The organism is Rhizobium sp. J15 (assembly GCF_002531825.1).
Classification (GTDB): domain Bacteria; phylum Pseudomonadota; class Alphaproteobacteria; order Rhizobiales; family Rhizobiaceae; genus Rhizobium.
The window spans coordinates 1-50,649 of the sequence record NZ_NWSX01000041.1 but is presented as its reverse complement, the minus strand read 5'-3'; the positions used below and the strand labels follow the sequence as shown (position 1 = coordinate 50,649).

The window sequence follows — 50,649 nt, the reverse complement described above, 5'->3', positions numbered from 1 at the left end:
GCACAAGGCCGAGGATGACGTCGAGGAAAAGGCGAGGTTGCCAGCAAATCGGAGGCAGAAGAAGCAGAAAAGATATGCCTTCGGTCATCCTCGCGAACAAACTCGACACCATTGACTATTTTTTTAAGAGTTCTGCCTATCGTGAAGGTCTCGGGCGCGGCCACCGTCAATTGAGGGCGATGGTCAATTGCGCGCAGGCGTGCTGTCGCATGGTGGGGCGCTGGAGTTAAGAGCCGAATTTCCTGGGCGGGGGCCACCATTTCATGTCGTTGATTGATCGTCTGTTGCAGCGTATGCGGATCGTGACGAAGGTCCTGTTCTTCTTGGTCCCTCTGATCGTTCTCATCGCGGGCATCGGTCTTTTCGGTTACTTCACCGCCGGCACGCTGAACGGCCAGATGACGCTGACGCGGCAGACGATCGATACGCTTTCCAGTTTCCAGCAGCTGCGCTCTTCGCTCACCGCCTTTACCGATCTGCCGGCGCCGGCCACCCGCGACCGGCTGATCGCCAGCATCGCCGATCAGCAGAAGGGCGCGGCGACGCTCGATGCCATGTTGATCGATCCCGCCCAGAAGCAGCAGATCTCCGTCGTGCGCGAACTCGGCGGCAAGATGCAGGGCAGCGCCGATGCGCTGTGGGCGGTGTCCCAGGAACGGGCGAATACCGAACAGGCGATCGACGAGGCGGTGGCGCAGCTTTTCAGGGAAAGCCAGACCGCCCGCAAGCAGCTCGACGTTCTGCAGGATCAGGCCAATGGCAAGGAGGCCTTCGTCCGGGCGCTTCTTCTCGATGCCTCGGCCTATAAGAACCTCGCGGCGCGTATCACGAAATTGCGCAAGGCGACCGCCGGTGCCGCCGACCCGCAGAAACTTGCCCAGGCCATCGGCAGCCTTCTGCCGCCGCTCGTCAAGGAAGTCGGCGAGAGCGAGGCGCTTGGCTCCGACAAGGCGAAAAGCCAGGTCGCTTCGCTGAAGCCGGTTCTGGAGAAGCTCGCCGCCACGGCGAAGGACATCGCCAATCTGTCGCTTGAAGGCTACGCGCCCGTCGACCAGGATCTGCAGCGTTTCGAGGAGCAGTTCGCAAAACTTGCCTCCGGCAACGCGGACACCGCAATCGAGCGTTTTGTCGGCATGGATGCGAGCATCGCGACGCTTCGCTCGATGGTGGCGATCGTCAACACCGCTTTCAAATCGATCGACGATCTGCGCCTGCACTTGAGCGAACTGAACAGGCGGGTCGATGCGGAATCGCGGGATGCGGTTCTGGTGGATCTGAAGGCGCTGCGTGAAAGCGCAGCCAAGCTCGAACCCCTGAGCGGCAAAAATGCCGCCTTGAAGGATCTTGCCAAGAAGATCGAGCCTTCGCTTGCCCTGATCGAAAAGAGCACGTCGGCGCTGATCTCGATTGCGGATCGGTGGCAGAACAACAGGGAGGCGGCGACCGAACTGGTGGCGGCCGCAAGCCATACGCTCGAACAATTCGTCAGCACGGCGCAGGAGAGCGGCAAGGAAATCAGCCAGCGCTCGGCCACGATGTCGCTTTCGGCCATGATTGCGGGCACGGTGCTTGCGATCATCGGCGGCCTGATGCTGATCGAAACGTTGCGCGGGCCGCTGAAGCGCATCACCCAGACGATGATGCGGCTTGCCGATGGCGATCTGAACGTTCCTATCGGCGACGGCAAGCGCGGCGACGAGATCGGCGACATGATCCGCTCGGTCACCGTCTTCCGCGACCAGGCGCTAGAAAAGACCAGATTGGAAGAGGTCGCCGAAGCAAGCCGGGCGCGCGACGAACAGGAGCAGGCCCGCCGCGCCGCCGAGCAGGCGCGCATCGAGGCGGAACAGAGCGAGGCCCTGAACGCGCTCTCCGACATGCTCGGCAAGCTCGCCAACGGTAATCTCGCCGCAGAGATGAGCGAGGATCTCGCTGCCGAATATGTCGCCATGGCCCGCACCTATAATCACGCCATCGATGCCTTGCGCCTGACGCTCGCCGAGGTTCGCAACTCGACCTATGAGATCGCCGAGGGCAGCACCAATCTTTCGGGAGCCGCCGACGATCTCGCCCGCCGCACGGAGCAGCAGGCGGCCGCCCTCGAGCAGAGCTCGCGGGTACTCGGCGAGCTGACCGCCAGCGTGCGCACGACCGCCGAGAATGCGCGCCAGACCTCGCTTTCAGTCGCCGAGGCTCACCGCCAGGCGGAGCATTCCGCCGCCGTCGTCGCCAAGGCCGTCGATGCCATGGGCGCCATCAACCGTTCGTCCGAGAAGGTCACGAGCATCATCGGCGTGATCGACGAGATCGCCTTCCAGACCAATCTTCTTGCGCTGAATGCCGGCGTCGAAGCCGCACGCGCCGGTGAAGCCGGCCGGGGCTTTGCGGTCGTTGCCCAGGAAGTGCGCGAGCTTGCGCAGCGCTGCGCCAAGGCTGCCCGCGAGATCAAGGATCTGATCTCCAACAGCGCGTCCCAGGTCGGCGCCGGCGTCACGCTGGTCGAAGAGACCGGCGAGGCGCTTTCCGCCATCATGGAGCATTTCACCTCGATCAACGGGCTGGTGCAGGTCATCTCCTCTGCCACGACCACGCAATACAAGGGCATCGACGAGGTGAACAATGCCGTTCGCGATGTCGAGCACATCACCCAGCACAATGCCGCCATGGTGGAGGAAAACACCGCCGAAATTCACCGGCTCCGGCATCAGGTGGAGGTGTTGAACGAGAGGATTTCCCACTTCCAGACCGCTGCTGCCGAGGGCCGCAGGCCATCGATCGCGCTCGCATCCTGACGGTGCAGGCGCTCATCCTGGGGTATCAGGCGTTAAGCGCCGGGACAGAGAGGAATGTCGGCTGAAGCCCGCCGGCGTTCGGATTCGGTGCGGAAGGAGCGGTATTGCCAGAAACCGTCGGGGCTTTCCCGCCGGTAGACGGTTTCGAGCCAGAAGACTGTATCGTCGATCGGCAGGACCGGGTGCCATGCATACCATTCCGACCAGATCTTTCTTGCGGCATCGCTCTCCATGATCGTCGTCCATCGAAGGAGTTTCTTGTCTCCGGTCTCCGGCACCGGCTCCTTCATATTCGATAAACGAGAATTATAATTCAAGATCATTCTTCAATTGAAATCATTTATCGCGCGGCGCTTGAAATATTTCGTAGCTGCCACCGCAACGTTTGCGGTTGCGCAAGGATGCCCGGCGGGTGAGCCGTGAGATTCCGTTCGGGGTGAAACCGAGGGGCTATCAGGCGATCGAGCGCAGCCCGAGATAGGCGGCCAGACTGACGGCGGAGAGCGCGATGGTCAGCCTGGGTCTTGCATCGTCGAACATCGCCGCCAGCAGAAGGCCGAGCATCAGGATGACGAATTTCGCCCAGAGATCCTGGTCGGAAACGGTAAAGGCCATTGCCGCCAGGAAGACGGCGCTTGCGACGATCGTCACCGGAGCGGATTTCTCGGCGAGATCGCCGCCCGGGAAATAGGGCAGGAGAAAACGCCGCATGCTCAAGCCGGAAGCCACGCTGAGGAGAAGACAGGTCAGGACAAGGTGCAACATGGGCCGGCGTTGATCGATCTGCAGATAGGGATTGCAGATGCAAACCCCATGCCAGCCTGAAACCCTCTATTCGCCGTTCGGCAGGGCAATATCCGGCGTCGCGTGGCTATTTCCGCGGCGTCGCGTTTGTTTTTTCGGCAGCCGTTTCCTCCCCCACTCGAACGACCAATTTATATCGTAATACGACTTGAGCGGCGGCAATGATTTTTATATAGAGAATTATCCGTTCCCATAATTTCGAAAACGAGATTTTCATTGGACCTTTCGTCGATCGAGATATTCCTTGCCGTCGCCAGCGACCGCAGCGTTACGAAAGCCGCCAAGGCCGTCGGGCGGGTGCCGTCGAATGTCACGACGCGCATCCAGCAATTGGAGGAAGATCTCGGCGCCTCCCTCTTCAGCCGTGACGGCAAGAAGATGACGCTGACGCGGGAAGGCGAGACCTTCCTCGCCTATGCCAACAGGCTGACGGCGCTTGCGCTCGAAGCGCGCCAGGCCGTGCGGCCGCTCGCGCCATCGGGCACGTTGCGGGTCGGCACGATGGAGAGCACGGCGGCAAGCAGGCTGCCGGCGGCGCTGACACAGTTCAACCAGATGTGGCCCGATGTGTCGCTGCAGCTGACCATGGGCGCCTCCCGCGATCTCACCCGCGCTGTTATATCGGATGCCCTGGATTGCGCGCTGATTGCCCGGCCGCCCAAGGCGATGCGCAAGGAAGAACCGGATTTCGATGCCGAGCTCAAGACGCTGGCGATGGAGCCGGTCTTCGTCGAGGATCTGCTGATCGTCCTGCCGTCGGGCCATCCCTCGATCAAATCCGCCGCCGATCTGCGCGTCGCCTCGCTCGCCGCTCTGGAGCCCGGCTGCACCTATCGCAGGATCGCCGAGAGCTGGGCGCGCAAGACCGGCGCCTTGCCGACCCGCGAGCTCGGCTCCTACCACGCCATCCTGGCAAGCGTTGCGACCGGCAATACGGCGGGGGTCATGCCGAAATCCGTTCTGGATCTCATGCATTGGCCGACGGCCGTCCAGACCCATCCGCTTGGCCCTGTCGAAACGCTGCTCGTTTACCGCAAGGGCGACCGCCCCAGCGCCTTCAATGCCTTCCACGAAGTTCTCGGTGCGACGAAGGGCAGAGATCTCAGGCTGGCAATGAACTAGCCCGCCCGCCTCCTTCAGTCGCCGATATCCCTCACGCAATTGGTCTTGTCATGCAGTATCCCGTTTCCCCGAAGGTGGGACCGAGTCGCTTCCGTCGTTTCCGCCTGTTCTCGCCGATCCTTGCCGGCGCGACCTTACGCGAGCGACTGATCGCCTGCCTCGGCGCTTTGCTGGCGATCGGGTTCACCGGCGTCATCAGCGGTTATCTGTTCGGACAGGGGCCGCATCTTCCGCTGATCGTGGCGCCGATGGGGGCCTCAGCCGTGCTTCTTTTCGCCGTGCCGGCAAGCCCGCTGGCGCAGCCATGGTCGATCATCGGCGGCAACACCATCTCCGCCATGATGGGCATCGTCGCCGCTTATTTCATCCGCGATCCGATCATCGCGACCGGTGTCGGCGTGTCGCTCGCGATCGGCGCGATGTCCTTCACGCGCTGCCTGCATCCGCCTGGAGGCGCGGCGGCGCTGACGGCCGTCCTCGGCGGTCCCGTCGTCGCCGGCTGGGGTTTTCTCTTCCCCTTCGTGCCGGTCGCCCTGAACTCCTGCATCCTCGTCTGCCTCGGCCTGCTGTTCCACAAGCTTTCCCGGCGGAACTATCCGCATGTGGTGCCGAAGCCCGCGGAGAACACGCACCAGACGATCGACCTGCCGTCCGCCGTGCGGGTCGGCTTCCGCGAGGAAGATCTCGATGCGGCGCTGGAAGCGCTCGATGAAACCTTCGATATCGATCGCGCCGACTTGAGCCGGCTGCTGCAGCAGGTCGAGCTGCAGGCGGCCATCCGGTCGAATGCCAGGATCAACTGCGCCGACATCATGTCGCGCGACGTGATCGCCGTCGGCGAAGCCGCGGAACCGGAGGCCGCGCGCCAGCTTCTCCTCAAGCACAATATCCGCACGCTACCGGTGAAAGATCCTGAAGGCCGCCTCATCGGCACCGTCGGCCTGCGGGAATTGTCGGCGAGCGCCGGTACGATCTCGGGCGCCATCTCGAGGCCGGCGGTGGCGAGACCGGCGGATGCGGCCCTGTCGCTGCTGCCCGTGCTGACGGACGGGCGCACGCATGCCGTCATCATCGTCGATGACGATTACCGCATCCTCGGCCTCATATCGCAGACGGATCTCCTGAGCGCCGTGGCGCGGCTGCTGCCGAATGACAGCGCGCCGATCCCGGCCGTGGCCTGATCTCGGAATGATTGGAGAATGAGCCGATGATGATCGAACGCGATCCGAACGGGGATTTCATCCTCGATTCATCCGAGCTCGCGCAGCGGTTCGGCCTGTCGCTGGCCGATCTTCGTCGCCACATGCGCCATGGCTCCCTCGTCAGCTCCGTGGAAATCGGCACCGCTGAACACGAAGGCACGAAGCGGGTGTCGCTACGCCTCGGCAACAGGCTTTGGCGCGCGGTGCTGAACGCCGAAAATGAAGTGCAGCATGAGGAGATGACCGTTCTTCGGGCAAACGCGCCGGGGCGGCCGCGGCGCTGAAATATCGCCGCGGATCCGCTTGCGGGATCAGACCTTCGGTTCGTCGCCTCTTGCGGGTTCGAACAGGCCGCGGGCCGCTTCGACCATCGAGCGCAGGTGATTGGGGTCGCGCACGCCCTGCCGGTAGAGTTCGATGATGATGCTCGCCATCCGTTCGGCCTCGTCGCTGTCCTTTGCCACCTGATAATCGGTGCTGATCTTGTCGAAGACGCGCTGGCAGGTTTCGAGATCGCAGGAATCCAGCGGAACCTGCGACCGGTTTACGATCGTTTGAACCATCTTCATTCCCTCGGAAAAGGCCCGTCCGGCGGTGCGGGCGGGCCGGCGATTGTTTTAGAAATCCATGCCGCCGCCGGCGGGCATGGCGGGAGCGGCGTCCTTCTTGGGCTTCTCGGCGACCATGGCTTCGGTGGTGACGAGAAGGCCGGCGATGGAGGACGCATCCTGCAGTGCGGTGCGCACGACCTTGGCCGGGTCGATGACGCCCTGCGCATAGAGGTCGCCATATTCCCCTGTCTGGGCGTTCCAGCCGTAGGAGAACTCGCTCTTCTCGCGCAGCTTGCCGACGATGATGGAGCCTTCCGCTCCGGCATTTTCGGCGATCTGGCGAACCGGCGTTTCGACGGCGCGGCGAACGATGTCGATGCCGACGCGCTGGTCGTCATTGGCGGTCTTGATATTCTCAAGCGCCTTGACGGCGCGCAGAAGCGCCACGCCGCCGCCCGGCAGAATGCCTTCCTCGACCGCCGCCCGCGTTGCGTGCAGTGCGTCGTCGACGCGATCCTTCTTCTCCTTCACCTCGACCTCGGTCGAGCCACCGACACGGATGACGGCGACGCCGCCGGCTAGCTTGGCAAGACGTTCCTGCAGCTTCTCGCGGTCGTAGTCGGAGGTGGTTTCTTCGATCTGAGCCTTGATCTGGGCGATGCGCCCCGAGATGTCGGATTTCGAGCCGGCGCCGTCGACGATGGTCGTGTTTTCCTTCTCGATCGAGATCTTTTTCGCTCGGCCGAGCATATCGAGAGTCACGCTCTCAAGCTTGATGCCGAGGTCTTCGGAAACGACCGTGCCGGCGGTGAGGATAGCGATATCTTCAAGCATGGCCTTGCGCCGGTCGCCGAAACCAGGCGCCTTGACGGCAGCGATCTTCAGGCCGCCGCGCAGCTTGTTGACGACGAGCGTTGCGAGCGCTTCGCCTTCGACGTCTTCGGCGATGATGAGGAGCGGCTTGGCGGATTGAACGACGGCTTCGAGAACCGGGAGCATCGGCTGCAGGTTCGAAAGCTTCTTCTCGTGGATGAGGATATAGGGATCTTCGAACTCGGTCCGCATCTTGTCGGCATTGGTGACGAAGTAGGGGCTGAGATAGCCGCGATCGAACTGCATGCCTTCGACGACTTCGAGTTCGGTTTCGGCGGTCTTGGCTTCTTCGACGGTGATGACACCGTCATTGCCGACCTTTTCCATCGCCTGGGCGAGATAGTGGCCGATGTCGGCGTCGCCGTTGGCCGAGATCGTGCCGACCTGGGCGATCTCGGAATTGTTGGAGATCTTGCGGGCATTGGTCTTCAGTTCGGCGACGATGGCGCTGACGGCAAGGTCGATGCCGCGCTTCAGGTCCATCGGGTTCATGCCGGCAGCAACGGCCTTGGCGCCTTCGCGAACGATCGCCTGGGCAAGAACGGTTGCGGTCGTGGTGCCGTCGCCGGCGATGTCGCTGGTCTTCGAAGCGACTTCGCGGACCATCTGGGCGCCCATGTTCTCGAACTTATCTTCGAGTTCGATTTCCTTGGCGACCGAAACGCCGTCCTTGGTGATGCGCGGCGCGCCGAAGGATTTGTCGATCACGACGTTGCGGCCCTTCGGGCCGAGCGTGACCTTCACCGCGTCGGCGAGAATGTCGACGCCGCGCAGCATCTTGTCGCGGGCTTCCGTGCTGAATTTGACTTCTTTAGCAGCCATGTCCTCACTCCTTCATAGGCAGCTAGCTTCACTCCGAGCACAGCCGTCTCAGGCGGCCTGCTTCCCTTCGCTCTGGGCCTTGATGATGCCCATCACGTCGCTTTCCTTCATGATCAGCAGGTCTTCGCCTGCGATTTTGATCTCGGTGCCGGACCATTTGCCGAACAGGATGCGGTCGCCGACCTTGACGTCGAGCGGCTGGATCTGGCCGGCATCGTTGCGCGCGCCGGGGCCGGCGGCAATGACCTCGCCTTCCTGCGGCTTTTCCTTGGCAGTATCGGGAATGATGATGCCGCCTTTGGTCTTCTCCTCGGAATCGACGCGGCGGACGAGAATGCGATCGTGAAGCGGTCGGAACGACATGCCTTCCTCCATGCACAAACGGTGATGACGGTCCCCTGGCCGAACCGGATGATCAGTCCGGGCGGGTGCGCCTCGCGTGCGGGCGCGTTTCGCGTAAATGATCTGGTTCGACGGCTTTTCGATTTCAAGAGGATGAAGGAAAAATTTAGCACTCTCCGTCGGCGACTGCCAGCCCTCATCGGACCAACGTCCAGGGAGTAGCGCCTGAGGGAACCGAAGATCAATTCCTGCGTTCGAAATGCAGGCGATGGTCGTCGCGCTCGGGTTTCGAAGGCGCGTTCAAGCCCACCAAGGCTTGAATCCGCACCTTGGCACTCCCAGCTCTTCGGTGATCGAGGCTTGATAAGCTCGGTTGTGTCCCACGTCTTTTTGGAGTGGCTGAAATGGAAGAGAAAACCAACACAATCAAAGACCTCAGTATCGAGGAGCGCGAAGAAGTCTTCGTCGATATCGCCCGCACGCTGGAGGATACGGCGCGTGAGGCCCTGGTCGAAGGCAATAGTCACTTCGCCGCCGTTTCCACCAACATGGCCGAAGCGATCCGCATCAATGCCGACGAACTTGCCCGTTACGATCCTGAAAATGCCGAGCTCGTCTTGCAGCAGGCGACCGAGATGATCCTGCAGTTCGAGGCCGTGCATCCCTATCGCATGGTGAGCATGGCCGTCCATTGATCGCCGGCCGCCTGTTCGGGCGGCCTTCTCCTTCCAAATCCATCGCATCATCCGGAACTCTCGCTGCCCCCGACGGTTATTGGATCGCGGGGCGAGCCTGCGCGCCTTGCATGACGGAAGGAGGACATGACATGACTTCCAATTCGACCGTGCTGCCCGAAAGCGGCACTGATGATGCGCGCTCAGCGGATACGGCACAGGCCGAGAGCGACCGCAAAAAGGCGCTGGACGCCGCCCTGCGCAATACGAGCTTGCCGGTAGACGCCGACAGCGGCTGGGAAACCCAGAGCCTGAAACTTGCGAAGGAATATCTTCGCCTCGGCGGCAACCGCCGCTCCAAGATCGACGACAACATCACCACTGTCCGCCATTGGAAGGAAGACCCGCCGGAGGCCGAACGGTTCTGGAAGGAACGGGTGGAGACGCTTTCCAAGGACGAGCGCAAGCAGGTGGAAGATTTTCTGCCGACCATCAATACGCCCTGAAGGCCGCCGCCTTCGGGCGGCCCATTCAATCGCGTTTCAAAGAGGAGGATGAAGAATGCATCGGCTCGACGCGAAAATGCAGAGATGCATCGATAATTGCCTGCGTTGCTACAGCGTTTGTCTTCAAACGGCGATGAACCATTGTCTCGAAGCCGGCGGCAAGCATACCGAACCCGCGCATTTCAGACTGATGATGGCTTGCGCCGAAATCTGCCGCACATCGGCGCACTTCATGCTGATCGGCACGGATCACCATAGGCACACATGCCGCGAATGCGCGGAAATCTGCTCGGAATGCGCAGCCGACTGCGAAAGGGTGGGCGACATGCAGGAATGCGTCGATGCCTGCCGAAGCTGCGCCGAAAGCTGCCGCGAAATGGCAGCCTAGCGCCTCGATCCGCTTAACCCGGAGGAGATCATGGCCATAGACAAGCACGAGCAGATACGCCGGCGCGCCTATGAGATCTGGGAGGCCGAAGGCCGCCCGGAGGGCGCGGAGCTGCGCCATTGGCTGCAGGCCTGCGATGAACTGGCCGGCGAGGACGAGCATGAGACGCTGCAGGACCTGATCGACGAAGACGACCGCGACGACGCGGCTCTGCTTCAGGCCGCAGGTGAGAGCGGCGATTTCGATCCGCCGCGAACGGCGCCCGGCCAGCTCGCCGCGGCGCCCATGCCCGATGTCGAGATCACGACGGGCGCAAAGCCTTCCGCGCGGGAGGTCAGGAAGACCGAAGGGCCTTGATCGCCATGCAGCATCTCGACCACGCCACGCAGATCGCTATGGAGGCTCATAAAGGGCAGACGGACAAGGCCGGCCAGCCCTACTTCGAACACTGCCAGCGGGTGGCAATGCTCGTTTCCGGCGATGAAGCGAAAACCGTCGCTTATCTCCACGACGTCGTCGAAAAAGGCAGCGGCTGGACGAGCCTGACGACGATTTCGTCAGGCGCGCGGCATCGAACCCGCTTGCCTTGCCGGTCAAGAAGGCCGACCTCGAAGACAATCTGCAACAGGCCGAGCAGGCCGGCAGGAAAACCGAGAAATACGAACGCGGGCTCGATATCCTCAGACAGATGCGGAACGCAGGATAGTCCGTCAGCCGGGAACAGGCGCGGCGTCGTCATGCGCGATATCGTTACTTCTGGCGTGGCTGCTGCAAATCCTCTCCCGCGGAAACCTGATGCCCGCTGCGCTTGGCCGCAACCGCCTCATAAAGCGTTCGAGCCGCGTTGCGAACCTCCTCCTGCATGGGCTGGTCTTTTTCATAGGCAGCATGGCTCGTCGCATAAGGCTCCCAATAGCCGATATACCGATCGATTTCGGCAAGCGCGCCGGCTGCAACGAGATCCATGGATTTCAGCCAGTCCGAAAGGCTTCTGCGGGTGTTCTCAGTACCTTCCGTGTCGCCATGAACGATGACGGAAAACATGCGGCCCGCCAGATGCCGGGGATAGGGCCAGCCTTTCATTTCGAGTTCCTTGGCCTCCTTGGCATGCTTGCCATGGGTGCTTGTCGGATCGGGATTGCCGCCATCGGCGCAGACGAGCCGGTCGATCATCAGCTTCAGGGCGGACGGCGCCTGGTACCAGTGCACCGGCGTGACGATCATGATGCCGTGCGCCTCGACCCACATCGGATAGATCTCGTTCATCCAGTCGTGGATCTGGCCAAGCGAATAGTTGGGATAGCAGCTGCAGGGCCAATGGCACAGGGCGGCCGAGGTGGAGAAGCAGGCCTTGCACGGATGGATCTGCCGGCCATATTCGGAGGCCACCCGGCTGAGATCGAGGACCTCGACCTTCACGCGCGGCTGCTGCTCCAGCACCGCCCTTGCGATCTCGACCATGCGGTAGCTTTTCGAAAGTTCTCCCGGGCAGGTGTGCTCGCTGCGGGTGGAACCATTGACGAGAAGAATGCGGATGGGGCCGTTCGGATCTTCGTTCCGCTCCTGCGCGGCATGAATGGCATCGCGGGCCGCCAGCCAGTCCTCGGCCAGATCGTAATCAGGGTCCGCGAAGCCCGGCCCGGCTTTCCGCGTCTTCGGGCTTTTTCTCGAATTTGCGTAAGCCTCCCAGGCCGCCGAAGCGAGCTTCGAAAGCTCGGCCTGCAAAACGCCATAGGCCGGGTCCCTGAACTGGTTGAGGAAGCGCCGTTTGAACGCAGCTTCGTCGAGCCTCGGGCTGGGGCTGCCCTTGCGAGGTTCGAGATCGGCGGTTGAAACGGCGGGGTCGGCGGACATGGGATCTCCTGAGGCCGGTGCTTGGGTGAACGCATCGGCGAATGGAGGGTTCCTCCGCTTGTCGGCCAGGAGCACCATCCACACTGGGCGACAACGACCAACGGTAAGGCGCTTATTAACCGGCACGACCTATAGTCGCGTTTCTATGGGCAAACGGAGGATTGTCTTGTCCGGCGAGCTGCACACAATCTTTGCAACGGGCGGCGCATTGTCGAGCCGGCATGATCTTGGCGATTGCCTGAAGCAACGGGGTATCGTGCTGCGCATTCCCGGTGGCAATGAGCTTCATGAGAGCGCCGGCAATCGGCCCCTGCCTGCGCTTATCCTGCTGGACGCGGCGTCGCCGGAGGGACGCGGCCTGGAAGACTGCCGGCGTCTCAAGGAAAATGCTGCCACGCGCGATATCCCGGTCATCATCCTCGTCTCGCCGCAGGATGAAGAGACAACGATTGCAGGGCTTGCCGCCGGGGCGGTGGATTGCCTCTCCAATCTCGTCTCCACCGCCGAACTCGTCGCCCGCATCGAGAGACATATCGAACTCGGCGCGGCTCACGCGCGGCTGCAGCAGCGCAACGAGCAGCTCGATACGGCGCTTGCCAGCATGGGGCAGGGCGTATGCCTGTTCGACGAAGGCGGCCGGCTGCTGCTTTCGAACAGCCGCTACGCGGAAGTCTACGGACTCGATCCATCCGTCATCCACCCGGGACAGTCGCTCGAAGACATCTTGAACCTCCGGCATGAAGTCGGCGCCGTTCCCTTCACCTCGACCTCGGAATATCTCGCCTGGGCCGAAGCGACCAATATGGGCGACACGCCCCGGGATTGGGTCAAGGAACTCAAGTCGGGCCAGATCATCCGCGGCTATCATCAGCGCACGCGCGACGGCGGCTGGGTGTCGACCCATGAGGATATCACCAAGGCCTGGCACGCGGAGAAGGCCCTTGCGCAGGCGCATCTTCAGGCGGAGCGCGCCGAGCAGGAGGCGCGGGCTGCGCATGCCCGGCTTCTGGCGGCTTTCGAAGTCGTGCCGGAGGGGCTCGTCCTGTTCGACGCCGAAGACCGCTTCGTCCTGTGGAACCGCAGATATGAACAGCTCTACGAGGAAAGCGGCGACAAGCTCCTCAAGGGAATGCGTTTCGAAGACCGTCTCCGCGAAGGCATCGAATGCGGCCAATATCCGGAAGCGGTCGGGCGCGAGGAAGAATGGCTCGCCGAGCGGCTGGCCTATCATGCCGAGCCCAGCAGCAAGCATGAGCAGCGCCTGCCCGGAAACCGATGGATAAGGATCGAGGAGCGCCGCGTTTCCGATGGCGGCAGCGTCGGCATCCGCGTCGATATCACCGATCTCAAGATGCAGGAGGCCTCGTTCAGACTGCTGTTCGAAGGCAACCCGATGCCGATGTGGGTCTATGATCGGGACACCCTGAAATTCCTGCACGTCAACCAGGCCGCCATAGACCATTACGGTTATCGCCTGGACCAGTTCCTGACGATGACGCTGCTCGACATCCAGGCACCGGAAGATGCAAGGCGGCCGGAGACTGCCGTCTTTGACGCGGAGGACCCCGCCGCCGCCTCGACCCGCTGCTCCCGGCATGTCAAGAAGGACGGCACAGCGATCGACGTCACCGTCTATTCAACTTGCCTCAACTACAAGGGCAGCGCCGCGGCGCTGGCGGCCGTCGTCGACGTCACCGAAGCCAAGCTTGCCGAAAAGGCATTGCTGCAGCACCGGGACACGCTCGAAGAGATGGTGCGATCGCGCACCGTCGAACTGGCGCGGCAGACCGAAGAACTCGAACGGATGCTCGAACAAGAAAAGCAGATCAACGAGTTGCAGCGCCAGTTCGTGTCGATGGCATCGCATGAGTTCCGCACGCCGCTTGCGGTGATCGATGGTGCCGCGCAACGGCTGATCCGGCGCAAGGAGGCCGCGACGCCCGAGTTCCTCGCTGAAAAGGCGGAGCAGATCCGAAGCTCGGTGTCTCGCATGCTCGAACTGATGGAAAGCATTCTTGCCGCCGGGCGGCTGGACCATGGCCGCATCACCATCGTGCATAAGCCCTGCTCGATTGCCGAGATCATCGAAACCTGCAGCGCCCGCCAGGAGGGCATCCGGCGCTCGCATCGCTTCCTGCTCGACCTCGATCGCCTTCCCCCCATCATCTTCGGCGATCAGCCCGCGCTGGACCAGGTCTTCAGCAACCTCTTCTCGAACGCCGTGAAATACGCGCCCGATGCCCCGAATGTCCACGTCACTGGCTGGCAGGAAGGCGAAAGCGTCTGCATCAGGGTGCGCGACGAAGGCATCGGCATCGACGCAGACGACCTGCCGAAGATGTTCCAGCGCTATTTCCGCGCCAGAAGCTCCACCGGCATCGCCGGCACCGGCATCGGCCTCAACCTCGTCAAACAGATCATCGAGCTGCACGGCGGCACGATCGAGGTGGCAAGCAGCCGCGGCAACGGCACGACCTTCACGTTGCGGCTACCGATCGGCGCGGAGATATCGGACGAGCTGCGCGTTGCTGGTGCACGGTAGGCGAGGCAGAGATTGTCAGTAACGGCGGCCCTCATCCCGCCATTCGCGCAATTCTGCTTGCGTCGTGGACCGACGATGGGTCCGTTGCGCCTTAATTTCGGCGATCAACGCGTCGATATCGTTCTCGTGGCGAATTCGAGAAAGGCGAGCAACCGGCTTGGTACCGCGAGAGATGATGACCTCTTCGCCTGCTTCGACCTTCGCCAGCAATTCAGATAGACGAGCCTTTGCTTCAGCGACTTTGACTGTGATCGCCATAGTGGTCTCTCCCCTTGTTTGAATCTCTCGTCTAGCCGGAGCGAGTTATGTTAGCAGATACTGCAGCATCCTCTTAAGGGTCAAGAAATTGACGACGATTTTTCTCCTCCGACACGGCGAGACCGTCTGGAATGCGGCCGGTCGCTTTCAGGGGCAAAAAGATTCCCCTCTTACTGGAAGAGGACAGCAGCAAGCGGATGAGGCGGGTCGGCGCCTCGCTCGCGAGCTTGAGCGGCATCCGGGTCAAATCGATGTTCATGTCAGCCCGTTAGGCCGCACGAAGGAAACAGCGGCACGCATTGCGCGGTATGTGCCCTTGGGCAGCCGCGACGAACCGCGATTGATGGAAGTGACGATCGGCTCCTGGGATGGCATGAGCCACTATGAAATCGACATGGAATATCCGGGGATGCTCGAAGGCGCCGATGCTTTTAACTGGTTCTTTCGATCGCCGGATGGAGAAACATTCGATGCAGCTTGCGCCCGCATCAAGGACTGGCTGTCGCAGCTTCGCTCGACCACGATAGCCATATCCCATGGACTGACGGGGAGACTGATACGAGGCATGTATCTTGGATTATCAAGGGAAGACATGCTGGAACTACCGGTGCCGCAGACTGGATTTTATCGGCTTCAGAATGGCCAAGCCCAACACGTCGAATAATTCTCCTCGCCGAGGTCGTCTCGTCGAGCTGACGCCGACACTCAGCGATCAGGAGCTTGACGCGATCGCGGCGTCGCAGATGTTGTCGGGGCTCAGTCATCTCGATGCTGAGCTTTTGAAGGACAAGCACATCGCTGACGGACCGAAAGTCCGCTGACCTTCTGCTATTCTTACCCCTTAACCTTCAAGGCTTATCTACGATCGGAGAGAAAATGCCGGAACACGCACGCCGTTCTCGCGGATATCTCGCTCCACCTTTTTAAGATCGGGATATGCCGGCGGATTGTCCAGCGCCTCTGCCCAAGCCGCGCCGTTGGGGAGCGCCATTGCTGCCGTCACGAGCACAGTGGTGCCGGGGCCGATTTCGCCGCGTAGCTGCGGCAGCAAGGTCTTGGCGTGGATCAGGTTGGTGTTCGGGATCGGGCTCATTGCGTGGCCGGCCCTGGGCTTCGGCGATAGGTCGACGATGGCGCTGACATCCGTCTGTCCGTACCAGACGGCCCGGCCTTCAGCCTGTTCGGAGCGATCGGCGTTGAAATCGGCGCGTTCGATCGCGAAGCCGCCCTCGATGGTGCTCAGCGCCCGGCGCGTGGCGACGCGGTGGATGCGGATGTGCCAGGGGTTTGCGGGAATGAGCCAGGTTTCGATGGTGACGTCGTTCCAGGGGCGCCAGCGCGAATAGAGCCGGTCGCCCGATATCAGCGCCTCCTCCATTGTTTCGCGCATGCGGAAATGGGTGCCGTCGTCGGAGAGGCCGAGCATGCCGTCGAAGCTCGCGGCCGCAAAACTCCGGTCGTCGGCCTCGATGTTGAAGGCGTAGCGGGTGGAATAGACGAATTTCGAATATTTCTCGTTGGCGCCGCGCATCTTGTCGTGCTGCTGGCCGGAAGAGAGTACGACGACATTTCCTGGCGTATGCATGGCGACCATGCCGGCCGGCTTCAAGGGAACCGGCTGCGGGAATTGCGGCTGCGGCGCTTCTGCTGCAGCCCAGAAGGGATGATCCTCGGGAAGGGCGAGTGGCAGGAAGAATTTGAGCGCCCAATAGGGCGAGCCGGGCGAATTGTAGCTCTCGCTCATCAGGAGGTTCGGATAGCCGTAGCCGACGGAGAGAACGCCGTCGCGGTCGGCGATCGGCAGCGCCGACCACCAGCGGATATGGCGCATGTAATAGCCCTTGATCTCAGCCCAGGGCAGCGCTTCGACACCGGCAAAGGCAAGCGCGCCCCAGAAGCCGCCCGCCGCAAAGCGGTAGGTCTGGCTGCGGCCGAAGGCAAGGGCTGCTCCATCGGGGCCGAACCAGTGGCGGATATCCCGGGCGAAGATTTCGGCGCGAGCGCGGAAGCGCCCCTTGCGCGCTTCGTCGTCGCGCGCCAGCACGGCATAGATCAGGCCGTAGAAATGCATGGCGAAGGGGATGTAGTGATCGACCCGCCTGACCGGCCCATCGCGATACCAGCCTTCGCCGAGATCGAAAGCCTCCGCTTCGTCGAGATAGGCGACAGTTTTGCCGTGGTCGAACGGAACACCGACGCGCTCCAGCCCGAGATCGATGAGGACGCGGAAGAATTTCCAGTTGTTGTCGATGAATTCCAGTTCCCGCGCCGCGCTGAGATAGGCGGCGACCGTCTTCTTCTCGCTGTCGCTCAACGGCTCCCAGATGTGCTCGGGCACCAGCGCCAGCGCGAAGCCGACGGCGGCGAGTTCGACGAGCCGCTGGTTGCGGTCGGCGAGATCGCCCCAATATTCGGGATGGGCGGGGTTGGTGCCATTCGCCAGCCCGCGCCGATAGAGATCCCAATGCGGGAAGTGGCCACCGCCGGCGGCGAGGGGAACGATGCCCCAGAGCGGCCGCGCAAAACCTTCCAGATCCGCCGCCGCCCGGTCGAAGATCGCGCCGGTAGCGCCGAGACAAACGCGGGCGCCGCCTTCGGAAAAATAGGGCAGAAGCGGCTCGAAAAGGTCGATGACGGCCTTTGCCAGATCGTCGCGCGTCTTCAGGGGATTGCCGGAAAGCGGATTGGCCCGCGCAGGATCGTAGATCATCGTCAGCTCGAAATTTCGTAAAAACAGATTCGGCCGCGGGCCGATCCTGACCCGCGGCCGCCGGTATCTCATGAGGCCTACTTGATGGCCTTCACGCCTTCGGTCATTTCCTTCAGCCCGTCGTCGACGGAGGTGTTGTCGGTCATGATCGCGTCATGGGCGCGGTTGAGCACGACCTCGATCTTGGCGGCGTTCGGGTTGACGGCCATTTCCAGGTAGGCTTTGGCCGGGATCAGCGCTTCCTTGCTGGCCTCATCCTGCGGGAAACCGGGCGTCGAGGCGATCTTGGCGCTGACGTCGGCGGTCTTCAGCGCCGGGAAGGTGCCGGTCGATGCGACGACGGCCGCGCCCTCGGGGCCGGTGACGAACTTGATGAAATCGAGCGCGGCCTCCTTGTGGGTGGAATTGGCATTGACCGCCAGGCCCGAGATCTGCGCGGCGGTCGTACCGGCCGGCACGCCATCGGGATGCGGGAACTTCACGATGCCCCAGTTCTTGCTCTTCGATTCACCCGATTTGACCTTGGCGATCTGGGTGCCGACGAACCATGTGCCCATCGGCAGCATGCCGATCGTGCCGTTGAAGAAGAGCGCCGAGTAATGCGTGTTCGAGGTCTTCAGGAAGGCATAGGAGGGGATGGCGCCATCCTTCTGCAGGGTGAGCGCGCGTTCGTACCAGGGCTTCAGGAAGGCGTAGTCGCCATCGACCAGTGTGTGTTTTCCGTCGAGGATGCCGGGCAGCTGGACGGTCGAACGCCAGGTATGCAGCAGCGCGCCATAGGTCTTGTTGGTGCCCATGCCGCCTGCGAGCTTCTCGGCGGTCTCGTCGAACTGCGCCCAGGTCATATCGTTGGTCGGGTAGGGGACGCCTGCCTTGTCGAAGATGTCCTTGTTGTAATAGACGATCCAGAAGTCGGAGCGGAACGGCAGCGAATAGATCTTGCCGTCGATGGTCAGCTCCTCGATCAGGCCGCCATATGGCGCCGGATCGATCTTCTGATCCTTCACGAAGCCACTGAGATCGGCGATGTTGCCGGCGCGCACCAGATTGGTATAGCCCGGCACGTCCTTGATGGTGACGATGTCGATGTCCTTCGAGCCGCCGGTCAGCTGCGTCGAGATCATCTGCTGATAATCCTGCGAGCCGAGATCCATCGGCTCGAACTTCACGTTCGGATGCTTGGCCTGATAGGCCTCGATCAGCGGCTTGTAATAGGCTGTTTTGTCCCAGTCCCACAAAGCCCATTTCAGCGTCACGGCGTCCTCAGCAAACGCTGCGCCTGCCGTCGTCGCGGCCAGAGTGAAACCTGCCACGGCAAGTTTCACCGTCCTCCCGAATTTATCCAAATACATTCCTGTTCTCCTTCCCTGGATCGTCTCTGGATCAGTTATTTTATGAAGTGTCGGTGCGGCCGCATTGCCTCTGGCAGGTCCAGAACCAACACCACTGCCCGATGGACGCCGAATGCGACGGCGAACATTCCGAGTGAAAAATTGAAGGTCGCCGGCATGAACACGGAAACCGGATAGAAGAGGATGTGCGCCAGCCAAAGCGCGGCGCTGAAGGCGAGCGCTGCAAGCGCCGGCAGCGGGCGGGCGACGGAGGCGAGCGCGGCCAGACGAAAGAGCCGCAGCGCCGGCAGGTCGCGCATGACCATCAACACGATGAGATGGCAGGCGAGCACGGCGACGAAGACGGTGGCAACAAGCGCGACCGCCAGCGGTGCGGCGAGCATCAGATTGTCACGCGCGCCAGCGGCATAAGTGACAATTGCATGGACGCCGATCGCAAGCGTGCCTGCCAAGGCCAGGCCCCAGGCGGTAGCGCGCCAGAAGTAGCGCAGGAAGGCTTCCAAGAAGTCCCTGAGCAAATAAGTATTTCGATCTTCGACAAAGGCCACCGAGACCCGGGCCATGGCGGCGAGTGCCGCCGGCAGCGTCACCACGAAGAGCGAGGCCAGGATGAACAGGATGTTGAGCTTGACCATCTCCCACCATTCGCGGGCGAGAATGTCGGCGAACAGGGCAAGACCGGTCTTCGCAGGCGCATCCTTCGGAATGCCCGGCCCCTCCTTCGTCCACATATCCCGCAACCACTGCATGGCCGTCTCCCGCAGGCGCCTCAGTAAAGAATCGAGCGTTCCGTTTCCTTGTCGAACAGCTGCGCATTGCTCATGTCGGCGACGAGGCTCGCCTCCTCGCCGATATCGGGTCGGAAGCGCGGCGACACACGGGCGATGAGATTGCGGCCGCCGGCGACCATGTTCAGATGCACCTCCGAGCCCATGGGCTCGGCAAGCTCGACCACTGCCTTCACGGGCGCGAGATTTTCGGCCGGGATGTCGGCCGGCGGCAGTTCGTGGAAATTCTCCGGGCGGATGCCGAGCACCAGCTCGCGGCCCTCATAGGGAGCGATCCTGCTCCTGTCGAAATGGGCGGGCAGCGGCAGTTCCCGGCCGTCGAAAATGGCGACGTAACCGTCGCCCCGGCGCTGGATCGTCGATGGCAGCATGTTCATCTGCGGTGCGCCGATGAAGCCGGCGACGAACATGTTGACGGGGCGGTCGTAGAGGTTCTGCGGTGTGTCGACCTGCTGGATGTGCCCGTCCTTCATCACGACGATCCGGTCGGCCATCGTCATGGCTTCCACCTGGTCGTGGGTGACGTAGATGAAGGTGGCGTTAAGGCGTTTGTGCAGCTTGGTGATTTCCGAGCGCATCGTGCCGCGCAGCTTGGCGTCGAGATTGGAAAGCGGCTCGTCGAGAAGGAAGACGGCAGGGTTGCGCACCATGGCGCGGCCGAGCGCGACGCGCTGGCGCTGCCCGCCCGAAAGCGCTTTCGGCTTGCGGTTCAGGAGATGGGTGATGTCGAGGATCTTGGCGGCGTCCTGCACCTGTTTGTCGATGAAATCGCGCGACACTTTGCGCAGCTGCAGGCCGAAGGCCATGTTCTTGTAGACGGTCATATGCGGGTAGAGCGCATAGTTCTGGAAGACCATGGCGATGTCGCGGTCCTTGGAGGGGACATCGTTCATGACGTCGCCGCCGATCCGAAGTTCGCCGCCCGAGATCTCCTCAAGGCCGGCGATCATCCTGAGCGTCGTCGATTTGCCGCAGCCGGAGGGGCCGACCAGGATGATAAATTCCTTGTCGGCAATTTCCAGATCGATATCGTGGACGACGGTGAGTGCGCCGTAGGATTTGTTCAGCTCTTTAAGCGAAATGCTGGCCATCGGGTTCTCCTGACGTCACCAATAGGAAGACCAGCGGCGCGAAAGGCGCGTCAAAGCTTCCATGTAATAATAATCTCCCCAGGAGACGCACTCATCGACGCCCTCGCCGCGGCAGGTGTTGAAGGGCGATTTCTTCGAATAGGTGGCGTGCAGCACCAGGCCGTTGGAGACCGTGGGGTCCTTGACCGCATAGTGATCGGCAAGGCTCTTCACCATGCGCCGCGCCAGCATGCGGTAGCGCTCGGCGGCTTCGGCATCGACCAGATCGGCCATCTCGAGCAGGCCGCAGGCGGTGATCGAAGCCGAGGAGCTGTCGTGCGGCTCGCCGTCACCGTCCGAGAAGACGAGATCCCAATAGGGCACCATGTCGGCCGGCAGCCGGTTGAGATAGAAGGCGAGCAGTCGGTCGAAGGTTTGGCGATATTCCTCGATCCGCTCGTAGCGGTAGGAGATGGCCATGCCGGCGATGCCCCAGGCCTGGCCGCGCGCCCAGGCGCTATCATCCCGGTAGCCCTGTTTGGTGGCGCCGCGCCCCGGCGCGCCGGTGACCGGGTCCATGTAGAACGTGTGGTAGGTGGAATCGTCGGGCCGCACCGAGTTGGCGAGCGTGGTGCGGGCATGGGTGAGCGCGATCTCGCGGTATTTCGGGTCACCCGTCTCGCTGCTTGCCCAGTAGAGAAGCGGCAGGTTCAGCAGGCAGTCGATGATGTAGCGGTATTCTTCCGGCCTGCCTTTGCGGCCCCAGGCCTGGATGAACTGGCCGATCGGCTGGAAGCGCTCGATCAGCTGATCGGCGGCCAGGATCGCCGCCTTGCGGCCGTCCTCGTCCCCAACGAGTTTCCAGGCGGCGATGCAGGAGGGCGAATAGAGAAAGCCCATGTCGTGATGATCGGTCTCGATGCGGTTGACGATCCGATGCAGGAAGGACTGGACCTGGATCTGCGCAGCATGGCGGAACACAGGATCGCCGCTATGCTCGAAGGCGAGCCAGAGCTCGCCCGGCCAGAAGCCGGCCGTCCACTGGTCGTTGGCAACGGCGGGATAAAAGTTGTTCACGCTCGAGTGGTTCTGCGCGGCATAGGTGAACTGAGGAAGGTTGCGCCTGACCTGCGCGACGGCAAGATCGAGCGCGGCGTTCACTTCCTTGTCGGTGATCGGCTGCGGGACGACAGTTGAAACGGCATTCATGGCTTTACCCCTTCAGTCCCGTCGAGGCGATGCCTTCGACGAAGAAGCGCTGCAGAGCGAGGAAAACGACGAGAACGGGCACGAGGGCGACGACGGAGGCCGCCATGATCAGCCCGTATTCGGCCGAATATTGCGAGATGAACATGCGCAGGCCGATCTGGACGGTCTTCAGCTCGGTCTTGGTCAGATAGATCATCGGTCCGAGGAAATCGTTCCAGGTGCTGACGAAGGTGAAGATCGTCAGCGTCGAGAGGGCGGGCTTGGAGAGCGGCAGCATGATACGCGCCCAGATCTGGTATTCGTTCATGCCGTCGATGCGCGCCGCCTCGCAAAGCTCGGTCGGGATCGACATGTAGAATTGCCGCATCAGGAAGACGCCGAAGGCGGTGAAGGCCTGCAGGCAGATCAGCGCCAGATGCGTGTTGTTGAGGCCGAACTCGCGCATCAGCAGGAATTGCGGCACCATATAGACCTGCCAGGGCATGGCGATGGTGGCGATATAGCCGAGGAAGAGCGTGTTCTTGTAAGGGAAGTTCAGCTTGGCGAAGGCGTAGGCGGCAAAGCTGGAGGTCAGGAGCTGCAGCAGCGTGACGATGATCGTCAGCTTCGAGGTGTTGTAGATGAAGAGCGCAAGCGGGATCTTCGTCCAGATGTCGACATAGTTCTGCCATTGCGGCTCAGACGGTATCCACTCGATCGGGAAGGCGAAAACGTCGCGGCTGAGCTTCAGCGATGCCGAAAGCATCCAGGCGAAGGGCATCAGCATCACCACCGTCACCGTGATGACGATTGCATAGAGGAGGACCGTTTTGACGGTGATCTTGCGCCCGGCGATCCTCATGCCTCGTCCTCCCTCTGGCGGCGGAACTGGAAGATCGTGACCGCAAGCACGAGGAAGAACAGCACCAGCGAAATCATGCTGGAATAGCCGAGATCCCAGGAAATGAAGGCCTCGTTGTAGATGTGGTAGACGAGGACGAGCGTCGAGGTGCCGGGGCCGCCCTGGGTGATCATGAAGATCTGGTCGAACACCTTGAAGGACTGGATCGTCAGCATGACGGTGACGAAAAAGGTCGTCGGCCCGAGCTGTGGCACCGTGACATGGATGAATTTCTGCCAGGAATTGGCGCCGTCGAGGTCGGCAGCCTCATAGAGCTCGGCATTGATGCCCTGCAGGCCGGCCAGGTAGATGACCATGTAATAGCCCATGTTCTTCCAGATGCCGAAAAGGATCACCGTCACCATCGCCCAATGGCGGTCGGCCGCCCATCCCGGCATGTTCTTCGGGTCGAGGCCGAGCGTGTAGAGGATCATGTTCACCGGCCCCATCTCGGGATTGAAGATCATGTTCCAGACGACGGCGACGGCGACCAGCGAGGCGACATAGGGAAAGAACATCGCCGTGCGGAAGAAATTCCGCCCCGCGATCTTCTGGTTGAGAAGGACGGCGAGGCCGAGCGCGCAGAGCAGCGTCGCCGGCACCGAGGCGACGGTGTAGATGATCGTGTTCCAGAAGGCCGCGACGAAGGCCTTGTCGTCGAACAGTCGCCAGAAATTATCGAGCCCGGCGAATGTGATCGCATTCGAGCCGTCCCAATGCATGAAGGCGAGCGCGAAGGCGAAGAGGATCGGGCCGAGCGTGAAGACGGCGAAACCGATGAAATTCGGCGCGATGAAGGAATAGGCGACGAGCGCGCTGCGAATCTTGCGCTGGCGCTTGGACAGCGCCGCGACCTTCCGGCGTGGAGTTGCCGGGGCGCCATCCCTGGCGATGACCGAATTCGATATGGACACCGATGCTTCCTCCTGGTCGGGCATTCCGCTGGCGGCTTCCGGGCTTTTCTAGCCTCAATCCAGAGCCGTTCGGGCGGACGGGCGCCGCCTGTTCTTCCTCCTGCCAAGGACATAGCACATCTCCGGTATTGGTCAAACAAGTTCTGAATAGATCATACAAATTTTATGGCGAGCGCCGAAAACATATGATAGGTGGAAATGAAGGCCAGAGGCCGATCGATGCTTTTCCGCTGCGGGGAGGGATATGTTCAGCGAGATTTCAGGCGCGTTGCCGGACGTCCTCAGCGATTTCACGCCGGGCGCCATCTACTCCGACCGCGAGAGATGGAACGGAGTGCCGCAGGCAGTGCGCCACGTGGTCGTGCGCGATGCGGAAGCCACGCTTGCACGCGCATGGCCTCTGATCACGGCCGCGGATTACCGGGAATATACGGCGACCGGCAATCGTTCGCGTTTCGAGACGCTTTATTTCACGCGGCGGCGGATGCTCAACGATCTGGTGCTGGGCGAACTCGTCGAAGGAAACGGCCGGTTCCTGCCCGGCATCGTCGACGGCATCTTCCTGATCGCCGAGGAGAGCGGCTGGCAGCTTCCGGCGCATAATGCCTATGGGCGCGGCGGCCCGCGTCTGCCGCTTCCCGACAGTTCGCAACCGGTCGTCGATCTCTTCGCTGCCGAAACGGCTGCCCTTCTGGCAACGATCGTCGCCTTGCTCGGCGCTGCGCTCGACAGCATCAGCCCGGAGATTGCGGCGCGCGTGAAACGCGAGATCGAGGCCCGCATCCTGACGCCCTATCTCGGCCGGCATTTTTGGTGGATGGGCGACGGCGACGAGCGGATGAACAACTGGACGGCCTGGATCACCCAGAACGTCCTGCTGACCACCTTCTCGCTGAGAACTGATCAGCCGACGCGCCGCGCCGTTGCCGAAAAGGCGCTCGGCAGCCTCGATGCCTTTCTGAAGGACTATGCCGAGGACGGCGCCTGCGAGGAAGGCGTGCTCTATTACCGCCACGCCGCACTCTGCCTGCACGGCGCGCTGACCGTGCTCGATCGCGTCGCACCCGGCCTGTTCGCCAAGATCTGGCGGCAGCAGAAGATCCGCAACATGGCTGAATATATCGCCCACATGCATGTGGCCGGCCGCCATTATTTCAACTTCGCGGATTCTTCCGCCGTGGTCGAACCTTGCAGCGCGCGCGAATATCTGTTCGGCAAGGCTGTTGGTTCCGAGATGCTGGCCGCCTTCGCCGCAGCCGACCGGGCGGAAGCCGAGAGCCCGCACCTGCCGGGGGAATGGAACCTCTGGTATCGCGTGCAGGAACTGCTGACCGGGCCGGCAATTCCAAAGACCGAGCCGAATCCGGTGTCCGGGCGGGATATCTTCTATCCCGGCATCGGCCTGTTCGTCGCCCGCGACGGGCAGTTTTCGCTTGCGGTCAAGGGCGGCAACAATGGCGAGGGCCACAATCACAACGATGTCGGCAGCGTGACGCTCTACAAGAACGGACGCCCGTTCCTGATCGATATCGGCGTCGAGACCTATACCGCCAAGACCTTCTCGCCGCGGCGCTACGAGATCTGGACGATGCAATCGGCCTATCACAACCTGCCGACTTTCTCCGGCGTCATGCAATCCGCCGGCGAAGCCTTCGGTGCTAGGGATGTCGAGGTCGAATTCGGCGAGGCGCGCGCGCGCATATCCCTCGAAATTTCAGGCGCTTATCCCGAGGAAGCGCAACTGCGCAGCTATCGCCGCACGGTCTCCTTGCTGCGCGGCCGCCATGTCGAGATCGTCGATACCCATGACGGCGACCGGCCGGCGGTCCTGTCGCTGATGGCGTGCGTCACGCCTGTTATCACCGAGAACAGGATCGATCTCGCCGAGCTCGGCAGCATTCTTGTCGACGGCGCCGGCGAAATCGAAATCGACGAGATCGAGGTGAATGACGCCAGGCTGAGATCGGCCTGGCCGGAGAAGCTCTACCGGCTGCGCCTGCCGCTCGCCGGCAAGTGCCTGAGATTGCAGATAAATTAAATAGTTAGAGCGTGATGTCCTCCGAAAACCGCTCACAGTTTTCGGCCTCATGCTCTGAGGAGGACGAACATGGAATTGACGCTGAAGATCGTGGATGCCGACGGGTTCGTGCTGGCGAGCGCCACCGGGCGGGACGAGACCTTTCTCGTCTATCGCCAGAACTATCGCGAGGGCGACTGCGTCGTCGTCGAGGCTTCCGAGCCCGGCCATGTCTTCCTCGCGCTCGATAGCGCGATCCATCCCGCTTTGGTCTATCTCAGGGAAAGCGCCTATTCGCTTGCCGTGCCTTTCGGCGACAAGCGCAAGTCCTATTCCCCGAACGCCTTCAAGGGCGATATCCACCGGCTTTCGGCGCGAAGCGCGCGGCCTGACGAGCGCGCCCATCGGCGCAATCTCGCTTTGAATCCCTGGGACGACCACGCCAACCGGGCGCTCTTCCCGCATGCCCGCGCCAATGTCGAGACCCGCGGCGAAGCGGTCTTTGCCGCCCGCAACGCGATCGACGGCGAAAAGGCCAACGACAACCACGGCTTCTGGCCCTATACGAGCTGGGGCATCAATCGCGATCCCAAGGCCGCGCTGACGGTGGAATTCGGCCGGGCCGTGCGGATCGACGAGATCGTCTTCTACATCAGGGCGGATTTCCCGCATGATTCCTGGTGGGAGCAGGCAAGCGTCACCTTTTCGAACGGCAGAACCTCCGCTTTTCCGCTGGTGAAATCCGGCGCGGCGCAGCGCTTTCCGATAGAGCCCTGCACCGTCGAATGGGTTGAGCTGCACGGGCTTATGAAGGCCGAGGACGGCTCGCCCTTTCCGGCGCTGACGCAGATCGAAATCTGGGGAACGGAGGCGCCGGGCGCTGCGGCCGTCGCTGTCGCAGACGAGGCCGGGCACGCCGCCCTTCCTCTTACGCTATGAACCCAAGGCCGGCCTCGGCCGCGCCGCGCTCGGCGGGCTCTCATGCAGCCGGTTCCACGCGCGGCGCAGCTGCCGGGCAGAGCCGAAGCCGGCGCGCATCGCCACGGCCTCCATATCCAGCCGTGAACCGGCGAGCATTTCGCGGGCGAGGGCCACGCGCATGCGGTTGACGAAATCCGTAACGCTCATGCCGGTCTGTTCGTTGAACAGCCGCGAGAGGTTCCGCGGGCTGGCGCCGCTGAGACGCGCCAGCGAGGCGACCGACCAGTCACGAGTGGGGTCGGCGGCGACCGCATCCTGTGCACGGTGAATGACCGGGTGGATATGGTTGCGGCCTTCGAGCCAGGGTGAAAGCTGAGGGTCCGAGCCGCCGCGCCTGAGATAGACGACGAGATATCGCGCCACTGCAAGCGCGCAGGCATGTCCTGCCGCCTCGGCGACGATATGCAGCATGAGATCTATGCCGGCGGTGATGCCGGCGCTCGTCAGGCGCTCGCCGTCCTCGACATAGAGCCGGTTGTCCCGGATGCGCGCGGTGGGCGCCAGCTTTTCCAGGTCCTCCATGCAGCCGTGATGGGTGGTGCATTCGCGGCCGTCGAGCATCCCGGCCTCGGCGGCGAGCAGGGCGCCGGAGCAGATCGAGACCAATCGAATCCCCGGACGGATGGCGCGTTTCAGCCACGCGACGATCGCGGCCTGCGCGGCCCGCTCCTCCTCGTCCCAGGGGCGGTTGTTTTCCATTGGGGCGTCGGCGCTGCCGGCGATGACGACAAGCGCCCGATCGGGCAAGTGCTCCGGCAGGGCGGCGACGCCGGTGACGGCAAGGCCGATCGAGCTGCCCACCGTTGCCGACGGGCCGATATAGGTGACGCTGAAGCGCACCGCCCGCTGTTCGAGGTTGGCCTTGCGCAGCACTTCGATCGGGCCGGCGACGTCGAGCAGCAGCACGCGCGGCGGCACGACGACGAAGACGGAGATATCGAAGGGCTGCGCGACGTCCGTCATGCGGCGAGCTGCTCAGCACGCCCCGCCAGCGCCTGTTCGACGGTGGCGATCCTGGCGAAACGGCCCGACAGGACCAGTTCCGTGCGGCCGCGAATTTCCCCGGCGCTCCAGGTGCGTCCCGCCGCGTCGGTCATCGGGAAGGTCAGCGTCGCTTCACCGACATAATCGACCTGGTAGCCGAGATCCGATGCGTGGCGGGTGGTGGTCTCGCAACATTGTTCGGTGCGGATGCCTGAGACGATGATGCGACGCACGCCATTCTCGGTCAGCCAGACATCGAGTCCGGAGCCGACGAGAGCGCTGTGACGGCTCTTCCTAAAGGTCGCGTTCGGCGTGATCCTGAGCGGGGCGAGCGTCCTGACGAAGCCCGAGCTTTCCGAAAACGGCCCGCTTCCATCGACATGGAAGATTTGAATGACGGGTATCCCGCGCGCCGCCGCGCCGTCGATCAGAACCTGCTGACGATCGATATAGGCGGATGCGAGGCTTTCATCCCAATAATCGCGCTGCCGGAAGGACTCCTGAGCGTCGATGACGAGAAGTATGGTTTCATGGCCGGACATTTCTTGCTCCGTGGATGTTGATCATGAAGCCATATTCGGTGATCCCTGCACAGAGGAAAATGCACGCGCCGGACAATTAGCGGACACTTCGCGCCAATGACGGCTGAGGACACTCTGATACTCGGAGGCGATGTCTGATGTAGCCGGCCGCTCGTGGCCAGACTGGCATTCGCATTATCAGGTGAGAGCGTGACGATCACGAAACGGCCGGCATCCGGCCGGCCGGATCGACGGATGCGCTATATTCCACAGCTACCCGGCGCCATCGCGAAGACTGTCTCGTGCCGGGATCAACACCCAACGACAAGGAAAATCCGTTATTTGACGTCGGATTTCACGAACTGCCGGAGTTCCGGCGTCTGTGGATCGGCGAAGAGCGCGGCAGACGGTCCCTGTTCCCAGATTTTTCCCTTGTGCATGAAGATCGTCTGCGTAGCGACGCGCCGGGCAAAACCCATTTCATGCGTCACGAGGATCATGGTCATGCCGTCGCGGGCGAGCTGCTCCATCACCGAGAGCACTTCTTCGGTGAGCTCTGGATCGAGTGCTGATGTCACCTCGTCGAAGAGCATGACCTTGGGCCGCATCGCGAGCGAGCGGGCGATGGCGACGCGCTGCTGCTGGCCGCCGGAAAGCTGGTCCGGGTAGGAATCGAACTTTTCGGACAAGCCGACGAGCTTCAGTACCTCATGGGCAACCTCCCGGGCCTTCGTCTTCGCCACGTCCTTGACGATCCGCGGCGCCAGCATGATGTTCTCGCCAACCGTCAAATGCGGAAAGAGATTGTAGCTCTGGAAGACGATGCCGACATCGGTGCGGAGCTTGCGAAGCGCCTTTGCATCTTCCCCGAGCGTATGGCCGGCAATTTCGATGCGGCCGGAATTGATCTTTTCCAGGCCGTTCATGCAGCGCAGCAGCGTGCTTTTGCCCGAGCCCGATCGACCGATCAGCGCAAAGACTTCCCCGCGACCGACACTTAGAGATACGCCCTTGAGGACTTCGAGAGCACCAAAGCTCTTGTGGACGTTTTCAACGACTACTTCCGGCATGAAGCCTCCTTTCCAGCAAGCGCGAGAGCTGGGACAATGGGTAACAGACGACGAAATAAAGCCCGGCGACCACGAGGAAGACGCGGAATGGCTGGAACGTCGCGTTGTTGATAAGCTGCCCGGCCCGGGCAAGCTCGACGAAGCCGATGATCGAGGCGATCGAGGTATTCTTCACCACCTGGACGGCAAAACCGACCGTCGGCGGCAAGGAGATGCGCATCGCCTGCGGCAGGATCACATAGCGGTATTGCTGCAATCTGGTCATGGCGAGGGATTCCGACGCCTCCCATTGCTGCTTCGGCACCGCCTGGATGCAGCCCCGCCAGATTTCCGCAAGATAGCCGGAGGCGTAGATCGTCATGGACGCTCCCGCCGCGAAGAGGGGCGGCAGTTCCAGGCCAGCGAGGCTGAGACCGTAATAAGAGAGGAACAGGATCATCAGCACCGGAATGCCCTGGATGATCTGGATATAGGCGGCTGCCGCTACTCGCACGGGTTTCGGCTGTGCCGTACGGGCCAGCGCCACGGCAAAGCCCAGCAGGCCGCCGCCGATCAGTGCGATCACCGTCAGCAGGAGCGTCCATTGCAGCGATAGAAGAAGAAAGCCGAACTGATCGGCACCAAAGGTCGTGAGGGTCATGCCTGCACCTCCGGGAGCGCCGTCATTGCTCGCCGCGCGACACGGCGGCCGAAAAGCCACATGCCGATCAGGGCAAGAGCGGCGCGCAGTGTCAGCGCCAAGGCGAGATAGATCAGCGTGACGGCGATATAGATTTCGAAGGACCGGTAGGTCTGCGATTCGATGAAGGCAGCCGAGGCGGCGAGTTCCTGGGTCGAGATGGCCGAGCAGATGCTGGAGGCCAGCATCATCAGCACGAATTGGCTGCACAGCGCCGGATAGACCTTGGCGATCGCCGGTACGATGATGACATGGCGATAGATCTGGAAGCGCGTAAGCCCCAAGGCCTCCCCGGCCTCGATCTGCGATTTGTGGATTGCCTCGATGCCGGCCCGAATGATCTCCGTCGAATAGGCGGCAAGGTTGATTGTCATGCCGATCAGCGCGGCCGTATCGGCGCCGACGCGCAGGCCGAGGCCCGGCAGGCCGAAATAGACGATGAACAGCTGGACCAGAAAGGGTGTGTTGCGGATGATCTCGACATAGGCATCGACGAGAAGGCGGACCACACCGCCCCAGATGGAGCGTACCGAGGCAAGCACGATGCCGGCAGCGCAGCCGAGAACGATCGACAGCACCGACAGTTTGACCGTCAGCCAGATACCGCTGAAGATCTGCTCCTGGTATTGGGCCAGCACGCCGAACTGAAATGTGTAGGACATGAGGACTCCGTGGTTAGGGGAAATCCGCCGGAGCATTCGCCGGCGGATCCTCGAGAACTGCGGTCAGAACGTCGGCAGCGTCGGCATCGGCCGGCCGGTCCACTTGGTCGCAATCTTGTCGAGATCGCCGGAAATCTTCATCAGGTAGATAGCGGTGTTGAGCCATTGGCGCAGTTCGAAATCTTCCAGCTTGGTGGCCATCGAGTTTCCCTGCTGGAAGAATGTGAAGCCGACCTGCAGGCCGGCATCCGGGCGCTGCTTGATGATCGCATCGCCAACCGTCGAGGGCAGCGCGACGGCATCGACCTGGCCGGCGATCAGCGCCTGGGCGCTTGTGGAATCATCTTCGTAAACGACGATTTCCAGCCCCGGAATTGCAGCCTTGCGGAGCGCTGTTTCCTGCGACGAACCCCGGTTGGCGGCGACGCGCTTGCCTTCGAGATCGGCAAGCTTGGCAAATTTCTGGTCGGGACCGGAGATAATGTCCATGTTGAAGGCGCTGTAGGGCTGCGTGAACATGACCGTCTTGGCGCGCTCTCCGGTCGGCGCCAGGGTGGCGACGAGGAAATCGACCTTGCCGGTCTGCAAGGCAGGAATGCGGGCCGGCGGCGTTAACGGCACAAGCTCGACCGGCAGCGATAGATAGCCCCCGATCAGGTTCGCGACGTCGACATCGTAGCCGGTGGGATTGCCCTTTTCATCGACCATTCCCATGGGCGGCGCCCCGGTCAGCACGCCGATACGGACGGTGCCGCGCGAGATGATGTCGTTCAGCGTGACGGCATGCGCCTCGACGGCGGACGCCAGGCCGGCCGCGGCGATCCCGATCGCGGCGAGTGCGGTTCGGATGCTATTTGAAAACTTCATTGATCTTCCTCCTCTGGATGATTTCAAACGGTCACGCTTTCGCTGGCTTCCGCGTCGAAGCCTTGCGAACCCCGTGTGCCGGACCTCCCATCGCCAGCATAAGAGCCTTCCGTCGCACCAACTGAACGGCTTTCGGAAGGGCTTGAGATTGTATGCTGCCAGCTTTAAGGTTATCGCTAACCTTGGATAAAGTTATCGATAACATTTTACGGCGTCAAGCGAATTCATAAGCATCGAAGAGCAGGAGAAAATCGTGGATTCAGAACGCCCCAAGACCGTCACCCTGGCTGAAGTGGCCGGCAAGGCGGGGGTAAGCAAAATGACTGTCTCGAAGGTGTTGCGGGAAGTTGGCAACATTTCGCAGGAAACACGGCAGAGGGTGAGGCAGGCGGCGCACGAGCTTGGATACCTGCCCAACAGCCTCGCCGGTACATTGAGCTCGCGCAGAAGCCGGATCGTGGCGGTCATCATCCCTTCGATCAGCGACATCGTCTATGCGGAAGTCCTCAGCGGAGTTAACGCCATACTGAGGCCGAAGGGATTCCAGACATTCATCGGCGAGTCGCAATTTGATCCGTCCGTCGAAGTGGACCTGATCCGGGCAATGCTGTCGTTCCAGCCGGCCGGGCTCTTGCTGAATGGCGGCATGGCGAGGAGTGCTGATGCGCAAGCGCTTCTGGCGCGGCGGAATTGTCCGGCGATCCAGCTTTGGGACTGCGACAGGCACGCGCTGGATTTCAGCGCCGGCCCATCGCATGAGGAGGCGGGGCGCCTGGTTGCCAACCATTTCCTCGATCGCGGCCTGAAGCGCATTGCCTATGTGGGCGCCGAACTCGATAAGGACCTCAGCGCTCGCCGGCGTCATCTCGCGCTGAAATCATCGCTGGCCGCCGCCGGCATCGATCTCGTCAGCATGACCTGCGAAGACAGGCCGCGGCAAGCAGTGACCGGCCGCTTCCTGACGGAGCAGCTCATGCGGATGCATCCTGAAATCGATGGCATCCATTTCCTCAACGACGCCATGGCGCTGGGTGGGCTTTCCTATCTGCACCAAGCCGGACTTCCGGTGCCCGAGCGGATTTCCGTGGTCGGCTTCAATGGCACATCGCTGGCCAACGCGGTCCGAACGCGACTCACCACGATCGATGTGCCGCGCACGGAAATCGGAGAGAAGGCCGCACAGGCGCTATTGCAGATGATGGAGGCGGAGCCAGTGCCGGATTTTTGGCAAGCCCGGCTGGAACTGGTACAGGGCAATACGACCCTTGCCATATAGGTACTCCTTGCCGTTCGGCGGCTTGGATGTGAGCCTCTTCCGATCAGCGTGAATGTGGGCGCTCGTCAGCGGTGGGCAAAGGGTCGCTTCCGCTAGTCCGTCCGGCCGTGCTAAGGGGATCGGATGCGACTGCTTGTGGTGGAGGACAACAAGGATCTGGCGGCCTGGCTGGGCAAGGCCCTGCGGCAGGCGCAATATACGATCGACATCGCCTATGACGGCGAAGACGCCGAGCATCTGCTCAAGGTGGCGGAATATTCGGCGATGATCCTCGACCTTTCGCTGCCGAAGCTTGACGGATTGACGCTCCTGAAGCGGCTGAGACGATCGGGCAACAAGCTCCCGATCATCATCCTGACCGCCAATGCGAGCCTGGACGGCCGCGTGGCGGGGCTCGACAGCGGCGCCGACGATTATCTCGCCAAACCCTTCGAAATCGCCGAGCTCGAAGCGAGGATCCGCGCGGTGGTGCGACGCGGGCAGGACCGGGCGTCGTCGGAGATCACCGTCGGGAACCTGCGTTTTTCCGGCGGCACGCGGCAGTTCTTCGTCGAGGGCGAGCCGCTGCAATTGACGCCGCGCGAATATGCCGTTCTCGAACAGCTGGTCATGAAGGTGGGCAACACGGTCTCGAAGGCCGCCCTTTCGGAAAGCGTCTTCGGTTTCGACGACGAGGCGGATCCGAGCGCCATCGAAATCTATGTCCACAGGCTTCGAAAGAAGCTCGAGGCCAGCTCCGTGCAGATCGCGACATTGCGCGGCCTCGGCTATCTCCTCAGACATGTTCAGTAGCGCCCTCAGCAAGATCGGCGCTGCCGTCGGCCGGCTCAGCCAGAGCCTCAGGGTGCAGTTGCTTTCCCTGGTGCTGCTGACGCTGTTCGGCGCGATCGGCTTCAATCTCTACGACAGCTTCTGGTCCGCCGATGCGACGGCGAAACTGGTGACGGACCGCACGCTCCTGGCCTCGGCCCGCGTCATTGCCGAGGCGGTGCGCGTCGATGAGGGCGGCAATGTCCAGGTCGATGTCCCGCCCGCCGCACTCGAGATGTTCGATACGGGGTTCGGCGACCGCGTTTTCTACCAAGTCATCACCGTGTGGGGCAATCTGGTGAGCGGCTTTCCCGACCTGCCGCTGCCGTCAGCCCAGCGTGTCGGCGAGGATCGAGCCTTTCACGGTGCGGATGTGCGCGTCCTGACGCTCGACCATCCCGTCGTCGGGCTTCCCGATGGCGGCACGATCTCCGTGACCGTCGCGGTGACGCATAACAGCCAATATGCGATGCGAAGGCAGCTGTGGCTTTCGGATTTTGCAAAGCAGTTCGTGCTGGTCTTCCTTGCAAGCCTGGTGACCATTCTCGGGCTGCAGCGCGGCCTTGCGCCGGCTCTGAGGCTGCGGGACGCCGTGCGGGAGCGTGGCCGCAACCGTCTCGATCCGCTGCCGCCGGAGATGGTGCAGAGCGAGTTGCGCCCGCTCGTCCACGCGCTGAACGACCATATGGAGCGCGTGCAGAGCCAGATGGCCGCGCAGCGGCGGTTCGTATCGAATGCGGCGCATCAGCTCAGAACGCCGCTCGCGCTGATTTCGACGCAGGCGAGCGTGGCTGCCCGCGAAGGCGATGCGGCGCGCCGCGACGAGGCGCTTGCCGCGCTTCGCACCAGCACCAGGCAGATTTCGCGCCTCGCCGGCCAGCTCCTGACCCTGTCGCGGGCCGAGCCCGGCAGCCGGCGCCCGCGCAGCGACGTGACCGATCTCAGCAAGGCCGCCCGCGAAATATTGGAAGCGCATGCCGAAGAGGCGCTGAAGCGCAATATCGATGTCGGCCTGGAAGCGGACGGCCCCGTCATCGTCGAGGGCGACGGCACGATGCTGCGCGAAATGCTGGTCAACCTCATCGACAACGCGATCCGCTATAGCGGTGCCGATGGGCGGGTGACCGTCTCGGTCGGACACGTCGACGGAAGCGCAGTCGTGACCGTGGAGGACAGTGGTCCGGGCATTCCCGAAGCCGAGCGCGAACAGGTCTTCGAGCGCTTCTACCGGATCATGGGGACCGAAAGCGAAGGAAGCGGCCTCGGTCTTGCGATCGTCCGCGAGGTCGTCGAAGGAGCTGGAGGTTCGGTATCGCTCAGCGACGCGGAGGGCGGCGGACTCATCGTGACGGTGCGGCTGCCGCTTGCTTGAATCGGGCGCTCGGCCCCAGTTTGATGAGGGGCAGTTGTCAGCCTTAACCGGCCGAGCATGACGAAAGGGGGGTGGCCTGAATTTGCCATCAAACGAAAAGGCCGGGCTTCACACCCGGCCTTCCCTTGATCTGCCTTGGGAGGAAGCAGATCCGATTATTGCGTATCGAGGTGCTGCTGCGGCCGCCACTTCGCCAGGCGGTTCTCGATCAGCGTCATGATGTATTCGGCAACGAGTGTGACGACCATGACGAGCAGGATTGCCGCGAACATGCCGGCTGCGTCGAACGTGCCCTTGGCGATCGAGATGAGCTGGCCGATGCCGAAGCGGGCGCCGACGAATTCGCCGACGATGGCGCCGATGATCGCAAAGCCGAAGGAGACGTGCAGGCTCGCGAAGATCCAGCTCATCGCCGAGGGAATGACCACCGTGCGGGTCACCTGCCAGTCCGAGGCGCCGAGGATGCGGGCATTGGCGATCATGTTGCGGTCGGCCTCGCGCACGCCCTGGAAGGCGTTGGCAAAGACGACGAAGAACACCATGATGAAGGCGAGCGCGACCTTGGACGGCAGGCCGAGGCCCATGATCATGATGAAGATCGGGGCGAGGACGACGCGCGGGATCGAGTTGATCGCCTTGATGTAGACGGAAAAGATATCCGACAGGAAGCGGTTGCGGCCGAGGCCGATGCCGACGAAGACGCCGGTGATCGAGCCGGCGAAGAAGCCGATCAGCGCCTCCTCCATCGTCACCCAGAGATTGTACCAGAGCGATCCTTCGGTGGTGCCCTCCGTCGCCCATTCGTAAAGGCGCTCGAGAACGCCGCTCGGGCTCGAATAGAAGAACGGGTCGATCCACTGCATGTTGGAAGCGAGCTCCCACATGCCGATCACGAAGACCAGGATGGCGATCTGCCAGAACCGCACCAGCGCGTTGCGCCGGCGCATCGCCTTCAGTGCGGAGGCTTCGATTTCGGCATCCGATGTGCCCGGGCGAAAGAGAGCGGCCGAACCGGCCTCGAGCGTGATGTGTGCCATGATTTCCTCCCGTCAGGCCGCTTCGCTTGCGCGGCGGTAGCTGGTCTCGACCTCTTCGCGCAGGTCTTCCCAGATCGTCTTGCAGTAATCGATGAAGCTCTGCTCGTAACGGATCTCCGACACGACGCGTGGGCGGGGAAGGTCGATCGTGTAGACCGACTTGACCGTGGCCGGGCCGGCGGTCAGCACATAGACCTTGTCGGCAAGCGCCACCGCCTCTTCGAGGTCGTGGGTGACGAACACCACCGAAGCCTTGCGCTCTGCCCAGAGCTTGAGAAGCTCCTCGTGCATGACGGTGCGGGTCTGCACGTCGAGCGCCGAGAACGGCTCGTCCATCAGCAGGATTTCAGGCTCATTGATGAAAGTCTGGGCCAGCGAGACGCGCTTGCGCATGCCGCCGGAGAGCTGATGGGGGTAGTGGTGCAGAAACTTCGACAGGCCGACGCGCGCCAGCCAGTCGCGGGCGCTCTTTTCCGCCTCGGCGCGCGGCTTGCCGCGGAACAGCGGCCCGGCCATGACGTTGTCGATGACGTTCTTCCAGGGAAAGAGCGCGTCGGTCTGGAACGCGAAGCCGACGCGCGGGTCGATGCCGGTGATCGACCCGCCCATCAGGCGGACTTCGCCGGCGGAGGGGCGCGCGAGCCCCGTCACGAGATTGAGTGTCGTCGACTTGCCGCATCCGGTGGGGCCGACGACGGCGACGAACTCGCCGCGGGCGACCGTCATGTTGAAATCCCGCAGCGCAGTGAGCGACTTGCCGGTCGGCGAGACGAAGCGGCGGCTGACATTGATCAGCTCGATCGCCGGGACCTGTTTGTTGTCCTGTTGCATGGTGATACCTGAGGCGTGCTTGAGGGCGCGCACGCAATGCCCATGATCGAACGGAGGCCGCTCCCGCTTGGGAGCCGGGAGCGGCGCGGCTGACTTACTGGACGTTCTTGACGAATTCCGTCGTGTAGGTCTTGGAAAGGTCGATCTGCTTGCCCTTGACGTTCTTGGAGAACTCCGAGAGCACGGCAAGCACGGTCTTCGGACCGTCTTCCGGCATGACGCCATCGGGCGTGAACATGCCCTTGCCCTCTTCGAGAGCCTTGATGTAGCCGTCCTTGTCGCCGACGTAGAAATCCTTCGGCATCTTGTCGGCGATTTCGGCGGCCGAATGCGTGTCGATGTATTTCAGCGTCTTGACGAAGGCGTTGGCGAGCTTCTGCGCCTCTTCCTTGTGTTCATCGACCCAGGACGTTTCCATGTAGAGCGATGCGGCCGGATAGGTGCCGCCGAGCGCCTGACGGGTCGCTTCGACCGTGCGCATGTCGACGAGAACGCTCGCTTCTCCTGTCTTGATCATGCGCGAGATCGTCGGCTCCGTCGTCATGCCGGCCTGGATCTGATCCTGCTGCATGGCGGCGATGAAGGTGCCGCCGGCGCCGACGGGAATGGTGACGACATCGCCGGGCTTCAGGCCGGCCTTGGAGGCCATGTAAAGGGTCAGGAAATTGGTCGAGGAGCCGAGACCGGTGACGCCGAGGCTCTTGCCCTTGAAGTCGGCTGGCGACTTGATCTCCGGATGCTTGCTCGACACCATCTCGACCTCGCCCGGCGCCTGGCTGAACTGGACGATGGATTCGACGAACTTGCCCTTGGCCTGCAGGTCCACACAGTGGTCGTAGAAGCCGACGACGCCCTGGACAGCGCCAGCCAGCAGCTGGTTTTCGGCATCGACGCCGGCGGCTTCGTTCAGAAGCTCGACATCGAGACCCTCGTCCTTGAAGTAGCCGAGGGATTCGGCGAGCTTGGCGGGCAGATAGATCTGCTTTTCATAGCCGCCGACCATGATGGTGATCTTGTCGGCTGCATGGGCGGCTGTCGTAGCAAAGGATGCTGCGGTCAACAGGACGGAAAAAGCGACGGTGTGAAAAAGGCTGCGTGAAGAACGCATGGAAAACTCCTCCTAGTGGTTTACCCGCATCGTCGTCTCGCCACCTTTGACCCGTGTCTCCTCCACGATGCTGCCCTTTCCTATGACGTCGAAGCTTTCAACTAGCTTTCAGCCGCAGACGGGTAAACCGTCCGTCCATGCCGCATACGGACAGGGCGCGCAGCAGCCCTACAATAGACGTGATGACGCAATCGGCCAGCAGATTTGCTTGCTGCGGCCGGATGGGCTTGCGGCGCTTCCCGCCGGCCTCAGCCTGTAAAGCTGCGCAGATCCTTCAGCAGGTTGCGATATCGCGCCTGGCTGCCGACCAGATGCTCGCGCATGGCGTTGCGCGCCGCCTGATCGTCCCTGTCGGAGATCGCGACGATGATCGCTTCATGTTCGCGATGGATCAGCTTGCGGTAGGCGGTCTGCTCGGCGGTTCTGGTTTCCGGGACGAGCCGCGACTGCGGGATGATCGCCGAGCCCTGGGATTCCAGGAAGTGCTTGAACAACGGATTGTTCGTCGCCTCGGCGATGGCGACATGGAGTTCCAGGTCCGCCTCGCGGATGGATTGGTCCGTCTCGATGCAATGGAGGATTTTCCGGTGGCATTCGAAGATCGCCTCCTCCTGCGCCGGCGAACGGCGGAGCGCGGCAAGTCCGGCTGCCTCGATTTCGACGGGCGTGCGGATTTCGAGCACTTCCAGATCGGAGGCGACGCGGGCCTTGTCGACTTTCCGGCCCGACAGCGCCGGGTCGGGGCTGATCACGAAGATGCCCGCGCCCTGGCGCACCTCGACCAGCCCGTCGGAGCGAAGGGCTGCCACCGCCTCACGCACCACGGTCCGGCTGACGCTGTGGGTTTCGGTCAGTTCATGCTCGCTCGGAAGCTTGTCGCCGGCGGCGTACTGGCCGCTGAGGATCGCTTGGCGAAGGCTTTCGCCGACCTGTGAAACCAGCGACCCCGAACCCCTGCTGCGATCCTTCCCCTGAATAGCCACGCCTCGACCCCCGCATCGGCTTCGATCCGGATGCCGAACCTGCGACATTCCGAAATTACGATTCATCACACATGTATGACAAATCTTGCGCGCTTTCAATGGATGCGCGGTTGCGGCGCTTGCCGATTTTGGCGGTAGGGCGGCGCCGTCATATATGAATGTAAGTTATTCGCTATGATTGCGATGGTCGATAAGAGAGCTTCGATGGAAACCAGAATCCCGACTGAACATGTTCCGCTGTCGCTTGCTCAGGAGAAGCGTCGGAGTTTGACCCTTGAGGCACTGGTTGATGTGGACGAGGGCAGGACTGTCGATCACGGGTTGATGCGAGCATGGGCTGATAGCCTCGATGATGATCGGCCTCTTCCCTTGCCTCGTGAGGAAGTTTAGGCAAGCGCCTTTACAGCCGCCTGGTCGACTCCCCCCGCACGAATCTCGGCGTCAGAATGAAATCCCGCGGCGGCTCGGCGGCGGCTTCGGGGCCTGAGATTCTTGCCAGTAGCCGCTGCGCCGCCAGTTCGCCGAGCTTCTGCGCATCCTGCACCACCATGGTGATGCGCGGCGTGATGACGTTGCTCCAGGGCACGTCGTCGACCATCGCCAGCGACACGTCCTCAGGGCAGCGGAAACCCATCTCCTGCATCACCTGCAGCGTCGCGAGCCCCATCATGTTGTTGGCGCCGATGATGGCGGTCGGCCGGTCGCGGCGGGTGAGCAGCCGCATCGCCTGCGTATGGCCGCCCGTCCTGGTATAGCCGCCTTCGGTGACCAGCGAAGGATCGACATCGACGCCGGCGGCCGCCATCGTATCCATGAAGCCCTTCAGGCGTTCGTCGGCGGTGTGCAGGCCGCTCGGGCCGGAGATGAAGGCGATGCGCCGGTGGCCGAGTTGCAGCAGGTGCTCGGTCAGGATGGTCGTCGTCAGCGGATTGTCGGAGCCGACGAAATCGCGCTCGGCACCCTCAACCTTCTGGTCGAACATCACGATCGGCGTCTTGAAGTCGCGCAGGAACGCCGCGTATTCCTCGCCGTGGCCGTTGGTCGCCAGCGCGATGCCGGCGATCTTCTGGGCTTCCATCCGCTCCAGCAGCGCCCGTTCGAGATCGGCCCTGCCGGAAGAGTCGGCGATCAGGACGAAATAGCCGTGGTCGAGCGCATGGTGCTCGATCTCGCGGCGGATGTCGCCGAAGAACATGTTGCCGAGATTGGCGGACACGAAACCGATGAGCGAGCTGCGCCCGCGCGCCAGCGTCTGGGCCACCGGATCGATGCGGTAGCCGGTCGATTTGATCGCTTGCTGGATGCGGTCCAGCGTCTCGGCGCCGACCCGCTTCGGGCTGTTGAGCGCGAGCGAGACGGTCGAGATCGAAACTCCCGCCAGGCGCGCGACATCTCGTATGGTCGTCATGTCTATCGAACCGGTTCTAAAGCTTTCCTTTTGTCAGATTTCTTCCGTCTGCGCAACTTATCCTCCATGATTAGCCAGAATGTGTGCCAATACAATGGGTTTCACGATTTCCGAATTTCAGCTTGACAGGCACGGTATCAAGCAAGATGATCAGCCACCGAACCGGTTCGATATGATGTCGAGCCGGAAAACAGGGAGGAGAAACCTGTGACGAGTTCGGAAAGCCAGCCGGAAAATCCTGTATCGGGAGGGGCGGGCAAGCACGCCTGGTTCAGCCATGATCGCCTTGGCATGTTCATCCATTGGGGCCTTTATGCGCTCGGGGCGCGGCATGAGTGGTTGAAGAACCGCGAAGAGCTGAACGACGACCATTACCAGCGCTATTTCGAGAATTTCGATCCCGATCTCTACGATCCCAAGGCGTGGGCGCGCCGTGCCCGGCTCGCCGGCATGAAATATGTCGTGGTGACGACCAAGCATCATGAAGGCTTCTGCCTGTGGGACAGCAAGGTCACCGATTACAAGGCGCCGAACACGCCCTGCGGCAAGGATCTGCTGACGCCGCTGGTCGAGGCTTTCCGCGCCGAGGGGCTGAAGATTGGCTTCTACTATTCGCTGCTCGACTGGCACCATCCCGACTTTCCGATCGACGTCCATCACCCCCTGCGCAACCATCCCGACGCCGAGGCGCTGAATTCAGGGCGCAACATCGCCAATTACGCCGCCTATATGCGCGACCAGGTGCGCGAGCTTCTGACCGGCTTCGGCCGCATCGACATCATCTGGTTCGATTTCAGCTATCCCGGGCGCGAATATCGCGGCCTGCCCGGCAAGGGACGCGCCGACTGGGAGAGCGAGCGGCTGCTCGAACTGGTTCGTGACCTGCAGCCCGAAATCATCGTCAACAACCGCCTCGACCTGCCGCCGGGCAAGCTGCCCGACGTGACGACGCCAGAGCAGTATACGCCGCGCGTGGCGCCCGCCATCGCCAGCCAGGGCGTGCTCTGGGAAGCCTGCCACACCTTCAGCGGCTCCTGGGGTTATCACCGCGACGAGGACAGCTGGAAGAGCCCGGAGCAGATCATCCAGCTGCTGATCGATTCCGTGGCGCTCGGCGGCAACCTCCTGATGAATGTCGGCCCGACCGGCCGCGGCACCTTCGACGCCCGCGCCATCGCCGCGCTCGAGGTCTACCAGAACTGGATGGAGGTCAATGGTCGCTCGATCTACGGCGCCGGTCCCTCCAAATTTCCGGTGCCGGCCGGCTGCCGCTACACCCAGCGCGGCAACCGCCTCTATCTGCATGTCTATAACTGGCCCTACCGCCACATTCATATCGAGGGCCTCGCCGACAGGATCGCCTATGCGCAGTTCCTGCAAGATGCCAGCGAAGTGCGCTGGCTCAGCCAGACGAAGGAAGTCGATTCCAATATCGGCGTGATGGTGCCGGAGGGCATGATCACGCTCGAACTGCCGGTCCGGCGACCCGACGTTACCGTCCCGGTGATCGAGATCGTCCTCAAGGCGTGAACTCGGTCGCACTCGCGTGTTCATTGCGTCATGGAGGGAGGAGAAACCCATGAAGGTTCTGAAGAAAACGCTTTTGCTTGCCGCAATCGGCGGCAGCCTCTTTGCCACAACGGCATCGGCCGAGCAGATCAACCTGACCTGGCAGATGTGGACCGGTTCCGATGCCGACACCAAGGGCTGGCAGCACCTGGCCGACATGGTCACCGCCAAATATCCCGACATCAAGGTGACGCTGACGACAACCGGCTGGGTCGATTATTGGACCCGCCTGCCGGTGCTGGCGGCGTCGGGCCAGCTCGCCGACATCGTTTCCATGCAGTCGCTGCGCATGCCGAATTTCTATTCGCTGCTCGAGCCGCTGAACGACCGGATCGCCGCCGACAAGTTCGATGTCGGCGCTTTTACGCCCTCGATCATCGGCGGCATGTCGGTCGACAAGCGGCTCTACGGCCTGCCCTATGACGTCGGCCCGTGGGTTATCTACTATAACCAGGATGCGCTGGAAGCCGCCGGCGTTCCGCTGCCGAAGCCGGGCTGGACGCTTGCGGAGTTTACCGACGCTGCCAAGAAGTTGACCAAGGACGGCAAATACGGCTTCGGCATCACGCCGCAGAACTATTCGGTGCTCGCTTCGGCCTGGGGCGACAAATATGTCAATGATTCAGGAGAGCTCGACCTTACCAATCAGAGCGCCGTCGCCGCCGCCGACCGGGTGATCGGCTTTGCCGCCAAGGATAAGATCGCGCCGCTGGTGCCGTCGAGCGCCGATGCCGGCACGGTCATCCAGGGCCGGTTCAATTCGGGCAATGTCGCCATGTATGTCGATGGTCCCTGGTCGATCATCGGTATGAAGGACAAGGCGAAGTTCAAGATCGGCCTCACCACCCTGCCGCGTGAGGACGACAAGGACCTTGCCGCAGTCACGGCGGGCTCCGGTTTCGGCATCGCCACGACGAGCAAGAACAAGGATGCGGCCTGGAAGGCGATCCAGGTGCTGACCAGCCCTGAGGCGCTGCAATATCTCGCCGAACAGGGCCGCGCGCTTCCGGCCCGCACGGCCTCGCAATCCTCCTGGTACAAGGTGGCGGCCAAGGACATCACCAATGGCGGCGAGGCGCTCGACTATTCGCTGGCGCATTCGGTGCCCTATGTGATCACCAACAACTGGGCGGCGGTGGAAAACCTGTTCAACCAGTATTTCCCGCCCGCCTTCGGCGGCAGCGCCGACGCCAAGCAGACCATGGAGTCCATCCAGAGCCTCGCGCAGCAATAGGATGGCGCGGCAGGAATTGCCGCGCGTGGAGGAAGAGATGTCGGAAAGCGCCGTTGCCGAAATGAGCCTGCAGCCCGGTCAGCCCAGGCGCTTTCTGAAGCCGGAAACGCAGACGGCCATGCTGTTTCTGCTACCGAGTTTTCTCGGCTTCATGATCTTCATGGCCCTGCCGATCCTGGCGTCGCTGGCGCTCTCCTTCACCAACTGGCAGCTGCTGACGACGCCATCCTTTGTCGGATTTCAGAATTATATCAAGCTCTTCACCGTCGATCCGGCCTTCTACACCATCCTCGGCAATACGCTGTTCTTCGCCGTCGAATATCTTGCGCTGAACATCATCGTGTCGCTGACGCTCGCCGTCTGGATATCGAGCCTCAAGCGCGGCAAGGCGATCTTCCGGGTGATCTTCTTCCTGCCGACCTTCACCCCGACGATCGCAGCCTCCGTGGTATGGCTGCTGATCTTCACGCCGGACGGGCTCGCCGACAGCGTCATCCGGGCGCTCGGCCTCGGCCTGCCGAATTTCCTGCTGAGTTCGAGCTGGGCCATGCAGGCGGTCGTGCTCGTCACGCTCTGGGCCAATGTCGGCTACAACGTCGTGATGTTCAATGCCGCGCTCGACCTGGTGCCGAAGCACTATCTCGAAGCGGCGATGATCGACGGGGCAGGGCCCTGGCGGCGCTTCTGGCGCATCCGCCTGCCGCTCATCTCGCCGACGGTGTTCTTCGCCACCGTCATGACGGCCATCACCTCGCTGCAGGTCTTCGACGAGATCTTCGCCATGACGCGCGGCGGCCCGGGCTCGGCGACGGCCACCCTCGGCTTTGCCATCTACCAGAAGGGCTTCACCAATTTCCAGATGGGCTATGCCTCGGCGCTCGCCTGGGTGATGTTCGTCATGATCATGGGCCTCACCATCCTGCAGTTCCACATGCAGCGCAAATGGGTGCATTATGACGACTGACGCGACCTCACGGCATCCGCATTCCCTGTCGCGGAACCGGCACCGCATCCTGCGGCGGATCGGCGCCTTCATCAGCTATGCGGGCCTTTCGCTGATCGCGCTGCTCTTCCTCTTTCCCTTCTTCTGGATGGTGTCGAACGCGGTGCGCTCCAATACCGAAGTGCTGGCCGTGCCGGTGCGCATCCTGCCCGAGGAATATCAGTGGGGCAATTTCGTTGAGGCGCTGGTTTCGCTGCCCTTCGGCACCTTCCTGATGAATTCCTTCATCGTCGCCTGCGGCGTGACGGCGATCGTACTCGTCGTCTCCTGCCTGTCCGCCTATGCTTTTGCCCGCCTGCGGTTTCCCGGCCGTGAAGGGCTGCTGCTCACCTATCTCAGCACGCTGATGATCCCGCAGGTGATGCTGGTCATCCCGCTCTTCCTCGTCGTCAGCAAGCTCGGCTGGATCAACACCTATCACGGCATGATCCTGCCGGTTGCCTTCTCGTCCTTCGGCACCTTTCTGCTGCGCCAGTTCATCCTCGGCATTCCCAAGGATCTCGACGAGGCGGCGATGATGGACGGAGCCTCGCGCCTGCGCATCCTCGTCACCGTGATCGTGCCGCTCGCCATGCCGGCCATCGGCCTCTTGTCGCTCTTCACCTTCATCGCACAGTGGAAGAGCTTCCTTTGGCCGCTGATCGCCACCAGCGGCCTCGACAAAGCCACGCTGCCGCTTGGGCTCACTCTGTTCCAGACGCAGCAGGGCACCTCCTGGAACTACATCATGGCCGGCGCGACAATCTCCATGGTGCCGGGCGTCATCCTCGCGATCGTGCTGCAAAGGGTGATCTACAAGGGCATCACCGTCGGCTCCGGTTTCGGCGGACGCTGATATTTAAAAAACAAAGACTTGATGCCGTCACTTCAAATCCGGCTCGGCCCGTTTCAAGTCCAGCCGCGTGCCGCCGCGAGATTCCGATTCCCCGCGTTACTTCTCGCTTGCGCGCGCAAAGTAAAATTTAACCATGATTTGAAATAACGCAGTTCTATCCGAATTGCGCAGGGGAATTCATGAAAACGGCCACGCTTGCATCCATCGCCTTGGCGATGTCGGTCACTGTCGCGAATGCGCAGACGATCGGCGTCTCGATGTCCGATCTCGACAAATTCAGGACCGCGCTGCTGAACGGCGTCGTCAATCACGGCCAGACGATCTCCGGCCTCAAGCTCGTCACCGAAAACGCCAAGGGCGACAACGAGCTGCAGAAGAAGCAGGTTCAGAAGCTCATTGCCGACAAGGTCGATGCGATCATCCTGGCCGTTTCCGACGGCGATCTCGGGCCGCAGATGACCAAGATGGCGGCGGATGCCGGCATTCCGCTTGTTTACATCAACAACGTTCCCTCCAACCTGCTCGATCTTCCCGAAAACCAGGTGGTGGTCGCCTCCAACGAAAAGGAATCCGGCACGCTGGAGACCAAGCAGGTCTGCGCTCTGCTCAAGGGCAAGGGCCGCGTCGTCGTACTGATGGGCGAACCCTTCCATGCGGCCGCCCGCGCACGCACGCAGGATATTTCAGACGTCATCGCCACGCCCGAGTGCAAGGGGCTCGAGATCGTCGAGCGGCAGGCGGCCTATTGGTCGCGCGATTATGCCGATGAGCAGATGCAGGAATGGCTTTCGGCCGACGTCAAGTTCGACGCCGTCATCGCCAATAATGACGAGATGGCGCTCGGCGCGATCCGCGCCATGAAGAAGGCCGGCATGCCGATGAAGGACGTCGTCGTCGCCGGCGTCGATGCGACCGACGATGCGCTGGCTGCGATGGTCGCCGGCGATCTCGACGTGACCATTCTGCAGAGCGCCGTCGGGCAGGGCGCCGCCGCCGTCGAAGCTGCCGTCAAGCTCGTCAAGAAGGAGAAGGTGCCGCGGGAAAACAACGTTCCCTTCGAGCTCGTGACCCCTGAGAACATTGCCCAATACCTGCCGAAGAGCCAGTGAGCATAAGAGGCCTGTGATGTTGCATTTCTGGAATAAATTCGGCATTCGCGCGCAGATCACCGCAGGCTTCGTGCCGCTGATCCTGCTGATGAGCCTGCTGACCGTCAGCGCGATCTCGGGCATGAACGGGCTCGCTTCGATCTTCGCCTCCTACCGCGCCACGGCCGGCCAGAGCCTCGCGATCTCGGATTACAGCGACCAGCTGCACGAGATCCAGATGTCGGCCGAAGCCTTCCGCACCACGCCGACCCAGGCCGTGGTCGACAGCTTCCGCGCCGGCGTGAAGGCCTTCGAAGCGGACGATCCGCGTTTTGCCGGCAACAAGGACCTGCAGTCGGGTCTGGCGACGATCCGCCAGGATATCGCCGCTTATGGCAAGGCTTTCGAACAGATCGTCTCCCTCCAGGCCCGCCGCGACTTGCTGATCTCCAAGGTTACCGAATTCGGCCCCTGGACCAGCATCGCGCTCAACGATGTCATGCGCAGCGCCTGGCGCCAGAACGACGTCGCCCTGCTGCACATGACGGCGGAGACGCTGGAAGCCCTGAACCGCAGCCTCTATTTCTCCGAACGCTTCGTGCACTCCGACGATTTCGCCGCCTATGACACGGCGCAGGCGGCACTCGCCGAAGCGGTGGCGCTCAACGATGCCGCCGCCAAGGCTGCGAAGAACGAATTGCAGAAGAAGCGCCTGATGGGCGCCGGCCAGCTGATGCAGAACTACACCGCCCGCCTCGGTGACATGAAGGATGTGCTGCAGACCTCCGGCAATATCCGCCAGACTGAGCTTAACGTGCTCGCGCCGAAGATCGCCGGCGAGTTCAGGGATCTTCAGGCGACGGTGACCGGCGCGCAGAAGACGCTCGACGGTTCGGTGGAAGCAACGGTTGCTTCGGCGACCAGCACGACGCTCGTCATCAGCGGCCTGCTGATCGTCATCGGTCTCGTGCTCTCCTATTTCGTCGGCCGGCTGATTTCCTCGGCGGTGCGCGGCATGGCGCAATCCATGGAGCGCCTTGCCCGCGGCGACGACGCCATCGTCATCACCGGCGTCGAGCACCGTCACGAACTCGGCGCCATGGCGCGCTCGCTGAAGGTCTTCCAGGAAACCGGACGCGCCAAGCTGATCGCCGAAGCCAATGCCGAACGCGCCCGCCTTGCCGCTGAGGAAGAACGGCTGCGCCAGGAAGCAGAGCGGCTTTCCGACGCGCAGGTGATGGAGCATGCCTTCCGCCAGATTTCGCTCGGTCTCGATGCGCTCTCGAAGGGCGATCTCTCCGTGCGCGTCGGCGAAGTCGACCATCGCTATGTCAGGATCCGCGATCACTTCAACAGCTCGGTCGCAAGCCTCGAGGAAGCGATCGGCTCCGTCATCCGCGCGGTCACGACCATCCGCTCCGGCCTTGCGGAAATCTCCACCGCCTCCAACGATCTTGCCCGCCGCACCGAGCAGCAGGCGGCTTCGCTGGAGGAAACCGTCGCGGCGCTGGGTGACGTTACCCGCGGCGTCAACGGAACGGCGGAGGGCGCCAGCCGCGCCCAGGCCGTGGTGGCGACGGCCCGCACCAATGCGGAAAAGGGCGGCGAAATCGTCTCCCGCGCCATCGCCGCGATGACGGAGATCCAGAATTCCTCGTCGAAGATCGGCAACATCATCAGCGTCATCGACGAGATCGCCTTCCAGACCAACCTCTTGGCGCTGAATGCCGGCGTCGAGGCTGCGCGCGCCGGTGAAGCCGGCAAGGGCTTTGCCGTCGTCGCCCAGGAAGTGCGTGAGCTCGCCCAGCGTTCGGCCAATGCGGCAAGGGAGATCAAGGAGCTGATCTCCACTTCCTCGATGCAGGTCAAGACAGGCGTCGAGCTGGTCGGCGAATCCGGCGTCTCGCTCGAACAGATCGTCGAGCAGGTCACCGCGATGAATGCGACCGTCGCCGAAATCGCGGTCGCCGCCCGCGAACAGGCGACCAGCCTGCGCGAAGTCTCCGCCGCCGGCGACCAGATGGACAAGGTCACGCAGCAGAACGCCGCGATGGTGGAAGAGACCACCGCCGCCGCCCAGAGCCTGACGCAGGAAACCGAAGGCCTCGCCGAACTGTTGCGCCGCTTCAAGACGGGCAGCGGCCGGGCATCGGAGCAGCGCTACTATGCCATGGCGTCTTGAAGTCTTATGAACCGTCAAGTGCTCCCGCCGAGGCCAAGCCCGGCGGGAACAGTGTTTTCAGCGAAACTCGAAGGCCTCGGTATGGATGCGGGTCCGCGATACGCCCGCCTTTCTAAGGCCGGCGATCAGCCCGTCGACCATCGGTTTCGGACCGCAGAGAAAATAGTCATAGGCAGCCAGAGGTTCCGCCAGCATCTGCTTGATGCCCTCGACGCGCGCGAAGTCGCCGTGATCGGACAACAGCGGGATGAGATCGACATTGCCGAGCTCGGCGCTCCGTGCCTTCAACTCGTCGAGGAAGATCGCTTCGGCTTCGTTGCGCGTGGCATAGATGAAGGTGATGCTGCGGGCATCGCCGGGCTTCATGGCGCGCAGCGTCGATAGAAACGGCGTCAGCCCGATGCCGCCCGCGATCCACACCTGTTTTCCGCCGGCGGATGCGCTGTCGAATCTGCCATAAGGGCCGCGGACCAGCACGGTGCCGCCGGGCTGCAGTTCGGCGCGCAGTTTTCGCGTCCAGTCGCCCAGGGCCTTGATAGTAAACCGCAGGCGATTTTCGCCAGGGGCGCTCGATATGGTGAAGGGGTGCGCTTCCTGCCAGCCCTTGCCCTGCACTTCGACGAAGGCGAATTGTCCCGGCGTGAAATCGAGAAGCCCGTTCACGGGCTTGAGAACGAGTTCGGTCGCCCGCTCCAGCGGGTTCGCAGCCTCGATGGTGAAGGAATGGCTGCGGCGCCTGTTCAGCCCGAAAAGCGAATAGAAGAGTGCCGGGAGGCCGACGGCGGCCGCGACGATCAGAAGCAGAACGGAAGGGCTCGCATGGTCGAGCAGGGCCGGCGGCGCGGCCATGAAATGGCCGATGATCAGCAGATAGACGAGTCCCATCGCCTTGTGCGCCGGTCGCCAGCGGGAATAGCTGATCCTTTTGTTGAGAGCGAGGAACAGGCCGATCACCAGCAGCACGAGCCCGAGAATGCCGAAGGGCACCGAGGGAAGAAGGGAATTGCTGGCGGGATCGGCCTCCGGCGGCAGCGCCTTCGGCACCGTGAAGAAATGCAGGAAAGCGATGAGTGCGGCGCAGACGCCGACCACCCGATGCACCTGATACATGCGGTCGAGCCCGCCGAAGAGATCCTCCAGCGGTTTGGCCCGCGTCGAGAGCAACACGGCAACCGTCATCAGCAGGAATGCCGCGCCGCCGAGCGTCGTTGCGCCAAGAAGCCGTGGGGCATAGCGATCCGGCGACAAAGCGAGATGAAGGATCGTGAAGACGGCAATCAGACCGGCGATGGCGAGGATGCCCCGTCTTTTCAACATGACTTGATGTCCATAAATTAGCTGACGGCACAGCGATCCAGCCGCCGTTCAGATCTGTACGGCGTTTCGCTGAAGCCATGTCTCTTGTTTTTCGCAGGCCCGAAGGCCTGCTCTTCCGCTAAGCCACGCAGATGCCCTGCACCGCAACCTTCTGGAAGAGGTGCGGCGAGGCGACGGCCGAGGAGGGGTAGGCCGATATCTTGGCCCGGAACTCGGGATGGGTGAAGGCGGCCCGGAAATGTTCGTTCGATTCCCAGACGGCGTAATTGAGATAGGTCGGGTTCTCGCCCAATGCGCGGTGCAGCTGGGTGGAGATGAAGCCCGGCTGCTTCTTCATGAAGGCCGCGTCGTCCTGCCAGTTTTCGAGGAATGCCGGTTCATCCGCCTTGTCGAGCGTGAACAGGTTGACGAGCACGACCGGGGAGGCATCGATGCCGATCTGGCGGTCGATCGGGAAGGCAGGGTCCATCGGACGCATGGGTGACACGGTCTACTCCAGTCTATATGGTTGCATGATGTCAATTCGACATGAATGAAACATATAATATTGACACTATGATGTCAAATAGATTGCATGGTGACAAATGGACGAGCCCGAGCGAACAGCTGCTGGATCCGCATTGACCACTCTCATTCTCGACCTTTTCCGGCTGAACAACCGGATGCTGACCTCGGGCGACAGGCTGGTTGCCGGCCTCGGGCTGACGAGTGCGCGCTGGCAGGTTTTGGGCACGGTCGGCGCGTCGCAGCGCCCGCAGCCGGTCGCTTGGCTTGCTCGCGATATGGGCGCGAACCGCCAGAACGTGCAGCGCATCGTCAACGATCTGGCGAAGGAAGGCCTTGTCGCCTTCGCGGCCAATCCGCATCACCGGCGCGCCCAGCTCGTGGTGCTGACGGAGAAGGGCCGCGAGACCTTCAACGCGGCCATGCGCCTCCAGGCCCCTTGGGCGAGCGGCTTGGCGGAAGGCCTCGAAATCACCGACATCGAGACGACCCACCGGGTCATGAAGGCGCTTCTGCAGAAGCTGGAAGGAAATGAAGGGGGCGAGGAGTTGGGCTGACAGGGGCGCACCGTCGAGACGCCTTCGGCACCGGAGCTTTTGGTGCCGGCGGAGCAAGGCTGCCCTCAATAAGGCGCCGCCACCGGCCCCATGCCGACATA

The 50,649-nt window shown here is 62.4% G+C and carries 51 protein-coding genes and 1 pseudogene; 25 read left to right on the top strand and 27 right to left on the bottom strand.

Annotated elements, in window-relative coordinates; all coding sequences use genetic code 11:
- The first annotated feature begins 263 nt into the window (after positions 1-263).
- On the top strand, positions 264-2,792 hold the full coding sequence (locus CO670_RS25820; protein ID WP_097592864.1) for a methyl-accepting chemotaxis protein: 2,529 nt from the start codon (positions 264-266) through the stop codon (positions 2,790-2,792).
- Between the two features lie 32 nt (positions 2,793-2,824).
- Here CO670_RS25820 and CO670_RS25815 read toward each other — a convergent pair whose 3' ends face one another.
- Together CO670_RS25815 and CO670_RS25810 are read right to left on the bottom strand one after the other, a co-directional pair.
- Positions 2,825-3,025: a hypothetical protein gene (locus CO670_RS25815; RefSeq protein ID WP_097592872.1), complete on the bottom strand. Its 201-nt coding sequence runs from the start codon at positions 3,023-3,025 to the stop codon at positions 2,825-2,827.
- Positions 3,026-3,245: 220 nt separating this feature from the next.
- Positions 3,246-3,557 carry a hypothetical protein gene (locus CO670_RS25810; protein WP_097592863.1) on the bottom strand — a complete coding sequence of 104 codons (312 nt, stop codon included), beginning with the start codon at positions 3,555-3,557 and terminating at the stop codon, positions 3,246-3,248.
- Positions 3,558-3,812: 255 nt separating this feature from the next.
- Here CO670_RS25810 and CO670_RS25805 point away from each other — a divergent pair, with 255 nt between their 5' ends.
- Genes CO670_RS25805 through CO670_RS25795 form a run of 3 tightly spaced genes read left to right on the top strand, consistent with a single transcriptional unit; the run spans position 3,813 to position 6,204 of the window.
- Entirely contained in the window at positions 3,813-4,718 is a 906-nt protein-coding gene (locus CO670_RS25805) for a LysR substrate-binding domain-containing protein (protein ID WP_097592862.1), read from the top strand.
- 50 nt (positions 4,719-4,768) lie between these two features.
- Positions 4,769-5,899: an HPP family protein gene (locus tag CO670_RS25800; protein WP_097592861.1), complete on the top strand. Its 1,131-nt coding sequence runs from the start codon at positions 4,769-4,771 to the stop codon at positions 5,897-5,899.
- A gap of 26 nt (positions 5,900-5,925) precedes the next feature.
- Positions 5,926-6,204: a DUF6522 family protein gene (locus CO670_RS25795; protein WP_097592860.1), complete on the top strand. Its 279-nt coding sequence runs from the start codon at positions 5,926-5,928 to the stop codon at positions 6,202-6,204.
- Positions 6,205-6,231: 27 nt separating this feature from the next.
- On the opposite strand, the gene CO670_RS25790 is transcribed toward CO670_RS25795, so the two are convergent.
- From CO670_RS25790 to CO670_RS25780, 3 genes are read right to left on the bottom strand one after another with little or no spacing between them, the layout of a single operon-like run.
- The gene (locus tag CO670_RS25790; RefSeq protein ID WP_097592871.1) at positions 6,232-6,483 is read right to left on the bottom strand and encodes a hypothetical protein; all 252 of its coding nucleotides are present in this window, start codon (positions 6,481-6,483) and stop codon (positions 6,232-6,234) included.
- Between the two features lie 54 nt (positions 6,484-6,537).
- A complete protein-coding gene (groL, locus tag CO670_RS25785) occupies positions 6,538-8,166 on the bottom strand; it encodes a chaperonin GroEL (RefSeq protein ID WP_097592859.1) in 1,629 nt (542 codons plus the stop codon).
- Positions 8,167-8,214: 48 nt separating this feature from the next.
- On the bottom strand, positions 8,215-8,529 hold the full coding sequence (locus CO670_RS25780) for a co-chaperone GroES (protein ID WP_097592858.1): 315 nt from the start codon (positions 8,527-8,529) through the stop codon (positions 8,215-8,217).
- Positions 8,530-8,912: 383 nt separating this feature from the next.
- On the opposite strand from CO670_RS25780, the gene CO670_RS25775 reads away from it, so the two are divergent.
- The 5 genes and pseudogenes from CO670_RS25775 (at position 8,913) to CO670_RS33460 (ending at position 10,782) form a co-directional block, all read left to right on the top strand.
- Positions 8,913-9,203, top strand: a complete 291-nt coding sequence (locus CO670_RS25775; RefSeq protein WP_097592857.1) for a hypothetical protein — start codon at positions 8,913-8,915, stop codon at positions 9,201-9,203.
- 131 nt (positions 9,204-9,334) lie between these two features.
- The gene (locus CO670_RS25770) at positions 9,335-9,688 is read left to right on the top strand and encodes a hypothetical protein (RefSeq protein WP_097592856.1); all 354 of its coding nucleotides are present in this window, start codon (positions 9,335-9,337) and stop codon (positions 9,686-9,688) included.
- A gap of 55 nt (positions 9,689-9,743) precedes the next feature.
- A complete protein-coding gene (locus CO670_RS25765; protein WP_097592855.1) occupies positions 9,744-10,076 on the top strand; it encodes a four-helix bundle copper-binding protein in 333 nt (110 codons plus the stop codon).
- A 30-nt stretch (positions 10,077-10,106) separates the two neighbouring features.
- Positions 10,107-10,433, top strand: coding sequence for a DUF2934 domain-containing protein (locus CO670_RS25760; RefSeq protein WP_097592854.1), 327 nt, complete (start codon positions 10,107-10,109; stop codon positions 10,431-10,433).
- Between the two features lie 5 nt (positions 10,434-10,438).
- Positions 10,439-10,782, top strand: a pseudogene (locus CO670_RS33460) (metal-dependent phosphohydrolase).
- Between the two features lie 44 nt (positions 10,783-10,826).
- Here the strand turns inward: CO670_RS33460 and CO670_RS25750 are convergent.
- Complete coding sequence (locus CO670_RS25750) at positions 10,827-11,930, bottom strand: flavodoxin family protein (protein WP_097592853.1); 1,104 nt, start codon at positions 11,928-11,930, stop codon at positions 10,827-10,829.
- A 145-nt stretch (positions 11,931-12,075) separates the two neighbouring features.
- Here CO670_RS25750 and CO670_RS25745 point away from each other — a divergent pair, with 145 nt between their 5' ends.
- The gene (locus CO670_RS25745; RefSeq protein ID WP_097592852.1) at positions 12,076-14,472 is read left to right on the top strand and encodes a PAS-domain containing protein; all 2,397 of its coding nucleotides are present in this window, start codon (positions 12,076-12,078) and stop codon (positions 14,470-14,472) included.
- Between the two features lie 15 nt (positions 14,473-14,487).
- Here the strand turns inward: CO670_RS25745 and CO670_RS25740 are convergent, their stop codons facing one another.
- Positions 14,488-14,730, bottom strand: a complete 243-nt coding sequence (locus CO670_RS25740) for a type II toxin-antitoxin system prevent-host-death family antitoxin (RefSeq protein ID WP_097592851.1) — start codon at positions 14,728-14,730, stop codon at positions 14,488-14,490.
- A gap of 88 nt (positions 14,731-14,818) precedes the next feature.
- On the opposite strand from CO670_RS25740, the gene CO670_RS25735 reads away from it, so the two are divergent.
- On the top strand, positions 14,819-15,394 hold the full coding sequence (locus CO670_RS25735) for a histidine phosphatase family protein (protein WP_097592850.1): 576 nt from the start codon (positions 14,819-14,821) through the stop codon (positions 15,392-15,394).
- Positions 15,369-15,551 carry a hypothetical protein gene (locus CO670_RS32695; protein ID WP_141502392.1) on the top strand — a complete coding sequence of 61 codons (183 nt, stop codon included), beginning with the start codon at positions 15,369-15,371 and terminating at the stop codon, positions 15,549-15,551. Before CO670_RS25735 ends, CO670_RS32695 begins: the two co-directional genes overlap by 26 nt.
- Before the next feature lie 38 nt (positions 15,552-15,589).
- On the opposite strand, the gene CO670_RS25730 is transcribed toward CO670_RS32695, so the two are convergent.
- From CO670_RS25730 to CO670_RS25700, 7 genes are all read right to left on the bottom strand, one after another.
- Positions 15,590-17,440 carry a DUF2264 domain-containing protein gene (locus tag CO670_RS25730; RefSeq protein ID WP_097592870.1) on the bottom strand — a complete coding sequence of 617 codons (1,851 nt, stop codon included), beginning with the start codon at positions 17,438-17,440 and terminating at the stop codon, positions 15,590-15,592.
- Between the two features lie 77 nt (positions 17,441-17,517).
- Positions 17,518-18,792 (bottom strand): sugar ABC transporter substrate-binding protein, encoded by a 1,275-nt coding sequence (locus CO670_RS25725; protein ID WP_097592849.1) that lies wholly within the window; start codon positions 18,790-18,792, stop codon positions 17,518-17,520.
- A 35-nt stretch (positions 18,793-18,827) separates the two neighbouring features.
- Entirely contained in the window at positions 18,828-19,541 is a 714-nt protein-coding gene (locus CO670_RS25720; protein ID WP_097592848.1) for a YesL family protein, read from the bottom strand.
- A gap of 20 nt (positions 19,542-19,561) precedes the next feature.
- Positions 19,562-20,671 (bottom strand): sn-glycerol-3-phosphate ABC transporter ATP-binding protein UgpC, encoded by a 1,110-nt coding sequence (gene ugpC, locus CO670_RS25715; protein WP_097592847.1) that lies wholly within the window; start codon positions 20,669-20,671, stop codon positions 19,562-19,564.
- Positions 20,672-20,686: 15 nt separating this feature from the next.
- Positions 20,687-21,859: a glycoside hydrolase family 88 protein gene (locus CO670_RS25710; protein WP_097592846.1), complete on the bottom strand. Its 1,173-nt coding sequence runs from the start codon at positions 21,857-21,859 to the stop codon at positions 20,687-20,689.
- 4 nt (positions 21,860-21,863) lie between these two features.
- Positions 21,864-22,700, bottom strand: coding sequence for a carbohydrate ABC transporter permease (locus CO670_RS25705; RefSeq protein WP_085744656.1), 837 nt, complete (start codon positions 22,698-22,700; stop codon positions 21,864-21,866).
- A complete protein-coding gene (locus CO670_RS25700) occupies positions 22,697-23,677 on the bottom strand; it encodes a sugar ABC transporter permease (RefSeq protein WP_245425999.1) in 981 nt (326 codons plus the stop codon). Before CO670_RS25700 ends, CO670_RS25705 begins: the two co-directional genes overlap by 4 nt.
- A 220-nt stretch (positions 23,678-23,897) precedes the next feature.
- Here CO670_RS25700 and CO670_RS25695 point away from each other — a divergent pair, with 220 nt between their 5' ends.
- Positions 23,898-25,691, top strand: coding sequence for a heparinase II/III family protein (locus tag CO670_RS25695; protein WP_097592845.1), 1,794 nt, complete (start codon positions 23,898-23,900; stop codon positions 25,689-25,691).
- 69 nt (positions 25,692-25,760) lie between these two features.
- Positions 25,761-26,609, top strand: a complete 849-nt coding sequence (locus tag CO670_RS25690; protein WP_097592844.1) for a carbohydrate-binding protein — start codon at positions 25,761-25,763, stop codon at positions 26,607-26,609.
- On the opposite strand, the gene CO670_RS25685 is transcribed toward CO670_RS25690, so the two are convergent.
- The 6 genes from CO670_RS25685 to CO670_RS25660 all read right to left on the bottom strand — a co-directional run bounded on the left by CO670_RS25685 (position 26,604) and on the right by CO670_RS25660 (position 31,434).
- Entirely contained in the window at positions 26,604-27,614 is a 1,011-nt protein-coding gene (locus tag CO670_RS25685; RefSeq protein WP_097592843.1) for a helix-turn-helix domain-containing protein, read from the bottom strand. The two genes, CO670_RS25690 and CO670_RS25685, sit on opposite strands and share 6 nt — an antisense overlap.
- Positions 27,611-28,177 (bottom strand): isochorismatase family protein, encoded by a 567-nt coding sequence (locus CO670_RS25680; RefSeq protein ID WP_097592842.1) that lies wholly within the window; start codon positions 28,175-28,177, stop codon positions 27,611-27,613. Before CO670_RS25680 ends, CO670_RS25685 begins: the two co-directional genes overlap by 4 nt.
- A gap of 317 nt (positions 28,178-28,494) precedes the next feature.
- Positions 28,495-29,226, bottom strand: a complete 732-nt coding sequence (locus CO670_RS25675; RefSeq protein ID WP_097592841.1) for an amino acid ABC transporter ATP-binding protein — start codon at positions 29,224-29,226, stop codon at positions 28,495-28,497.
- The gene (locus CO670_RS25670) at positions 29,207-29,866 is read right to left on the bottom strand and encodes an amino acid ABC transporter permease (protein ID WP_097592868.1); all 660 of its coding nucleotides are present in this window, start codon (positions 29,864-29,866) and stop codon (positions 29,207-29,209) included. Before CO670_RS25670 ends, CO670_RS25675 begins: the two co-directional genes overlap by 20 nt.
- Positions 29,863-30,567 (bottom strand): amino acid ABC transporter permease, encoded by a 705-nt coding sequence (locus CO670_RS25665; RefSeq protein WP_097592840.1) that lies wholly within the window; start codon positions 30,565-30,567, stop codon positions 29,863-29,865. The genes CO670_RS25670 and CO670_RS25665 overlap by 4 nt, the downstream gene beginning before the upstream one ends.
- A gap of 63 nt (positions 30,568-30,630) precedes the next feature.
- Complete coding sequence (locus CO670_RS25660) at positions 30,631-31,434, bottom strand: transporter substrate-binding domain-containing protein (RefSeq protein WP_097592839.1); 804 nt, start codon at positions 31,432-31,434, stop codon at positions 30,631-30,633.
- A gap of 253 nt (positions 31,435-31,687) precedes the next feature.
- On the opposite strand from CO670_RS25660, the gene CO670_RS25655 reads away from it, so the two are divergent.
- The 3 genes from CO670_RS25655 to CO670_RS25645 all read left to right on the top strand — a co-directional run bounded on the left by CO670_RS25655 (position 31,688) and on the right by CO670_RS25645 (position 34,892).
- Positions 31,688-32,710, top strand: a complete 1,023-nt coding sequence (locus CO670_RS25655; protein WP_245425995.1) for a LacI family DNA-binding transcriptional regulator — start codon at positions 31,688-31,690, stop codon at positions 32,708-32,710.
- Positions 32,711-32,833: 123 nt separating this feature from the next.
- Positions 32,834-33,502, top strand: a complete 669-nt coding sequence (locus CO670_RS25650; protein WP_097592837.1) for a response regulator — start codon at positions 32,834-32,836, stop codon at positions 33,500-33,502.
- Positions 33,492-34,892: a sensor histidine kinase gene (locus CO670_RS25645; RefSeq protein WP_097592836.1), complete on the top strand. Its 1,401-nt coding sequence runs from the start codon at positions 33,492-33,494 to the stop codon at positions 34,890-34,892. Before CO670_RS25650 ends, CO670_RS25645 begins: the two co-directional genes overlap by 11 nt.
- A 155-nt stretch (positions 34,893-35,047) precedes the next feature.
- Here CO670_RS25645 and CO670_RS25640 read toward each other — a convergent pair whose 3' ends face one another.
- The 4 genes from CO670_RS25640 to CO670_RS25625 all read right to left on the bottom strand — a co-directional run bounded on the left by CO670_RS25640 (position 35,048) and on the right by CO670_RS25625 (position 38,845).
- Positions 35,048-35,929, bottom strand: coding sequence for an ABC transporter permease (locus tag CO670_RS25640; protein WP_097592835.1), 882 nt, complete (start codon positions 35,927-35,929; stop codon positions 35,048-35,050).
- A gap of 12 nt (positions 35,930-35,941) precedes the next feature.
- Entirely contained in the window at positions 35,942-36,760 is an 819-nt protein-coding gene (locus tag CO670_RS25635; protein ID WP_097592834.1) for an ABC transporter ATP-binding protein, read from the bottom strand.
- A gap of 94 nt (positions 36,761-36,854) precedes the next feature.
- Complete coding sequence (locus tag CO670_RS25630) at positions 36,855-37,868, bottom strand: ABC transporter substrate-binding protein (protein WP_097592833.1); 1,014 nt, start codon at positions 37,866-37,868, stop codon at positions 36,855-36,857.
- A gap of 248 nt (positions 37,869-38,116) precedes the next feature.
- On the bottom strand, positions 38,117-38,845 hold the full coding sequence (locus tag CO670_RS25625; RefSeq protein WP_097592867.1) for a FadR/GntR family transcriptional regulator: 729 nt from the start codon (positions 38,843-38,845) through the stop codon (positions 38,117-38,119).
- A gap of 210 nt (positions 38,846-39,055) precedes the next feature.
- Between CO670_RS25625 and CO670_RS33455 the strand changes: the two genes are divergently transcribed.
- Positions 39,056-39,241: a hypothetical protein gene (locus tag CO670_RS33455; protein WP_097592866.1), complete on the top strand. Its 186-nt coding sequence runs from the start codon at positions 39,056-39,058 to the stop codon at positions 39,239-39,241.
- Between the two features lie 10 nt (positions 39,242-39,251).
- Here CO670_RS33455 and CO670_RS25615 read toward each other — a convergent pair whose 3' ends face one another.
- Positions 39,252-40,259, bottom strand: coding sequence for a LacI family DNA-binding transcriptional regulator (locus tag CO670_RS25615; RefSeq protein ID WP_097592832.1), 1,008 nt, complete (start codon positions 40,257-40,259; stop codon positions 39,252-39,254).
- A 207-nt stretch (positions 40,260-40,466) separates the two neighbouring features.
- On the opposite strand from CO670_RS25615, the gene CO670_RS25610 reads away from it, so the two are divergent.
- The 6 genes from CO670_RS25610 (at position 40,467) to CO670_RS25585 (ending at position 48,170) form a co-directional block, all read left to right on the top strand.
- The gene (locus CO670_RS25610) at positions 40,467-41,789 is read left to right on the top strand and encodes an alpha-L-fucosidase (RefSeq protein ID WP_097592831.1); all 1,323 of its coding nucleotides are present in this window, start codon (positions 40,467-40,469) and stop codon (positions 41,787-41,789) included.
- A 49-nt stretch (positions 41,790-41,838) separates the two neighbouring features.
- Positions 41,839-43,062 (top strand): sugar ABC transporter substrate-binding protein, encoded by a 1,224-nt coding sequence (locus CO670_RS25605; protein WP_097592830.1) that lies wholly within the window; start codon positions 41,839-41,841, stop codon positions 43,060-43,062.
- A gap of 37 nt (positions 43,063-43,099) precedes the next feature.
- Positions 43,100-44,026 carry a sugar ABC transporter permease gene (locus CO670_RS25600; RefSeq protein WP_097592865.1) on the top strand — a complete coding sequence of 309 codons (927 nt, stop codon included), beginning with the start codon at positions 43,100-43,102 and terminating at the stop codon, positions 44,024-44,026.
- Positions 44,016-44,900: a carbohydrate ABC transporter permease gene (locus tag CO670_RS25595; protein ID WP_097592829.1), complete on the top strand. Its 885-nt coding sequence runs from the start codon at positions 44,016-44,018 to the stop codon at positions 44,898-44,900. The genes CO670_RS25600 and CO670_RS25595 overlap by 11 nt, the downstream gene beginning before the upstream one ends.
- 179 nt (positions 44,901-45,079) lie before the next feature.
- Complete coding sequence (locus CO670_RS25590) at positions 45,080-46,009, top strand: substrate-binding domain-containing protein (RefSeq protein WP_097592828.1); 930 nt, start codon at positions 45,080-45,082, stop codon at positions 46,007-46,009.
- 16 nt (positions 46,010-46,025) lie between these two features.
- On the top strand, positions 46,026-48,170 hold the full coding sequence (locus CO670_RS25585; RefSeq protein ID WP_097592827.1) for a methyl-accepting chemotaxis protein: 2,145 nt from the start codon (positions 46,026-46,028) through the stop codon (positions 48,168-48,170).
- A gap of 57 nt (positions 48,171-48,227) precedes the next feature.
- On the opposite strand, the gene CO670_RS25580 is transcribed toward CO670_RS25585, so the two are convergent.
- Together CO670_RS25580 and CO670_RS25575 are read right to left on the bottom strand one after the other, a co-directional pair.
- The gene (locus tag CO670_RS25580; RefSeq protein ID WP_097592826.1) at positions 48,228-49,487 is read right to left on the bottom strand and encodes a ferredoxin reductase family protein; all 1,260 of its coding nucleotides are present in this window, start codon (positions 49,485-49,487) and stop codon (positions 48,228-48,230) included.
- A gap of 118 nt (positions 49,488-49,605) precedes the next feature.
- Positions 49,606-49,974, bottom strand: coding sequence for an antibiotic biosynthesis monooxygenase family protein (locus CO670_RS25575; protein WP_210202695.1), 369 nt, complete (start codon positions 49,972-49,974; stop codon positions 49,606-49,608).
- Between the two features lie 97 nt (positions 49,975-50,071).
- On the opposite strand from CO670_RS25575, the gene CO670_RS25570 reads away from it, so the two are divergent.
- Positions 50,072-50,548, top strand: a complete 477-nt coding sequence (locus tag CO670_RS25570; RefSeq protein ID WP_097592824.1) for a MarR family winged helix-turn-helix transcriptional regulator — start codon at positions 50,072-50,074, stop codon at positions 50,546-50,548.
- Positions 50,549-50,649 lie beyond the last annotated feature (101 nt).

What these genes read in the sequence shown, in the direction of transcription:
- CO670_RS25810 (WP_097592863.1), bottom strand. Translation starts at nt 3,557, where the DNA reads ATGTTGCACCTTGTCCTGACCTGTCTTCTCCTCAGCGTGGCTTCCGGC.
- CO670_RS33455 (WP_097592866.1), top strand. Translation starts at nt 39,056, where the DNA reads ATGGAAACCAGAATCCCGACTGAACATGTTCCGCTGTCGCTTGCTCAG.
- CO670_RS25760 (WP_097592854.1), top strand. Translation starts at nt 10,107, where the DNA reads ATGGCCATAGACAAGCACGAGCAGATACGCCGGCGCGCCTATGAGATC.
- CO670_RS25650 (WP_097592837.1), top strand. Translation starts at nt 32,834, where the DNA reads ATGCGACTGCTTGTGGTGGAGGACAACAAGGATCTGGCGGCCTGGCTG.
- ugpC (WP_097592847.1), bottom strand. Translation starts at nt 20,671, where the DNA reads ATGGCCAGCATTTCGCTTAAAGAGCTGAACAAATCCTACGGCGCACTC.
- CO670_RS25665 (WP_097592840.1), bottom strand. Translation starts at nt 30,567, where the DNA reads ATGTCCTACACATTTCAGTTCGGCGTGCTGGCCCAATACCAGGAGCAG.
- CO670_RS25680 (WP_097592842.1), bottom strand. Translation starts at nt 28,177, where the DNA reads ATGTCCGGCCATGAAACCATACTTCTCGTCATCGACGCTCAGGAGTCC.
- CO670_RS25635 (WP_097592834.1), bottom strand. Translation starts at nt 36,760, where the DNA reads ATGCAACAGGACAACAAACAGGTCCCGGCGATCGAGCTGATCAATGTC.
- CO670_RS25645 (WP_097592836.1), top strand. Translation starts at nt 33,492, where the DNA reads ATGTTCAGTAGCGCCCTCAGCAAGATCGGCGCTGCCGTCGGCCGGCTC.
- CO670_RS25590 (WP_097592828.1), top strand. Translation starts at nt 45,080, where the DNA reads ATGAAAACGGCCACGCTTGCATCCATCGCCTTGGCGATGTCGGTCACT.
- CO670_RS25670 (WP_097592868.1), bottom strand. Translation starts at nt 29,866, where the DNA reads ATGACCCTCACGACCTTTGGTGCCGATCAGTTCGGCTTTCTTCTTCTA.
- CO670_RS25770 (WP_097592856.1), top strand. Translation starts at nt 9,335, where the DNA reads ATGACTTCCAATTCGACCGTGCTGCCCGAAAGCGGCACTGATGATGCG.
- CO670_RS25660 (WP_097592839.1), bottom strand. Translation starts at nt 31,434, where the DNA reads ATGAAGTTTTCAAATAGCATCCGAACCGCACTCGCCGCGATCGGGATC.
- CO670_RS25815 (WP_097592872.1), bottom strand. Translation starts at nt 3,025, where the DNA reads ATGGAGAGCGATGCCGCAAGAAAGATCTGGTCGGAATGGTATGCATGG.
- CO670_RS25730 (WP_097592870.1), bottom strand. Translation starts at nt 17,440, where the DNA reads ATGATCTACGATCCTGCGCGGGCCAATCCGCTTTCCGGCAATCCCCTG.
- CO670_RS25595 (WP_097592829.1), top strand. Translation starts at nt 44,016, where the DNA reads ATGACGACTGACGCGACCTCACGGCATCCGCATTCCCTGTCGCGGAAC.
- CO670_RS25600 (WP_097592865.1), top strand. Translation starts at nt 43,100, where the DNA reads ATGTCGGAAAGCGCCGTTGCCGAAATGAGCCTGCAGCCCGGTCAGCCC.
- CO670_RS25570 (WP_097592824.1), top strand. Translation starts at nt 50,072, where the DNA reads ATGGACGAGCCCGAGCGAACAGCTGCTGGATCCGCATTGACCACTCTC.
- CO670_RS25630 (WP_097592833.1), bottom strand. Translation starts at nt 37,868, where the DNA reads ATGCGTTCTTCACGCAGCCTTTTTCACACCGTCGCTTTTTCCGTCCTG.
- CO670_RS25580 (WP_097592826.1), bottom strand. Translation starts at nt 49,487, where the DNA reads ATGTTGAAAAGACGGGGCATCCTCGCCATCGCCGGTCTGATTGCCGTC.
- CO670_RS25700 (WP_245425999.1), bottom strand. Translation starts at nt 23,677, where the DNA reads ATGCCCGACCAGGAGGAAGCATCGGTGTCCATATCGAATTCGGTCATC.
- CO670_RS25690 (WP_097592844.1), top strand. Translation starts at nt 25,761, where the DNA reads ATGGAATTGACGCTGAAGATCGTGGATGCCGACGGGTTCGTGCTGGCG.
- CO670_RS25780 (WP_097592858.1), bottom strand. Translation starts at nt 8,529, where the DNA reads ATGTCGTTCCGACCGCTTCACGATCGCATTCTCGTCCGCCGCGTCGAT.
- CO670_RS25675 (WP_097592841.1), bottom strand. Translation starts at nt 29,226, where the DNA reads ATGCCGGAAGTAGTCGTTGAAAACGTCCACAAGAGCTTTGGTGCTCTC.
- CO670_RS25605 (WP_097592830.1), top strand. Translation starts at nt 41,839, where the DNA reads ATGAAGGTTCTGAAGAAAACGCTTTTGCTTGCCGCAATCGGCGGCAGC.
- CO670_RS25615 (WP_097592832.1), bottom strand. Translation starts at nt 40,259, where the DNA reads ATGACGACCATACGAGATGTCGCGCGCCTGGCGGGAGTTTCGATCTCG.
- CO670_RS25750 (WP_097592853.1), bottom strand. Translation starts at nt 11,930, where the DNA reads ATGTCCGCCGACCCCGCCGTTTCAACCGCCGATCTCGAACCTCGCAAG.
- CO670_RS25695 (WP_097592845.1), top strand. Translation starts at nt 23,898, where the DNA reads ATGTTCAGCGAGATTTCAGGCGCGTTGCCGGACGTCCTCAGCGATTTC.
- CO670_RS25710 (WP_097592846.1), bottom strand. Translation starts at nt 21,859, where the DNA reads ATGAATGCCGTTTCAACTGTCGTCCCGCAGCCGATCACCGACAAGGAA.
- CO670_RS25740 (WP_097592851.1), bottom strand. Translation starts at nt 14,730, where the DNA reads ATGGCGATCACAGTCAAAGTCGCTGAAGCAAAGGCTCGTCTATCTGAA.
- CO670_RS25795 (WP_097592860.1), top strand. Translation starts at nt 5,926, where the DNA reads ATGATGATCGAACGCGATCCGAACGGGGATTTCATCCTCGATTCATCC.
- CO670_RS25765 (WP_097592855.1), top strand. Translation starts at nt 9,744, where the DNA reads ATGCATCGGCTCGACGCGAAAATGCAGAGATGCATCGATAATTGCCTG.
- CO670_RS25745 (WP_097592852.1), top strand. Translation starts at nt 12,076, where the DNA reads ATGGGCAAACGGAGGATTGTCTTGTCCGGCGAGCTGCACACAATCTTT.
- CO670_RS32695 (WP_141502392.1), top strand. Translation starts at nt 15,369, where the DNA reads ATGGCCAAGCCCAACACGTCGAATAATTCTCCTCGCCGAGGTCGTCTC.
- groL (WP_097592859.1), bottom strand. Translation starts at nt 8,166, where the DNA reads ATGGCTGCTAAAGAAGTCAAATTCAGCACGGAAGCCCGCGACAAGATG.
- CO670_RS25685 (WP_097592843.1), bottom strand. Translation starts at nt 27,614, where the DNA reads ATGACGGACGTCGCGCAGCCCTTCGATATCTCCGTCTTCGTCGTCGTG.
- CO670_RS25585 (WP_097592827.1), top strand. Translation starts at nt 46,026, where the DNA reads ATGTTGCATTTCTGGAATAAATTCGGCATTCGCGCGCAGATCACCGCA.
- CO670_RS25720 (WP_097592848.1), bottom strand. Translation starts at nt 19,541, where the DNA reads ATGCAGTGGTTGCGGGATATGTGGACGAAGGAGGGGCCGGGCATTCCG.
- CO670_RS25775 (WP_097592857.1), top strand. Translation starts at nt 8,913, where the DNA reads ATGGAAGAGAAAACCAACACAATCAAAGACCTCAGTATCGAGGAGCGC.
- CO670_RS25705 (WP_085744656.1), bottom strand. Translation starts at nt 22,700, where the DNA reads ATGAGGATCGCCGGGCGCAAGATCACCGTCAAAACGGTCCTCCTCTAT.
- CO670_RS25800 (WP_097592861.1), top strand. Translation starts at nt 4,769, where the DNA reads ATGCAGTATCCCGTTTCCCCGAAGGTGGGACCGAGTCGCTTCCGTCGT.
- CO670_RS25820 (WP_097592864.1), top strand. Translation starts at nt 264, where the DNA reads ATGTCGTTGATTGATCGTCTGTTGCAGCGTATGCGGATCGTGACGAAG.
- CO670_RS25640 (WP_097592835.1), bottom strand. Translation starts at nt 35,929, where the DNA reads ATGGCACACATCACGCTCGAGGCCGGTTCGGCCGCTCTCTTTCGCCCG.
- CO670_RS25725 (WP_097592849.1), bottom strand. Translation starts at nt 18,792, where the DNA reads ATGTATTTGGATAAATTCGGGAGGACGGTGAAACTTGCCGTGGCAGGT.
- CO670_RS25790 (WP_097592871.1), bottom strand. Translation starts at nt 6,483, where the DNA reads ATGGTTCAAACGATCGTAAACCGGTCGCAGGTTCCGCTGGATTCCTGC.